At 59.7% G+C, this 54,905-nt stretch carries 56 protein-coding genes and 2 tRNA genes; 21 read left to right on the top strand and 37 right to left on the bottom strand.

Annotated features, from left to right (window positions below):
• Window positions 1-22 precede the first annotated feature (22 nt).
• Window positions 23-724: a YggS family pyridoxal phosphate-dependent enzyme gene (locus tag OKC44_RS15395; protein WP_270813885.1), complete on the bottom strand. Its 702-nt coding sequence runs from the start codon at window positions 722-724 to the stop codon at window positions 23-25.
• A gap of 39 nt (window positions 725-763) precedes the next feature.
• Here OKC44_RS15395 and tapT point away from each other — a divergent pair, with 39 nt between their 5' ends.
• Genes tapT through yaaA form a run of 3 tightly spaced genes read left to right on the top strand, consistent with a single transcriptional unit; the run spans window position 764 to window position 3,741 of the window.
• Window positions 764-1,798: a type IVa pilus ATPase TapT gene (gene tapT, locus OKC44_RS15390; RefSeq protein ID WP_011707389.1), complete on the top strand. Its 1,035-nt coding sequence runs from the start codon at window positions 764-766 to the stop codon at window positions 1,796-1,798.
• A 28-nt stretch (window positions 1,799-1,826) separates the two neighbouring features.
• Entirely contained in the window at window positions 1,827-2,936 is a 1,110-nt protein-coding gene (gene tapU / locus OKC44_RS15385) for a type IVa pilus ATPase TapU (RefSeq protein WP_270813842.1), read from the top strand.
• A gap of 31 nt (window positions 2,937-2,967) precedes the next feature.
• Window positions 2,968-3,741, top strand: a complete 774-nt coding sequence (gene yaaA, locus OKC44_RS15380; protein WP_270813839.1) for a peroxide stress protein YaaA — start codon at window positions 2,968-2,970, stop codon at window positions 3,739-3,741.
• A gap of 175 nt (window positions 3,742-3,916) precedes the next feature.
• On the opposite strand, the gene srmB is transcribed toward yaaA, so the two are convergent.
• Window positions 3,917-5,140: an ATP-dependent RNA helicase SrmB gene (srmB, locus tag OKC44_RS15375; protein WP_270813837.1), complete on the bottom strand. Its 1,224-nt coding sequence runs from the start codon at window positions 5,138-5,140 to the stop codon at window positions 3,917-3,919.
• 128 nt (window positions 5,141-5,268) lie between these two features.
• On the opposite strand from srmB, the gene OKC44_RS15370 reads away from it, so the two are divergent.
• The 3 genes from OKC44_RS15370 to brnQ (OKC44_RS15360) all read left to right on the top strand — a co-directional run bounded on the left by OKC44_RS15370 (window position 5,269) and on the right by brnQ (OKC44_RS15360) (window position 9,149).
• Window positions 5,269-5,979 carry a tRNA1(Val) (adenine(37)-N6)-methyltransferase gene (locus tag OKC44_RS15370; RefSeq protein WP_270813834.1) on the top strand — a complete coding sequence of 237 codons (711 nt, stop codon included), beginning with the start codon at window positions 5,269-5,271 and terminating at the stop codon, window positions 5,977-5,979.
• Window positions 5,980-6,170: 191 nt separating this feature from the next.
• Window positions 6,171-7,478, top strand: coding sequence for a branched-chain amino acid transport system II carrier protein (gene brnQ / locus OKC44_RS15365; RefSeq protein WP_011707394.1), 1,308 nt, complete (start codon window positions 6,171-6,173; stop codon window positions 7,476-7,478).
• Window positions 7,479-7,871: 393 nt separating this feature from the next.
• Window positions 7,872-9,149 carry a branched-chain amino acid transport system II carrier protein gene (brnQ, locus tag OKC44_RS15360; RefSeq protein ID WP_270813830.1) on the top strand — a complete coding sequence of 426 codons (1,278 nt, stop codon included), beginning with the start codon at window positions 7,872-7,874 and terminating at the stop codon, window positions 9,147-9,149.
• Between the two features lie 70 nt (window positions 9,150-9,219).
• Here the strand turns inward: brnQ (OKC44_RS15360) and OKC44_RS15355 are convergent, their stop codons facing one another.
• Genes OKC44_RS15355 through zur form a run of 3 tightly spaced genes read right to left on the bottom strand, consistent with a single transcriptional unit; the run spans window position 9,220 to window position 10,364 of the window.
• Entirely contained in the window at window positions 9,220-9,450 is a 231-nt protein-coding gene (locus OKC44_RS15355) for a hypothetical protein (protein ID WP_029304812.1), read from the bottom strand.
• 4 nt (window positions 9,451-9,454) lie between these two features.
• Window positions 9,455-9,916, bottom strand: coding sequence for a chemotaxis protein CheX (locus OKC44_RS15350; protein WP_016351979.1), 462 nt, complete (start codon window positions 9,914-9,916; stop codon window positions 9,455-9,457).
• Window positions 9,906-10,364 carry a zinc uptake transcriptional repressor Zur gene (zur, locus tag OKC44_RS15345; RefSeq protein ID WP_011707398.1) on the bottom strand — a complete coding sequence of 153 codons (459 nt, stop codon included), beginning with the start codon at window positions 10,362-10,364 and terminating at the stop codon, window positions 9,906-9,908. Before zur ends, OKC44_RS15350 begins: the two co-directional genes overlap by 11 nt.
• A 138-nt stretch (window positions 10,365-10,502) precedes the next feature.
• On the opposite strand from zur, the gene dusA reads away from it, so the two are divergent.
• Window positions 10,503-11,489: a tRNA dihydrouridine(20/20a) synthase DusA gene (gene dusA / locus OKC44_RS15340; RefSeq protein WP_270813827.1), complete on the top strand. Its 987-nt coding sequence runs from the start codon at window positions 10,503-10,505 to the stop codon at window positions 11,487-11,489.
• 2 nt (window positions 11,490-11,491) lie between these two features.
• Window positions 11,492-11,641 (top strand): hypothetical protein, encoded by a 150-nt coding sequence (locus OKC44_RS15335; RefSeq protein WP_011707400.1) that lies wholly within the window; start codon window positions 11,492-11,494, stop codon window positions 11,639-11,641.
• A 75-nt stretch (window positions 11,642-11,716) separates the two neighbouring features.
• Here the strand turns inward: OKC44_RS15335 and OKC44_RS15330 are convergent, their stop codons facing one another.
• The 3 genes from OKC44_RS15330 to OKC44_RS15320 all read right to left on the bottom strand — a co-directional run bounded on the left by OKC44_RS15330 (window position 11,717) and on the right by OKC44_RS15320 (window position 12,760).
• Window positions 11,717-12,142 (bottom strand): hypothetical protein, encoded by a 426-nt coding sequence (locus OKC44_RS15330; protein WP_010636148.1) that lies wholly within the window; start codon window positions 12,140-12,142, stop codon window positions 11,717-11,719.
• A 101-nt stretch (window positions 12,143-12,243) separates the two neighbouring features.
• Complete coding sequence (gene hupA, locus OKC44_RS15325) at window positions 12,244-12,516, bottom strand: nucleoid-associated protein HU-alpha (protein ID WP_005305063.1); 273 nt, start codon at window positions 12,514-12,516, stop codon at window positions 12,244-12,246.
• 58 nt (window positions 12,517-12,574) lie between these two features.
• The gene (locus OKC44_RS15320) at window positions 12,575-12,760 is read right to left on the bottom strand and encodes a hypothetical protein (protein WP_130631666.1); all 186 of its coding nucleotides are present in this window, start codon (window positions 12,758-12,760) and stop codon (window positions 12,575-12,577) included.
• A 97-nt stretch (window positions 12,761-12,857) separates the two neighbouring features.
• Here OKC44_RS15320 and OKC44_RS15315 point away from each other — a divergent pair, with 97 nt between their 5' ends.
• Complete coding sequence (locus tag OKC44_RS15315) at window positions 12,858-13,340, top strand: Rsd/AlgQ family anti-sigma factor (protein ID WP_011707403.1); 483 nt, start codon at window positions 12,858-12,860, stop codon at window positions 13,338-13,340.
• Window positions 13,341-13,441: 101 nt separating this feature from the next.
• Window positions 13,442-13,822, top strand: coding sequence for a PilZ domain-containing protein (locus OKC44_RS15310; RefSeq protein ID WP_011707404.1), 381 nt, complete (start codon window positions 13,442-13,444; stop codon window positions 13,820-13,822).
• 71 nt (window positions 13,823-13,893) lie between these two features.
• Here the strand turns inward: OKC44_RS15310 and radA are convergent, their stop codons facing one another.
• A complete protein-coding gene (gene radA / locus OKC44_RS15305) occupies window positions 13,894-15,258 on the bottom strand; it encodes a DNA repair protein RadA (protein ID WP_011707405.1) in 1,365 nt (454 codons plus the stop codon).
• A 100-nt stretch (window positions 15,259-15,358) separates the two neighbouring features.
• On the opposite strand from radA, the gene OKC44_RS15300 reads away from it, so the two are divergent.
• Window positions 15,359-17,737 carry a PilZ domain-containing protein gene (locus tag OKC44_RS15300; protein WP_270813824.1) on the top strand — a complete coding sequence of 793 codons (2,379 nt, stop codon included), beginning with the start codon at window positions 15,359-15,361 and terminating at the stop codon, window positions 17,735-17,737.
• Window positions 17,738-17,863: 126 nt separating this feature from the next.
• Here the strand turns inward: OKC44_RS15300 and OKC44_RS15295 are convergent, their stop codons facing one another.
• Together OKC44_RS15295 and serB are read right to left on the bottom strand one after the other, a co-directional pair.
• Window positions 17,864-18,769, bottom strand: coding sequence for an alpha/beta fold hydrolase (locus OKC44_RS15295; RefSeq protein ID WP_270813821.1), 906 nt, complete (start codon window positions 18,767-18,769; stop codon window positions 17,864-17,866).
• A 49-nt stretch (window positions 18,770-18,818) separates the two neighbouring features.
• On the bottom strand, window positions 18,819-19,829 hold the full coding sequence (gene serB / locus OKC44_RS15290) for a phosphoserine phosphatase SerB (RefSeq protein WP_270813818.1): 1,011 nt from the start codon (window positions 19,827-19,829) through the stop codon (window positions 18,819-18,821).
• Between the two features lie 120 nt (window positions 19,830-19,949).
• On the opposite strand from serB, the gene OKC44_RS15285 reads away from it, so the two are divergent.
• Together OKC44_RS15285 and OKC44_RS15280 are read left to right on the top strand one after the other, a co-directional pair.
• Window positions 19,950-20,558 (top strand): AhpA/YtjB family protein, encoded by a 609-nt coding sequence (locus tag OKC44_RS15285; RefSeq protein WP_017411238.1) that lies wholly within the window; start codon window positions 19,950-19,952, stop codon window positions 20,556-20,558.
• Between the two features lie 53 nt (window positions 20,559-20,611).
• Window positions 20,612-22,858 carry a sensor domain-containing diguanylate cyclase gene (locus OKC44_RS15280; RefSeq protein ID WP_270813815.1) on the top strand — a complete coding sequence of 749 codons (2,247 nt, stop codon included), beginning with the start codon at window positions 20,612-20,614 and terminating at the stop codon, window positions 22,856-22,858.
• A 69-nt stretch (window positions 22,859-22,927) separates the two neighbouring features.
• On the opposite strand, the gene deoD is transcribed toward OKC44_RS15280, so the two are convergent.
• The 7 genes from deoD to OKC44_RS15245 form a co-directional block, all read right to left on the bottom strand.
• Window positions 22,928-23,644 carry a purine-nucleoside phosphorylase gene (deoD, locus tag OKC44_RS15275; protein WP_011707410.1) on the bottom strand — a complete coding sequence of 239 codons (717 nt, stop codon included), beginning with the start codon at window positions 23,642-23,644 and terminating at the stop codon, window positions 22,928-22,930.
• A gap of 77 nt (window positions 23,645-23,721) precedes the next feature.
• Complete coding sequence (locus OKC44_RS15270) at window positions 23,722-24,930, bottom strand: phosphopentomutase (protein WP_270813812.1); 1,209 nt, start codon at window positions 24,928-24,930, stop codon at window positions 23,722-23,724.
• 14 nt (window positions 24,931-24,944) lie between these two features.
• On the bottom strand, window positions 24,945-26,276 hold the full coding sequence (gene deoA, locus OKC44_RS15265) for a thymidine phosphorylase (RefSeq protein WP_270813810.1): 1,332 nt from the start codon (window positions 26,274-26,276) through the stop codon (window positions 24,945-24,947).
• Window positions 26,277-26,385: 109 nt separating this feature from the next.
• Window positions 26,386-27,159, bottom strand: coding sequence for a deoxyribose-phosphate aldolase (deoC, locus tag OKC44_RS15260; RefSeq protein WP_017411234.1), 774 nt, complete (start codon window positions 27,157-27,159; stop codon window positions 26,386-26,388).
• A gap of 391 nt (window positions 27,160-27,550) precedes the next feature.
• Window positions 27,551-27,721: a XapX domain-containing protein gene (locus OKC44_RS15255; RefSeq protein ID WP_005305103.1), complete on the bottom strand. Its 171-nt coding sequence runs from the start codon at window positions 27,719-27,721 to the stop codon at window positions 27,551-27,553.
• Between the two features lie 123 nt (window positions 27,722-27,844).
• Complete coding sequence (locus OKC44_RS15250) at window positions 27,845-29,119, bottom strand: NupC/NupG family nucleoside CNT transporter (protein ID WP_011707414.1); 1,275 nt, start codon at window positions 29,117-29,119, stop codon at window positions 27,845-27,847.
• Window positions 29,120-29,332: 213 nt separating this feature from the next.
• Window positions 29,333-30,121 carry a TatD family hydrolase gene (locus OKC44_RS15245; RefSeq protein ID WP_270813806.1) on the bottom strand — a complete coding sequence of 263 codons (789 nt, stop codon included), beginning with the start codon at window positions 30,119-30,121 and terminating at the stop codon, window positions 29,333-29,335.
• 40 nt (window positions 30,122-30,161) lie between these two features.
• Between OKC44_RS15245 and tppF the strand changes: the two genes are divergently transcribed.
• Complete coding sequence (gene tppF, locus OKC44_RS15240) at window positions 30,162-30,773, top strand: type IVa pilus pseudopilin TppF (RefSeq protein WP_270813803.1); 612 nt, start codon at window positions 30,162-30,164, stop codon at window positions 30,771-30,773.
• Here the strand turns inward: tppF and OKC44_RS15235 are convergent.
• The 16 genes from OKC44_RS15235 to OKC44_RS15160 form a co-directional block, all read right to left on the bottom strand.
• A complete protein-coding gene (locus OKC44_RS15235) occupies window positions 30,742-30,924 on the bottom strand; it encodes a DUF5363 family protein (protein WP_073351758.1) in 183 nt (60 codons plus the stop codon). The two genes, tppF and OKC44_RS15235, sit on opposite strands and share 32 nt — an antisense overlap.
• 224 nt (window positions 30,925-31,148) lie before the next feature.
• Window positions 31,149-32,501: a 23S rRNA (uracil(1939)-C(5))-methyltransferase RlmD gene (gene rlmD / locus OKC44_RS15230; RefSeq protein WP_270813800.1), complete on the bottom strand. Its 1,353-nt coding sequence runs from the start codon at window positions 32,499-32,501 to the stop codon at window positions 31,149-31,151.
• A gap of 333 nt (window positions 32,502-32,834) precedes the next feature.
• Window positions 32,835-34,271, bottom strand: coding sequence for an ammonium transporter (amt, locus tag OKC44_RS15225; protein WP_016351995.1), 1,437 nt, complete (start codon window positions 34,269-34,271; stop codon window positions 32,835-32,837).
• Window positions 34,272-34,945: 674 nt separating this feature from the next.
• A complete protein-coding gene (locus tag OKC44_RS15220) occupies window positions 34,946-35,251 on the bottom strand; it encodes a hypothetical protein (RefSeq protein ID WP_270813797.1) in 306 nt (101 codons plus the stop codon).
• A 37-nt stretch (window positions 35,252-35,288) separates the two neighbouring features.
• Complete coding sequence (locus tag OKC44_RS15215; RefSeq protein ID WP_270813794.1) at window positions 35,289-35,915, bottom strand: hypothetical protein; 627 nt, start codon at window positions 35,913-35,915, stop codon at window positions 35,289-35,291.
• A 114-nt stretch (window positions 35,916-36,029) separates the two neighbouring features.
• A complete protein-coding gene (locus OKC44_RS15210) occupies window positions 36,030-36,278 on the bottom strand; it encodes a hypothetical protein (RefSeq protein ID WP_270813791.1) in 249 nt (82 codons plus the stop codon).
• A gap of 80 nt (window positions 36,279-36,358) precedes the next feature.
• Complete coding sequence (locus tag OKC44_RS15205) at window positions 36,359-36,568, bottom strand: hypothetical protein (protein WP_270813788.1); 210 nt, start codon at window positions 36,566-36,568, stop codon at window positions 36,359-36,361.
• Complete coding sequence (locus tag OKC44_RS15200; protein WP_270813786.1) at window positions 36,565-36,999, bottom strand: hypothetical protein; 435 nt, start codon at window positions 36,997-36,999, stop codon at window positions 36,565-36,567. The genes OKC44_RS15205 and OKC44_RS15200 overlap by 4 nt, the downstream gene beginning before the upstream one ends.
• 625 nt (window positions 37,000-37,624) lie before the next feature.
• Window positions 37,625-38,752, bottom strand: coding sequence for a helicase RepA family protein (locus tag OKC44_RS15195; RefSeq protein ID WP_270813784.1), 1,128 nt, complete (start codon window positions 38,750-38,752; stop codon window positions 37,625-37,627).
• Complete coding sequence (locus OKC44_RS15190) at window positions 38,749-39,732, bottom strand: primase-helicase zinc-binding domain-containing protein (protein WP_270813782.1); 984 nt, start codon at window positions 39,730-39,732, stop codon at window positions 38,749-38,751. The genes OKC44_RS15195 and OKC44_RS15190 overlap by 4 nt, the downstream gene beginning before the upstream one ends.
• Window positions 39,729-40,193, bottom strand: a complete 465-nt coding sequence (locus OKC44_RS15185) for a hypothetical protein (protein ID WP_270813779.1) — start codon at window positions 40,191-40,193, stop codon at window positions 39,729-39,731. Before OKC44_RS15185 ends, OKC44_RS15190 begins: the two co-directional genes overlap by 4 nt.
• Before the next feature lie 23 nt (window positions 40,194-40,216).
• A complete protein-coding gene (locus tag OKC44_RS15180; RefSeq protein ID WP_270813777.1) occupies window positions 40,217-40,456 on the bottom strand; it encodes a hypothetical protein in 240 nt (79 codons plus the stop codon).
• 174 nt (window positions 40,457-40,630) lie between these two features.
• Window positions 40,631-41,251 (bottom strand): hypothetical protein, encoded by a 621-nt coding sequence (locus OKC44_RS15175; protein WP_270813774.1) that lies wholly within the window; start codon window positions 41,249-41,251, stop codon window positions 40,631-40,633.
• Window positions 41,248-41,391, bottom strand: a complete 144-nt coding sequence (locus OKC44_RS15170; RefSeq protein ID WP_270813771.1) for a hypothetical protein — start codon at window positions 41,389-41,391, stop codon at window positions 41,248-41,250. Before OKC44_RS15170 ends, OKC44_RS15175 begins: the two co-directional genes overlap by 4 nt.
• A gap of 260 nt (window positions 41,392-41,651) precedes the next feature.
• Window positions 41,652-42,668: a tyrosine-type recombinase/integrase gene (locus tag OKC44_RS15165; protein WP_270813769.1), complete on the bottom strand. Its 1,017-nt coding sequence runs from the start codon at window positions 42,666-42,668 to the stop codon at window positions 41,652-41,654.
• A gap of 114 nt (window positions 42,669-42,782) precedes the next feature.
• Window positions 42,783-42,867: transfer RNA gene (locus OKC44_RS15160), tRNA-Leu, on the bottom strand.
• A gap of 143 nt (window positions 42,868-43,010) precedes the next feature.
• Between OKC44_RS15160 and OKC44_RS15155 the strand changes: the two genes are divergently transcribed.
• Window positions 43,011-43,532, top strand: a complete 522-nt coding sequence (locus tag OKC44_RS15155; RefSeq protein WP_043127228.1) for an RDD family protein — start codon at window positions 43,011-43,013, stop codon at window positions 43,530-43,532.
• 161 nt (window positions 43,533-43,693) lie between these two features.
• Here OKC44_RS15155 and lptG read toward each other — a convergent pair whose 3' ends face one another.
• Entirely contained in the window at window positions 43,694-44,764 is a 1,071-nt protein-coding gene (gene lptG / locus OKC44_RS15150) for an LPS export ABC transporter permease LptG (protein WP_011707420.1), read from the bottom strand.
• A 141-nt stretch (window positions 44,765-44,905) separates the two neighbouring features.
• The gene (gene lptF / locus OKC44_RS15145) at window positions 44,906-46,018 is read right to left on the bottom strand and encodes an LPS export ABC transporter permease LptF (RefSeq protein ID WP_199796189.1); all 1,113 of its coding nucleotides are present in this window, start codon (window positions 46,016-46,018) and stop codon (window positions 44,906-44,908) included.
• Window positions 46,019-46,190: 172 nt separating this feature from the next.
• On the opposite strand from lptF, the gene pepA reads away from it, so the two are divergent.
• The 6 genes from pepA (at window position 46,191) to pbpG (ending at window position 54,365) form a co-directional block, all read left to right on the top strand.
• Window positions 46,191-47,699, top strand: coding sequence for a leucyl aminopeptidase (gene pepA, locus OKC44_RS15140; RefSeq protein WP_011707422.1), 1,509 nt, complete (start codon window positions 46,191-46,193; stop codon window positions 47,697-47,699).
• Window positions 47,700-47,861: 162 nt separating this feature from the next.
• Window positions 47,862-48,317, top strand: a complete 456-nt coding sequence (locus OKC44_RS15135; RefSeq protein WP_270813764.1) for a DNA polymerase III subunit chi — start codon at window positions 47,862-47,864, stop codon at window positions 48,315-48,317.
• A gap of 65 nt (window positions 48,318-48,382) precedes the next feature.
• Entirely contained in the window at window positions 48,383-51,235 is a 2,853-nt protein-coding gene (locus OKC44_RS15130; protein WP_270813762.1) for a valine--tRNA ligase, read from the top strand.
• 186 nt (window positions 51,236-51,421) lie between these two features.
• Window positions 51,422-52,714 carry a hemolysin family protein gene (locus OKC44_RS15125; RefSeq protein WP_024946378.1) on the top strand — a complete coding sequence of 431 codons (1,293 nt, stop codon included), beginning with the start codon at window positions 51,422-51,424 and terminating at the stop codon, window positions 52,712-52,714.
• 18 nt (window positions 52,715-52,732) lie between these two features.
• Complete coding sequence (locus tag OKC44_RS15120) at window positions 52,733-53,398, top strand: DedA family protein (protein WP_016352045.1); 666 nt, start codon at window positions 52,733-52,735, stop codon at window positions 53,396-53,398.
• Between the two features lie 139 nt (window positions 53,399-53,537).
• On the top strand, window positions 53,538-54,365 hold the full coding sequence (gene pbpG / locus OKC44_RS15115; RefSeq protein ID WP_270813759.1) for a D-alanyl-D-alanine endopeptidase: 828 nt from the start codon (window positions 53,538-53,540) through the stop codon (window positions 54,363-54,365).
• 361 nt (window positions 54,366-54,726) lie between these two features.
• Here the strand turns inward: pbpG and OKC44_RS15110 are convergent.
• A tRNA-Arg gene (locus tag OKC44_RS15110) sits at window positions 54,727-54,803 on the bottom strand.
• Window positions 54,804-54,905 lie beyond the last annotated feature (102 nt).

Here is a 54,905-nt window from a genome sequence, read left to right as displayed (position 1 = left end):
TGCATCGCATCCCGGGCCTTGCTCATGAATAGTCGCGAGCACCGAAGATGGCGGTACCGACCCGCACCATGGTGCTGCCGTGGCCGATCGCCAGTTCGAGATCCTCGGTCATCCCCATCGAGAGGGTGTCGACGCCCGGGTATTGTTGCGCAAGCTCGGTGAACAGAGTCTGCATGCGCACCATCTGGGCGGCCAGCACCGCCTCGTCGCTGGTGTGCTCCGGAATCGCCATCAGGCCGCGCAGCCGCAGCCGTTCACAGCGGGAGACCAGTTCAGCCAGGCGGAAAATCTCTTGCTCCGACGTTCCGGATTTGCTGCTCTCTCCGCTAATATTGATTTGCAGACAGACATTTAGCGGCGCGAGCCCGCTCGGGCGCTGGTTGTTCAGGCGTTCGATCAGCTTCTCTCTGTCCACGCTCTGCACCCAGTCGAAGCGCTCGGCCACCAGCCTGGATTTGTTCGATTGCAGCGGGCCGATAAAGTGCCACTCTATGTCTGCACAGACCCCTTGCTCACGCAGGGTATCTATCTTGGTCGCCGCTTCCTGGGCGTAGGATTCGCCGAAGCGGCGCTGACCGGCGGCATAGGCCTCGCAAACGGCCTCCAGCGGTTTGGTCTTGCTGACCGCCAGCAACTGGATGTGATCGCGGCTTCGGCCCGCGCGACTGGCGGCTTGTACAATACGTTCCTTGACCTGAAGCAGGTGCTCGGCAATCTGGTTCATGTTTCGTTAGTGATCTTGTGATGGGAGAATGACAAATCTATGGATATCACAGAGTTATTGGCTTTCAGTGTAAAACATAAAGCCTCGGATCTACACCTCTCGGCCGGGGTTCCCCCGATGATCAGGGTTGATGGCGAGGTTCGCAAGATCAATTTGCCCGCCCTGGAACACCGGGAAGTGCACGCCCTCATCTACGACATCATGAACGACCACCAGCGCAAGGAACTGGAAGAGAACTTCGAGGTGGACTTCTCGTTCGAGGTGCCGAACCTGGCTCGCTTCCGGGTCAACGCCTTCCAGCAGGCGCGCGGCTCCGGTGCGGTATTTCGGACCATCCCCAGCACTGTGCTGAGCCTCGAAGATCTGGACGCGCCGGAGATCTTTCGCAAGATTGCCGAATACCCGCGCGGCCTGGTGCTGGTGACCGGCCCGACCGGCTCGGGTAAATCCACCACCCTGGCGGCCATGGTCAACTACATCAACGAGAACTTTCATCACCACATCCTCACCATCGAGGACCCCATCGAATTCGTGCACGAGAACAAGCGCTGTCTGGTGAACCAGCGGGAAGTGCACCGCGATACCAAGAGCTTCAGCAACGCCCTGCGCTCGGCGCTGCGGGAAGACCCGGACATCATCCTGGTGGGCGAGATGCGCGATCTGGAAACCATTCGTCTGGCCATGACCGCGGCCGAGACCGGTCACCTGGTGTTCGGCACCCTGCACACCTCGTCGGCGGCCAAGACCATCGACCGGATCATCGACGTCTTCCCCGGGGCGGAAAAAGACATGGTGCGCTCCATGCTCTCCGAGTCGCTGCGGGCGGTCATCTCCCAGACCCTGCTCAAGCGCATCGGCGGCGGCCGGGTGGCGGCCCACGAGATCATGATGGGGATTCCCGCCGTGCGTAACCTCATCCGGGAAGACAAGATCGCCCAGCTCTATTCGGTGATCCAGACCGGGATGACCCACGGCATGCAGACCATGGATCAGAGCCTCAAACAGCTGGTAAGCCGTGGCGTAGTGGCGGCGCTGGATGCCAAGGCCAAGGCGGTCGATCCCAACACCATCTAACCACGACGAATCTAGGGAAGGAGTCGTTATGAATCTGGATGCCCTGCTGACCGAGCTGGTCGCCCGTAAAGGCTCGGATCTGTTCATCACGGTCGGCACGCCGCCGACCCTCAAGGTCAACGGCCATCTGCAGTCGCTGGCAGAAGCCCCCCTCGACAAGGCAAGGGCGCTGGCGCTGGTCAAGGAGACCCTGAGCCAGGAGCACTTCGAGCGCTATCTGCACACCAAGGAGGCCAACTACGCCATCCACCGCGAGGAGCTTGGCCGCTTTCGGGTCAGCGCCTTCTGGCAGCAGGAGCTGCCGGGCATGGTGCTGCGCCGCATCGAAACCCGCATCCCCACCTTCGACGAGCTGGCGCTGCCCCCCATCCTGCAGGAGATCGCCCTGGCCAAGCGCGGACTGGTGCTGTTCGTCGGTGCCACCGGCGCCGGCAAGTCCACCACCCAGGCGGCCATGATCGGCTATCGCAACCAGCATGTGGACGGCCACATCCTGACGGTGGAAGATCCGGTGGAGTTCGTGCATCAGCACGGCCGCAGCCTGATCACCCAGCGCGAGGTGGGCATAGACACAGCATCGTTCGACGTGGCGCTGAAAAGTTCGCTGCGTCAGGCCCCTGACGTGATCCTGATCGGCGAAATCCGCAGCCAGGAGACCATGGAGTTTGCCCTGCAGTTTGCCGAGACCGGCCACCTCTGTCTCGCCACCCTGCACGCCAACAATGCCAATCAGGCGCTGGACCGCATCCTGCACCTGGTCCCTCAGGAGAAACATCGCCAGTTCTTGTTCGATCTCTCCTTCAACCTGCGTGCCATCGTGGCCCAGCAACTGCTGCCCAGCCTGGACGGACGCCGCCGCTGTGCGGCCTTCGAGGTGCTGCTCAACACCCCGCTCATCACCGATATCGTCCGCAAGGGGGAGATACACCGGCTCAAGGAGGTGATGACCAAGTCCACCGAGCTCGGCATGCAGACCTTCGATCAGGCGTTGTTCGCCCTGTTCTGTGCCGGCCAAATTGGCTACAGTGAGGCCCTTGCCCATGCCGACTCGGCCAACGACCTGCGACTGCTGATTAAGCTGTCGGGGCGCGAGCAGCTGGGTGCAGGCACTCTCGACAACGTCACCCTGGATGAATGAGGGGCGTGCGTCACCGCTATAAAGGATCGTTATGCTGATTGTGGTTTCCCCGGCCAAGACGCTGGACTACGAGTCGCCGCTGGTGACTTCCCGTTTCACCCAACCCGAGCTGCTGGACCACTCCGCCGAGCTGATCGGCCGGGCCCGCCAGCTGAGCCCGGACCAGATCGCCAGCCTGATGAAGATCAGCGACAAGCTGGCCTGCCTCAACGCCGCCCGCTTTGCCGACTGGCAACCCGACTTCAGCCCGGCCAACGCCCGCCAGGCGCTGCTGGCCTTCAAGGGGGATGTCTACACGGGGCTGGCGGTGGAGGATTTCAGCGAGGCTGATCTCGACTTCGCCCAGGCACACCTGCGCATGCTCTCCGGCCTCTACGGGGTGCTGCGTCCGCTCGATCTGATGATGCCCTACCGGCTGGAGATGGGGATCCGCCTCGACAACGCGCGTGGCAAGGATCTCTACCAGTTCTGGGGCGACATCATCACCGCCCACCTGAACAAGGCGCTGGCCGCCCAAGGCGACGAGGTGTTGATCAACCTGGCTTCCGACGAGTACTTCAAGTCGGTACGTCCCAAGGCCCTGCAGGGGCGCATCATCACGCCGGTGTTCAAGGACGAGAAGAACGGCCAGTTCAAGATCATCAGCTTCTACGCCAAGAAGGCGCGCGGCATGATGGCCCGTCACATCATCAAGCACCGGCTCACCAAGGTGGAGCAGCTGACCGGGTTCAACACCGATGGCTACTACTTCGTACCGGAAGAGTCCGACGCCAATACCCTGATGTTCAAACGCGCTGAAAATTAATTACAACCCGAGGGAACCAAATTCAGGATCCCCAAGTCTGAATAGGTGAATCCTCTGTTGTAAGCACTTTTTATTGGCCGACGTTTATACGTCGGCTTTTTTCTTTTCTGGCCCCATCGAGTGGGCAGCAGATAGCACAACGGCCATCCGGGGATGGCCGTTGTGGCGGGCAGGCTTACTTCTTTTTCTTCTTGGCCGACTTCTTCTTGTCGTCCTTCGGCTTTTTCTTCTTCACCGGTACCCGCGCTTCCTTGTGCTTGGGGCGCAGTTCGTCGATCACCCGGCGCTTGAGACGCTCTTCGGTGTAGCGCTCGATCTTGGCGACCATCGCCATATCGTGGGCTTCCACCAGGCTGATGGCGCAACCACGGTTGCCGGCACGGCCGGTGCGGCCGATCCGGTGGACGTAAACATCGGCGCCGTAGGGCATGTCGTAGTTGATGACATGGCTGACGTTGGGCAGGTCGATGCCGCGGGCGGCCACGTCGGTGGCGATGAGGAAGGGCACTTCCCCTTCATGGAACTTGCGGATCGACTCGATGCGCTTGCTCTGCTCCATCTCGCCACGGATCCAGGCGCAGGAGACGCCAGCCGCCTGCAGCTGACCGGACAGCTCCGCCAGCCGCTCACGGGTCTTGACGAAGATGATGGCTTTCTGGGTCTCGGGATCTTTCAGGATGTGTACCAGCAGGGCCAGCTTGTGAGTGGCATCGTCGGCCAGGTGCACCCACTGGGTGATGGGGCGACGTTCGCTGCGGGGCGGCTCGGCGTGCAGCTCCACCGGCTCCTTCAGGATATCATTGGCGAACTTCTCAAGGCCGGCCCCTTCCAGGGTGGCGGAGAACAGCATGGTGTGCTTGCGGTAGCGCGCCTCTTCCACGATGCGGTTCACGTCTTTGATGAAGCCCATGTCCAGCATGCGGTCCGCTTCGTCCAGCACCAGTACCTCGATGTCGTGGCTCTCGAACTCCTCTTTCTCGATGTACTCGAGCAGACGGCCCGGGGTGGCCACCACGATGTCGGTGGTTTTGGTCAGGGCCGGCAGTTGCTCTTCATGGCTGACGCCGCCGATGATGGTCTCGATGCTGAGGTTGGTGTGAGCCGCCAGCGCCTTGGCGTGAGCGGTGACCTGCAGCGCCAGCTCGCGGGTCGGGGTCAGCACCAGCATGCGGCACGGGCCCGGCTTGCGGCGCGGGAAGTCCAGCAGGTGCTGCAGGGCGGGCAGCAGGAAGGCGGCGGTCTTGCCGGTACCGGTCGGGGCGGATGCCAGAATATCGCGGCCGTCCAGGGCTGGCTCCAGCACCATCTGCTGAATGGTGGTGGGGCGGGTGAAACCCATCTCGGCCAAGGCCCGGTTGAGGGCTGGATTCAGGTCGAAATCATCAAAGGACTGGCTCATGGCAATACTCGGTCATTAAGGAAACGGCAGATTATAGGCGATTATGTCGTCGGCTCCTATGGCGACTGTGGCTTAGTCGCTATAATCGCCGACCATTTTCTGCGGCGCTGGCACAGGACGGGAGTCGGATGGGACGAAACAGCGGTTTTACCTTCAAGCAATTTCACGTCGCGCACGATCGCTGCGCCATGAAAGTCGGCACCGATGGCATCCTGCTCGGCGCCTGGGCACCTGTCACCAACGCCCGCCGGATCCTCGACATTGGCAGCGGCAGCGGCCTCATCGCCCTGATGCTGGCCCAGCGCAGCCCTGCCGACTGCCGCATCGATGCGGTAGAGCTGGATAGCAATGCAGCCCGGCAGGCTCGCGAGAATGCGGCAGCCTCCCCCTGGCATGAGCGAGTCACCGTCATCGAGAGTGCCATTCAAACCTATCAGGCCGCCCCTTACGATCTCATCGTCTCCAACCCGCCCTACTTCGTGGCGGGCCAGTCATTTCGCGATCCGGCCAGGGCATTGGCACGTCATACCGGCGGCCTCGACAGCCGGGATCTGCTGGCCGCCTGTGACCGGCTATTGGCCCCCAGCGGCGAGGTTGCGCTGGTCGTGCCAACGGCCATGGCCGATGAAATTTTATGCATCTCGGCGGATTATGATCTGCACGCCGTTTGTTATACAGCTGTTATCACCAGAGCGGGAAAAGAGGCAAATCGTGTTTTATTGCGACTTGGCAGAGGATTAAACAAGTGTGAGCAGGGTGAAATTGTGATCCATTCTGCTGATGGAACCTATTCCGACAGATACATCCAACTAACCAACCCCTTCTATTTGAAGATGTAAATTTCGTCTTGAACTATTTTTTCACGCCATTATGCTGGCTCCTAAACGAGCGCCCGCTCAAGACCAGCTCAAACCACTGGTTGCGATGAAAAAACAAGCGGGGCTCCTTTTTTTTACCCCTGAACAATATCGGTCACTGACCAATAAAAAACTATAACAAGCAATAGTTTACAAGACAGACGAGGTTGAACTTGACGAAATCACTCACATTGTCCGACGTGCTCGGATTGGGCTTCATGACCTTCGCCTTCTATCTGGGCGCCGGCAACATCATCTTCCCGCCGCTGGCCGGTTACATGGCAGGTGAGCACCTCTCTCTCGCCATGCTGGGTTTCCTGGTCACTGCCGTCGGCCTGCCCCTCATCACCATCATTGCCGTCGCCAAGGCAGGCAATGGCTGGGCCGGCATGACCAAGCTGCTGCCGGCCGGCGTCGCCACTGCACTGGCCGTCGCCATCTACATCATCATCGGTCCGGCCTTCGCCGCCCCCCGTACCGGGCTGGTGGCCTACGAAATGGGCCTCAAGCCTTTCATCGGTGACATGGGTCAGGCCGGTCTGGCGGCCTACACTGTGCTGTTCTTCGGCGTGGCCATCCTGGTCTCCATGAATCAGGGCAAGCTGATGGATGCCATCGGCAAATACCTGACCCCGGTGCTGATGCTGTTGCTGCTGACCCTGGCCATCGGCGTGTTCGTCGCCCCGCAAGGCGACATGCCGGCCTCTTCCGGTGACTATCAGAACGGCCCCTTCGTGAAAGGGATCCTGGAAGGCTACAACACCATGGACACCCTGGCGTCCCTGATGTTCGGTGCTCTGATCGTCGACCTGCTGCGTCAGAAAGGCATTCATGACTACCAGAGCCAGTTCAAGTACCTGGCCATTGCCGGCATCATCTCTGCCATCGGTCTGTCCGTGGTCTACGTCTCCCTGTTCCAGCTGGGCAACACCGCAGCCGGTGTCGCCACCGACATCAGCAACGGCGGCGCCATCGTCAACGCCTACGTGTTGAGCCTGTTCGGTCAGCCGGGTCAGTTCATCCTGGCCGCCATCATCACCCTGGCCTGTTTCACCACCGCCGTGGGCCTGATCTCCGCCTGCTCCGACTTCTTCCACAACCTCACCGGCATGAGCTACAAGAAGCTGGTGGTGTTGCTGGGGGTCATCTGCGCCGTGGTCGCCAACGTGGGCCTGAGCCAGCTCATCAGCCTCTCCATCCCGGTGCTGGTCGCCATCTACCCGGTTGCTGTGGCACTGGTGCTGGTCACCTTCCTGAAAGGTTACTTCGGTCGTCCGCGCCTGGTGTTCCGCGCCGTGCTGATGGTCGCCTTCCTGTTTGGCTGCCTGGACGGTCTGGGCGCCGCCGGCATGAAGATGGATGCATTTGCCTTCCTGCCGCTGTTCGACAAGGGCCTGGCCTGGCTGCTGCCGACGCTGTTGGCCTGTGGCCTCGGCATGGCGGTACGCTCCGGCGAGAAACTGGCTGCCGAAGCCGCCTGATTTCACTCCCGTCCGTATTAAAGAGCCTGCCTTGCGCAGGCTCTTTTGTTTGTCTGTCCACAGCCTTTTACCACCCGTTACCCCTTTCCTGCGGCCAGCCCCCTGCCGCCATGTCGACCTCCTTCACTGCTACCAACCGCTGGCTAATCGGTGATTTATTCTGGCCAATTAAATTGTTTCAAGATATTAATGTGTGATTGAGATCAAATTTCTCTTCTTTATGCTCAGAAGAGTGCTCCTTCGCCGATGTGCTCATCGTGGAGGAGAGGGAAGCATTGTTATCCGGTTATCTGCCAGGCAGTGGGTGCAATCAACAAGAACAAGCTGATAAGGCAGATGAGGTCAGGTTTGACGAAATCACTGAAGTTGTCCGACGTATTCGGACTGGGTTTTATGACGTTTGCTTTCTATCTCGGGGCAGGCAACATCATTTTTCCACCGCTCGCCGGCTTTATGGCCGGTGAACATTTGATGCCAGCCATGGTCGGCTTTCTGCTGACGGCAGTGGGTCTCCCTCTGCTGACACTGGTCGCCGTTGCCAGAGGCAGCGCCGGACAAGGCAGCAACGGCTGGACGGCGATGACCCGCTATCTGCCGACGTGGGCAGCCACGGCGCTGGCCATCGCCATCTACATCATCATGGGGCCAGCCTTTGCCACCCCCCGCACCGGGCTGGTGGCTTATGAAATGGGACTCAAACCCTGGCTCGGCGAAGCCGGCCAACACGGACTGCTGCTCTACAGCCTGCTCTTCTTCGCGCTGGTGATCCTGGTATCGCTGGATCGGGGCAGGCTGCTCGATGCGGTGGGCAAATACATGACACCTGTCTTGATGGTGATGTTGCTGATCCTGGCGGTCGGGGTCTTGGTTGACCCGCAAGGCACCCTGCCAGAGGCCAGCGGCGACTACACGGATACGCCGCTCATCAAGGGGATGCTGGAGGGGTACAACACCATGGATACCCTCGGCTCGCTGATGTTCGGTGCTCTCATCATCGGTCTGCTGCAACGCAGGGGCATCGAGGACTACCCAAGCCAGTTCAAGTACCTGACCATCGCGGGCCTCATCTCGGCGGTTGGCCTCTCGGCGGTCTACATCTCCCTGTTCTACCTGGGCAACAGCGCGGCGGGCGTGGTAACCAACGTCGACAATGGCGGCGCCATCGTCAACGCCTATGTATTGAGCCTGTTCGGCCACTACGGCCAGTTGATCCTGGCCGCCATCATCACCCTGGCCTGCTTCACCAGCGCGGTCGGCCTGCTCTGCGCCAGCGCCGACTACTTCCACGGTCTGGCCGGCTGGACATACCGCAAGTGGGTACTGCTGATGGGGTGTGTCTCCATCCTGGTGGCCAACGTCGGGCTGAGCCAGCTAATCAGCCTCTCCATCCCGGTGCTGGTCGCCATCTACCCGGTCGCCATCGCACTGGTGCTGGTGACCTTTGTACAGGGCTATTTTGGCCGGCCACGGCTGGCGTTTCGCGCCGTGCTGCTGGTGGCGTTTCTGTTCGGCTGTCTGGACGGGCTGGGAGCGGCCGGCATGCAGATGGATGCGTTCGCCTTCCTGCCGCTGTTCGACAAGGGGCTGGCCTGGCTGCTGCCCACCCTGCTGACCTGCGGCTTCGGCATGCTGCTGCGCCCCCGCGAAGATCTGGCCGCCGAAGCGGCCTGATCAACCGGGCGACCAACGACAAGAGGCCAGCATCAGCTGGCCTCTTGCATTGCATCCGTCATCCTGGCTGCTACAGCAGCGGGTCTACCTGCTTGGGTCTGCCTGCCAGGCCATACCAATGGGCCTCCACCCGCCCGGCATGCCACTCAAAGGTGCCCCAGGGCTGATCTGCCTGCCAGCGCGGAAAGTTCACCACCACCCGGTTGTCTTCGTACTTGTAGAGTGAGGTGGTGATCTGGAGATCAGACAAGATGAGTAGCAGGGCCCAACCGATGAAGAACCATTTCAGCGCTTTCCACATAGGGTTACTCGAAACAAATCTCGATGGTGGCACGACCGTAATCTGATTCGAACGGCATCATGATCTTGGTGCCGTCGGCACGATGAGTGATGGTGTGGTTGGGGCCGGAGACGATGATGGGGGTCGCCATGTCGAACTCATACCCCTTCTCCCCCAGCATGCGCTTGGCGCCGCCGGTCACCATGTTGGTGATCTCGCCCACCATGTCGGTCACTTCTTCATTGATGGTAGCCGGTGCCTCGCCCAGCATCCGGCGCATGATCTCCAGCGCCAACCCCTTCTCGAAGCTGATAGAGAGCGAGCCACGGGTCTGCGGGCCTACCATGCCGATGAGGCCAGAGACATCGCCGCGCGCCAGCTCGTCCATCTTGCGTTTGGGTTTGCCCGGCTTGAGCTCGAGCTGTGCCATGGTGGAGAGCACATTGAGCAGGGAGAGCAGGAACGGGTTTACAAAATCAGCCTTCATGTTGACTTCCTACGGTGGGCGTACAGCGAGCACATTGGCCATGTGCCTCTATTGTCTTATTGGTAATAGTAAAGCCATGCAAGTGGGCTTGCTCGGAAAACGCGCCATCGATCGCCGAGTCATGCAACTCGACCACCTCGCCACACCGATCGCAGATGAGCAGTTGCATCGGGTGAGCATGATCGAAGTGACAGCAGAAAATGAAGGCGTTGAGCGACTCCACCTTGTGGGCAAAGCCCTGTTCGAGCAGAAAATCCAATGCCCGATAAACGGTCGGCGGCTTGGCATGGGCCTCGGTCTGCTGCAACTGGGCCAACAGATCATAGGCGCTGATGGCATTGCCGTGGGCAGCCAGCAGCCTGAATACCTGACGCCGGGTAGGGGTGAAGCGGATCCCGCGTTGTTCGCAGAGTCGTTCGGCTCGTTGTAAAAGTTGGTCTTGATTCATGATCACGCAATTACCCTTTTTATTAGCCGGATACTATCACAGGGCCCCCTTTGACGCGGTGACAAAATTCATTTTCTGGGGCTGCCTCACGTTGTGGTAAAATCCGCCCCCTTTGTTTAGCCAACCCGGATGATTTTTATGCAGGCGCAGCGTTTTTCCATCGCCCCCATGCTGGACTGGACCGATCGGCATTGCCGTTATTTCCATCGTCTGATGACTCGCCAGACCTTGCTTTATACCGAGATGGTGACCACCGGCGCCATCATCCACGGCAAGGGAGATTATCTGGGTTACAGCGAGCAGGAGCACCCCATCTCCCTGCAGCTAGGAGGCAGCAATCCGGCCGATCTTGCGCGCTGCGCCAAACTGGCCGAGGAGCGCGGCTATGACGAGGTGAACATCAACGTCGGCTGTCCCTCTGATCGGGTGCAAAACGGCCGCTTTGGTGCCTGCCTGATGGGCGAGCCAGCCTTGGTGGCTGACTGCGTCAAGGCGATGCGCGATGTGGTCGATATCCCGGTGACGGTGAAGACCCGCATCGGTATCGACGATCAGGATTCCTACGAATTTCTGCAGGCCTTTATCGAACAGGTACGCGATGCCGGTTGCGACACCTTCATCGTCCATGCCCGCAAGGCGTGGCTGAGTGGCCTGAGCCCCAAGGAAAACCGCGAGATCCCGCCGCTAGATTATCCCCGCGTCTATCGGGTCAAACAGGATTACCCGGATCTCACCATCGCCATCAACGGCGGCGTCACCTCCATGGAGCAGACTCTCGAACACCTGCAGCACCTGGATGGTGTCATGATGGGGCGCGAAGCCTATCAGAATCCCTACCTTCTGGCGCAGGTGGACAACATGGTGTTCGACCAGAACCACGCCGTGCCGAGCCGCCACGAGGTGGTGCGGATGATGCTGCCCTATATCGAGCAGGAGCTGGCCAAGGGCAACTATCTCTCCCACATGACCCGCCACATGCTGGGGCTGTTCCAGAACATGCAGGGAGCCCGCGCCTGGCGCCGCCATCTGAGTGAAAACGCCTGCAAACCGGGAGCTGATATCCAGGTAGTGCTGGATGCCATGGCCAAGGTACCGGAATTCGCCACCACGGAGGCGGCGGAGTAACCATGTACCGTTTCACCGGCTCCTGGCTGCACAAGGCCATCGTCCGGCTCTGCGCCGGCCTGCTCGCCATCCTGGGCATCAAACTCAGCGCCTTCTACTTCCTCGGCTTGCTCATCGTGCTGGGGCTGCATCGGGATCAGCTGCTCGGCTGAGTTCACCCCGCATCGACCTATAAAAAAACCGGCAACACCCAGTGTTGCCGGTTTTTTATTGTCTCTTCAGCCTCGCTAATCGCCTTTGTCCACGAACTGCAGCTCGGGCGCTCTGGACGTCAGCACATCGGCGCAATAATCCCAGGTCGAGATGCGGTAGTGCTGCAGGTCCTCGTCCAGGTGCAGACCATCCGACTCCTGATGGAACCAGCTGGCAAATCGGGACGGGGTGATGAGCTGGATCTGCTCCTCGATGGCATGGCTATCCTTGCCCTCCGCCAGATCGCAATCCTCCATGACTCGCACCGCAAAGATATGCCGGAAATAGACCCGGCAAAGGATCTGCGGCGGCAGATCGATGCTGCGAGCCCTGCCCAGCATGATGGTGAGGGAGTCGCTCCAGATATCCTGATGAAGTTCGGCCACAACCAGGCCCGGGGGGAGTTGGCGGGACGGAGCCCAAGGTACGGCAACCTGCCGAATGGCATTTTTCTGTTCCATCATCCACCTCACTACGGCGCACGCCATATCTTGAGTGTATCTGAAACAATTTCCGCTGACGATGGCAATAAAAAACCCGGCTGGCGCCGGGTTTTTGGGGATTACTTGACGGCGTCTTTGAGCGCCTTGCCTGCCACAAAGGACGGCACATTCGCGGCTGCAATCTGGATCTCTTTACCAGTTTGCGGATTGCGACCGGTACGGCCAGCACGATGGTTCACCTTGAAGGTGCCAAAACCCACCAACTGCACAGCATCACCTTCTTTCAGGCTCTGGGTAATACCATTGATGATCTCTTCCAGAGCGACTTTGGCCTGAGCTTTGCTCAGATCTGCTTTGGCTGCAATTGCATCGACAAGTTGAGCTTTGTTCATAACATTTCCTTTATGATCGGGCATTTAGCACCGGGCCACTCTATTCAAAAAAAAACACTCAGGCAAAGGCTTTATCAGCCGGATTGGCTTGAATGCTGGGGTTTTCATCAAGATCTGCGGAAATAGTCACATATCTCGCCCCTTCGTGATCGTAATTGACGGGAAGAGGAGAGCAAATGATGGTGCCTTGTAACCAAAACGCCACCCGGTGTAACAATATCCCCATGCCCCTATTGACGGTCAACTGGATTTTCCCTAGTTATAGGAGGGTGTCGTCAGTCAATAAAAAGGCCGGAGGCCCGTCACGATAGCACTCCATGCCTATGCCCCACGGAGGGACTATGTTAACTGAACTGGAACAAACCAAACGCGCATTGGCAGGAAAGCACAGAGCTATCGACGACTGGCTGGATGCCAGGCAGGCATTGCTGGTCGAATACATGCGGCTTGCCGGACTGACTCCCGCCCGCACCAAGCAGCGTTCGCTGCCCGGCCATGTGGAACTGCAAGGCTTCTGTGAACGCCTGGTCGACTACGTCAGCGCCGGACACTTCGAAATCTACAACCATGTGGTGACCGCCTTCGAACAGGCCAGCGGCGACAAGCTGGAACTGGCGAAACGCATCTACCCCCACATCCGGGCCTGCACCGAGTTTGCACTGGAGTTCAACGACAAGTACAGCAATGCCGATGAGGCTCAGCTGCTGTTGCTGGATGAGGATCTGAACCAGCTGGGCCCCGTGCTGGAAGATCGTTTCAAGCAGGAAGATCGGCTGATCAAGGCACTGCAGGTCGTGGAGTCACTCAGCGCCCAGCAGGTTTGATATCCAATTTCGGAGCCAGTTCAAGATCCTGATGTGCAAGGTGCATTACACTCTATGTCATGACCTTTAGCTCCAATTCCTATTGCTGACAGGAGATGAGAATGTCCGAGCGTCGCCGTTTTTCACGGATCCTCTACTTGACCATGGCCGACCTCGTCCAGGGAGATAAGAAATGGCGGACCCAGCTGGTGGATATCTCCCTGCAGGGTGCCCTGTTGATCCGGCCTGATGACTGGGAAAGTCACGACAACAAAGAGTATTCACTCAGCTTTGTGCTGAGCGGCAGCGACATCGAGATCAAGATGCAGGTCATGCTGACCCATGAAGCCAGCAAGAAGCTGGGGTTCTACTGCCATCACATCGACATCGACAGCGCTACCCACCTCAAGCGGATGATCGAGCTCAACGTCGGCGATGAAGACTTGCTGCACCGGGAGCTGGAGCAGCTGCTGAGCGAACATCTCGAACACCCTCACCCCTGAGCGGTATACCCGATGTAAAAAGGAGCGCCATTGCGCTCCTTTTTATTGCCTGCCTGCGGCCACTATGCCGATTACAAGGCCTCCAGGGCATCGGCCAGTTTCTTGACCGGCACCACTTCCATGCCTTCGATGGGATGCTTGGGCGCGTTGGCGTGTGGCACTATGGCCCGGCGGAAGCCATGCTTGGCGGCTTCCTGCAACCGCTCCTGGCCGGAGGGCACGGGCCGGATCTCGCCGGACAGCCCCACTTCCCCGAACACCACCAGATCCTTGGGCAGGGATTGGTCCCGGAAACTAGAGACCATGGAGAGCAGCAGGGCCAGATCCGCGCTGGTCTCTTCGACCTTGACCCCGCCGACCACGTTGATGAAGACATCCTGATCCGCCATCTGCAGGCCGCCGTGGCGATGCAGCACCGCCAGCAACATGGCGAGACGGTTGTGATCCATCCCCACCGCCACCCGGCGCGGGTTGGAGAGCTGGGAGTAATCCACCAGCGCCTGCAGTTCCACCAGCAGGGGCCGCGTCCCCTCCCAGATCACCATCACCACCGACCCCGGCGCCTGCTCTTCACCGCGGCTGAGGAAGATGGCGGAAGGATTGCTCACCTCCCGCATCCCCTGCCCGGTCATGGCGAAGACACCGAGCTCGTTGACCGCCCCGAAGCGGTTCTTGTGGGAGCGCAGGGTCCGGAAACGGGAGTCGTGGCCGCCATCGAGCAGCACGGAGCAGTCGATGCAGTGCTCCAGCACCTTGGGGCCGGCCAGGGTGCCATCCTTGGTCACGTGGCCCACCATGAAGATGGCGACATGGTTCTGCTTGGCATAGCGGGTCAGCAGGGCGGCGGCTTCCCGCACCTGAGACACGGAGCCCGGCGCCGACTGCACATCCGCCACATGCATCACCTGGATGGAGTCGATGACCATGATCTGCGGCTGCTCCTGCTGAGCAATCAGGCAGATCTGCTCGACCGAGGTCTCCGACAGCATACGCAGCTTGTCGGTCGGCAGGCCGAGGCGCGAGGCACGCATCGCCACCTGTTGCAGCGACTCCTCGCCGGTGACATAGAGGGTCTTCATCCGCTCCGCCAGACCGCACATGGTCTGCAGCAGCAGGGTCGACTTGCCCGCCCCCGGGTTGCCACCGATCAGGATCGCCGAGCCCGGCACCACCCCGCCACCCAGGACCCGGTCCAGCTCCTTGAAACCGGAAGAGAAACGGGGGATCTCGGTGGTGGCGATCTCCGCCAGCGTCTGCACCTGGCTGCCGATGGCACCGGCATAACCGGTATAACGGGCACTCTTGCCCGGGGTCACCGAGCCGAGGCGCACCTCGCTGATGGTGTTCCACTCCTTGCACTCACTGCACTGGCCCTGCCAGCGTGTGAAGTCGGCGCCACATTCGGTACAAACATAGGCAGTTTTGTTTTTGGCCATGGATAACTCGGGGACAGGATGAATTCCTGCTTGATATACTTGTTTGCGACCGACAGATCAAACCCAGAATCGGAAAAGTGACTTTCCGTGGCAGGAACACATGGATTCAGAACAACAACAGCACCTAATTGAACAGCTCATCCCCCTGCTCAGAGAAAAGGATTTCGATGATATCTTCAATCGCCTGACCCAGGACGAAAACAGCAACAGCCGTTTTCTGATCAAGATGGAGATCAAGCGCAGATGCACCCCCTGCCGTCGCGTGATCGACATGCGGGACGAACTGGGTGACGAGTGTCTGGTCCATGAATCCGACGGGATCACCCACTTCATGCCGGCCGAGGCCATCGGTCTGTTCCAGTCCCAGTGCTATCTCTACAAAGACGATTACACCCTGGGAGTCTATGAGGCACTGCAATACTGGCAGAAGCACCACCATGGCAAGAGCGATGGCCCGCTGCAGCCACCTGCCAGCCCGTTTCGCCAGTACGACGTCAACCCCATCGCCTTTGCCAGCTACTATGGCCGACGCCAGGAGCGGATGCACTTCAGCTCCCCCGTGCTCATCAAGTTTGCCGATGGCGACAAGCTGTTTGCCAAAAGCTCCGACCTCTCCCTCGGCGGGATCCGGGTCTCGGTGCCCTATCTGCCCAACTACCAGACCGGTGCCCAGGTCGAGGTGTTCTTCACCGGGCTGGAGCGGGATCATGCCAATCCGGTCCTGCACCATTCGGTCAGCTACCAGATCCTCGGGGAAGAGAGCAAGGAGGGCAAATTCTGGCTCAGACTGGTCAAAACCGGCGAACACCCCGGCTTCGACCAGTTCCTGAGCGAGTTCATCGAGAGCAACAAGAGCCGCTATCGGGTCAGCGTCGACTATCTGCTCTCCGCCGCCATCATCAAGGGGTATGAGCAGTTCTATCTGCCGCGCATGACCGGCATGCCGCTGTTTTTCGGTTCGGGCGACAGCCCCAGTCTCGAGATCGCCCTGCGCACCGAGAACAATCAGCACATTCTCGAATACTGGCGCGATGCCAAGAACCGCGACATGCTCGCCAGCCTGTTCTCCGCCACCCGCATGCAGGCTCTGCTGCCGGCGGCGGGTGAATTGAAAGAGACCCTGATTTACTGCTTCACCCATTCGGTACGCAGCCACCTCTATTTCTTCTCCGCCACCCGGGAAGAGCTGTTGCAGAGCGGGCTGATGTCGCTCTTCTTCCAGGTCGGCGCCCGGCGCCCCAGCTGGCGGGTCTACAAATTCAGCCTGGAGCGCTGTGACCTGCACGAGGCCGACTTGGCCAGCCAGCAGAGCAAGGAGAGCCCCCAGCTGCAAGACATGCTGCTGCAGGAGCGGCTCAAGCAGATAAGCTATGTCGGCCTGCTGCAGGATGTCGGCCTCGACAGCCAGCGGGAAGAGTTCCAGTACGATGCCAGCGCCCAGCACAATGCCAACGAACTGCAACGTTTCGGCCACGACAGCAGTGCCGCCCCCTTCGAAATCGAGACGCTGCACTATGTCCAGCTGCGCAAGGAGGCCCGCTACATCCACAAGACGGCCGTGGCCATCAAGCACAATGGCCGGGCCTGGCTCGGCTGGACCCGCGACATCTCGGCCCACGGCATGCAGATCGAGCTGGAAGAGCCGTTCGAGGGGGTGAAGGACGACATCGTCACCATCGCCCTGCCGCGCCTGCAAGAGCTCTCCAAGAGCATGGATCTGCAGCGCCTGCCCTACCGGCTGGTCAGCATCAACCTGACCCGCACCGTGCTGCACCTGTGCATCGAGGGCGATCCGGAGCGCCACACCGGCCGCCAGTTCTTCAAGCTGCTGATCGAGAGCAACCAGAACAAGCTCAAAGCAGCCCAGGAACAGCGCCGCTATCGCGGCATGGCGCGGGCGCTTCGCAACATCTACACCCACCACATCTTCAGCACCCCGGTCTACATCAACAAGCTCAAGGGCGCCCCGAGGCCAGCCTCCATCGGCCATGCCCCGCAGGCGCGCAGCCTGTCGCGGCTGCTGAAGGCCTGTGCCGAGCAGGGCGACCAGGACAACCTCTATCCCCTGTTCCAGGGCGAATTGCTCAAACAGCTCATCATGAACCCGCTGCGGGCCATCGAGCGAGAGGATCAGCCCCAGGAGGAGGAGGTCTACATCGCCAGCCTGCAGACGGCGGCCGGCCTGCCCATCTTCACCAGCCTGCTCGCCAGCAGCTTCAAGAATGTGGCGGAGAAGCGCAGCTTCATCGAACAGGCGCTGCGCCAGGGAGAGTTCTACTCGGTGCTGGTGGGCATCTCCCGCACCGGCCGCCCCGACACCAACTTCATCGCCAACGAGCTGGACTACATCGCCAAGTTCGCCATTCACAAGGCCAAGAAGCTGGAAGAGGAGCTGTGGAGCGTGGTGGGGGTGGGTGAGCTGACCGATACCAGCCAGGCGACCCTGTTCCGGCTCGGCATCACGGCGCCCGTCAATTGAGCAGACCCCTGCAAACCACGGCCCTCAACTAGGCTGCCTAGCAATAAAACCATGGCGGGCCTCTGGCCTGCCATGGTTCATTCATCAGTACACCGGATAGTAACCCGCTCCGCCAACCGGTCTTTGTCAGGCCGCCTGCGGGTTGAGCAGCCATTCCAGGATCTGCGGGAAGTGATCTTCCTGCGCCTGCGGGGCGGTCAACATGTTGATGTGGTCGTAATCGAGCCGGTTGCCGTTGTCCCGGCCGAGGCGGGTATGGCGCGCGGCCGAGCCCATCTCGGCGCTGAAGCGGCGCACGTCGGTCGGGTGACCCAGCACCTTGTCCGCCTTGGCCGAGATCATCCAGAGCGGTGGCCAGTTGACCCTAGCGGCCGCCTCGTCATAGGCGAACCCATCGCAGGGATCCTGCCAGGGGCCGCATTTGACCCAGGGGATGGTCTCCTGCAGGTAACGCAGCGGCTCGTCATCCGCCCCGATCTTCAGACTGCGCGCGGCCAGAAAGCCGTTGCGCCTGGCCAGCCAGGGGGCCAGCCGGTTCCAGATCAGATCCACCTTGAGCCAGCGCTCCGGATTTTGTACCGACACGCCGCGCTTGGTGCCAAAGAACACCAGGCTGGCCACCTGATCTGCCAACTCTGGGAAGCGCACCAGGGTCGACGCCATGATGACACCGCCCCAGGAGTGGGCCATCCAGTGCAGCTTGAAGCCAGCATGGCGGGCGGCAATCCAGCGGTGCAGGGCCGGCAGATCCTCGGTGATGAGCTCATGCTGGCCATGTTCGGCCTGCTCGGCGATGGCCGGCGTGCTCAGCCCCCGTCCCCGCAGGTCGGCCACATAGACCTGATAGCCGTGGCGGGCCAGAAAGCAGGCCAGCCCCTTGCCCGATTCGGTGTAGAAGATGCGGCCGTTCTCGATGGCGCCGTGCACCATCAGGATCGGCTCGCCATGTACCGCGACCCGCGGCTGAATGTGGCGCACGTGCAGCCGATGCGCGCCACAGGGAATAAACAGGGATTGCTGTAACAGTTCCATTCTGAGACTACGTCCTCCGTGACGTGGGAGTCTTGCCGAGGCGCCGGGACTAGCGGCGATCCCAGCGCTGCTGGCGGCAGGCCAGGGCGCCGAGCAGGCAGATCACCCCTTCCAGATCGTGGTGATTGAGGGTGGCCGCCGCCTGCGCCCGCACCAGCGGCTTGGCGTGGATGGCGATGCCGAGTCCGGCCACCCCCATCATCTTGAGATCGTTGGCGCCATCGCCGACAGCCACGGTCTGGCCAGCGGCGATGCCGTACTCCTGCGCCAGTTGCTGCAGTACCTCGGCCTTGACGGTGGCATCGACGATGCGCCCGCTCACCTTGCCGGTCAGCTGTTGCCCCTCCACCGCCAGCTCGTTGGCGAAGATGGCGTCCAGCCCCAGCTCCCGCTGCAACTGGCCGGCAAAACGGGTGAAGCCACCGGAGGCGATCGCCACCTTCCAGCCAGCCTGCTTGAGGGTATCGACCATCAACTGCAAGCCCGGCATCCAGGGCATGTTGGCCGCCACCTCGTCGAGAAGGGTGACCGGCGCCCCTTCCAGCAGGGCGACCCTGGCCCGCAGGCTGTCGGCAAACTCCAGCTGGCCCTGCATGGCGGCTGCCGTGACCGCCGCCACCTGCTCGCCGACCCCGGCCAACCGGGCAATCTCGTCGATGCACTCGATGCGGATGGCGGTGGAGTCCATGTCCATCACCAACAAACCGGGTTCGGCCAGGCTGGGCAAGGCTGGCAGATGACACAGATCGATGTCCCACTCCTCCCCCTTGAGCGCCTGTACCAGAGCGGGTGAGAAGCGATCCGTGCCCAGCAGCAGCAGAGGCACCCCGGCCGGCATGGCGGGCGGATAGAGCCTCGCCTGCAACGCGTGCTGCACCAGCAGCCCGGCCAGCCGTCCGAGATGATGACCGGCCAGCGCGCGCCCGAACAGCACCAGCCAGCCGCCATCCAGCGCACTGGCGGCAGGCAGCAGCGCCTGCGGCGTCGCCTCCCACCAGGGGGCGCCGGACAGGCACTCGGGCCACTCTGAAATCTCTGCAGGCAATTGGGACAACAACATAGGGATAACGCCTTCCTTGGTGATCATGGGGTTAACAATGCTGGCCCAGAGTAGCGTATTGCTTTTTGTACAGGCAAGCGCCAAGATCCCGCCACCCCTTGTCAGCAAAAGGCTCAACGCTTGCGTCATCTCCCCATCAAACGTGTGCTCAGTCTCGGTGCCGGCGTCCTGCTCGGGCTCTGGGTACTCGCGGTACTCATCCACATGCAGGGTGAGAGCCAGGCTTCGCTGCACAGCGAGGCACGCAACCGGGCCCAGGCGCTGGTGGCCTACGCCGCCCGCGACATGAAGCGCTGGCTCAAGGAGGACAAGAACAGCGAGCTGGAGCGGCTGGCCCAGGATCTGGCTGCCGAGCCCGAGATCCTCGACGTCACCCTCTACGATGCCCGCGGCATCCCCCTCGCCCAGTCGGACAATGCGGTGCCGCTGGACAGCCTGCTGCCCATCGGTGACAGCAACAAGTCGATACCGGAACAGGGCAAGGGACGCATCCAGTTCGTGCAGGAGATCCTGGATGGGGAGCAGACCCTGGGGTATCTGCGCATTACGCTGGAAGAGCAGCAGATGCTGGCGGACAAGGATACCCGGCTCAAGGTGGTACAGGAGAAGCAGCGGCTGATGCTGCTGGTCGCCCTGCTGGCCGGGTTGCTGATCTCCTACGGGATCCGTCGCAACTACATGCGGGTGCGCAAGCACAAGAAGAAAAGCAAACCGGTCGAGCCGCAATAAGGCGGCGCGATCCCCCGACCCGAAACTGGCAATGCCACCAGCAGGAGCGCTGTATGATTGCCCCCTCACTGCCGCTGGATGAAGAGAGTCGACTGGAACGACTCCGCATCCTCGGCCTGCTTGACCGCGAGCCCATCGATCAGCTGGATCGCCTGACCCGGCTCATTACCCGCCATTTCTCGCTGCCCATCGCCATGGTCTCGCTGACCGACGTGAACCGGCAGTGGTTTCTTGCCCGCACCGGCGTCGCCCTGTGCGAGATCAGCCGGGAGCACTCCTTTTGCGGCCACGCCATCCTGCATCCCGACATCATGCAGGTGCCGGATGCCCGGCTCGACCCACGGTTTGCCGACAACCCGCTGGTGACCGAGGAGCCGCACGTGGTCTTCTATGCCGGCCGGCCACTGCGGGCGCTGGATGGCGTGGTGCTCGGCACCCTCTGTCTGGTGGATCATGCCCCGCGCCACCTCGACCAGGAGGCCTGCCGCGATCTCGATGACTTCGGCCGCCTGGTGGAGAACACCCTGCACGACCTGGAGCGACGCCATCAGGTGCGCAGCCTCAATCAGGTGCTGGAGGACAAGGATCACCTGTTCACCCTCACCTTCAACCAGTCGTCGGTGGGCATGGCCCTCTCCTCCCTCGAAGGCAAGTGGCTGCGGGCCAACCCGGGGCTGGAGCGGCTGCTCGGCTACAGCGAACAGGCGATGCTGAGCCGCACCTGGCACGCCATGACCCATCCCGAGGATCTGCCGCGCGAGCTACCCCTGTTCAACGCCCTGCTCGCGGGGCAACGGCAGGACTACCGGCTGGAGAAGCGGATGATCCGGGCCGACCGCAGCCAGTGCTGGGTCCAGCTCAGCGTGACCCTGTGCCATAGCCGCACCATGGCGCCACACCTGATCGCCGTGTTCGCCGATCTCACCGAGCGCAAGCAGGCCGAAGCCGAGCTGCTGCAACTGCAGCAGGGGCTCGAGCGGCAGGTCCGTGAGCGCACCCGCGAGCTGTCGAGCACGGTGGAGCAGTTGCATCGCGAGATGCAGGAGCGCGGCGCCATGCAGCAGCGCCTGTGGCAGGAGCAGCGCCGCCTGCAGCACATGCTGGAACACACCAGCAACGCCTTCCTCGAACTCGACGAGGCGCTGGTCATCACCGGCTGGAATCCAGCCTCCACCACCCTGCTTGGCTGGCATCCCGAAGAGATGCTGGGGCGTACCCTGCCCACCCTGCTCGGCGGCGCTCACCCCCTGCTGGCCCAACTGATCCATCCCCAGAGTGCTGCCCGCCGGCTGGAGTGCGAGATCGGCACCCACGACGGCCGGCGCATTCCGGTGGAGGTGATTGCCGAGCGCTACCAGTTCGACGGCAAGGTGCGCATCGCCCTGTTTTTGCACGACATCACGGCCCGCCGCCAGGTGCTGGCCGAGATTGAGCGCGGGCGGGCCAGGCTGCGGGCCATCACCGACGGCCTGCCGGTCACCATCAGCATGGTCTCGCCCGAGGGGCGCTACCTGTTCGCCAACCAGGCCTACTGCCGCTACTTCGGGCTCGATGCCGAGCTGATGCGGGAGATGAGCGTGCGGGAGGTGATCGGCGACGCGGCTTACGGCCGGGCCATCGCCCATCTGGAGCGGGCCCTCGCCGGCGAGCAGGTGAGCTTCGAGAACCGTTTTGAGCTGCCCATCGGCCCGCGCGATCTCAGGATCACCATGATCCCGAGTCGGGGTGATGAACCGGGGGTCTACATCCTCGGCAGCGACATCACCGAGTTCAAGGCGCTGCAGAACCAGCTGGAGCACGAGGCGGCCCACGACTCCCTCACCGGCTTGCCCAATCGGCGCGCCTTCACCCTGCGCCTCTCCCGGGAGCTGGAGCGGGTGCGCCAGAATGCCGAGACCCTGGGTCTGCTGTTTCTCGATCTCGACGGCTTCAAGCGGATCAACGATCAGCTCGGCCATCACGTCGGCGACGCTCTGCTGCAGCGCTTCGCCAGCGTGCTGAGTACCGAGGTGCGCCCCGGCGACATGGTGGCGCGCCTGGCTGGCGACGAGTTCACCATCATACTGCCGGCCCTGCGCCAGCCGGAGCTGGAGCTGCCCGCCCTGTGCGAGCGGCTGCTGGCGGCCATGGCGGTGCCGGCCGACGTGGCCGGCCACCTGTTGCCCCTCGCCGGCAGCATCGGCGGTGCACTCTGCCACTCGGGCCAGTATTGCCACATCGACGATCTGCTGCACCGGGCCGACAGCGCCATGTACCAAGCCAAGCAGGCCGGCAAGGGGCGCTTCGCCCTCGACCTCTGAGCTGCCATCCTTGAAATGCAAAACGGCGGCCCGAGGGCCGCCGTTGTCATTATTCATGCGCGAGGGGGATTAGTTGTCGCCCAGCAGGACGGAATCCAGCGCGATTTCGATCATGTCGTTGAAGGTCAGTTGACGCTCTTCGGAGGTAGTCTGCTCACCGGTACGGATATGGTCGGAGACGGTGCAGATGGTCAGTGCCTTGGCACCATACTCTGCAGCCACGCCGTAGATGCCGGCGGCTTCCATCTCGACACCCAGGATGCCGTACTTTTCCATGACGTCGAACATGGAGGGGTCCGGGGTGTAGAACAGGTCGGCGGAGAAGATGTTGCCCACGCGCACGGCGACGCCCTTGTTCTTGGCGGCCTGTACGGCATTGGCAACCAGATCGAAGTCGGCGATGGCGGCGAAGTCGTGATCCTTGAAGCGCAGACGGTTCACTTTGGAGTCGGTGCAGGCACCCATGCCGATCACCACGTCACGCAGTTTCACGTCTTCACGCACGGCACCGCAGGAGCCGACGCGGATCAGGGTCTTCACGCCGTAATCGGTGATCAGCTCTTTTGCATAGATGGAGCAGGACGGGATGCCCATGCCGTGACCCATGATGGAGATGCGACGGCCCTTGTAGGTGCCGGTGAAACCGAACATGTTGCGCACGTCGCACACCTGCTCGACGTTCTCCAGGAAAGTCTCGGCGATGTATTTGGCGCGCAGGGGGTCGCCCGGCATCAGCACGGTATCAGCAAAGGCGCCATCTTTCGCATTGATATGAGGAGTTGCCATTCTCTTGATTCCTTCACACTAGGTTGAGTTTTATTGTCTTTATTGGTTGCCCGCCGCCGAGGCGGCGGGCGGGTAAATTACAGGAAGCTGGTACCGTATGCCAGTTTGGGCAGGCCGTGGTACGCCGCGATGCTCTGGCCGATGTCGGCGAACGTCTCGCGACGACCGACGGAGCCGGCCTTGACCGGCTTGCCGTAGAACAGCACCGGGATGTACTCGCGGGTGTGATCGGTACCACCCCAGGTCGGATCGCAGCCGTGGTCGGCGGTCAGCACCACCACGTCGCCATCTTCCAGCAACTCGAACAGCTCCGGCAGGCGGGAGTCGAAATACTCCAGCGCATCGGCATAGCCCTTCACGTCGCGACGGTGACCGTAGGAGGAGTCGAAGTCGACGAAGTTGGTGAAGACGATGGTCTGGTCACCGGCCGCTTTCACCTCTTCCAGAGTACGATCCCACAGCTCGGTCAGACCGGTCCCCTTCACCTGTTTGGTGATGCCCTGCTGGGCATAGATGTCGGCGATCTTGCCGATGGAAACCACCTGGCCGCCCGCGTCCTTCATGTAGTCCAGCACGGTCGGTGCCGGCGGCAGCACGGAGTAGTCGTGGCGGTTGCCGGTGCGCTTGAAGTTGCCCTTGCCGCTGCCCACGAACGGACGCGCGATGACGCGGCCGATGTTGTAGGGCTCCAGCAGCTCGCGCACGATGTGGCACAGCTCATAGAGCTTCTCGAGGCCGTAGGTCTCTTCGTGGCAGGCGATCTGGAACACGGAGTCGGCAGAGGTGTAGAGGATCGGCTTGCCGGTGCGCATGTGCTCTTCGCCCAGATCATCCAGCACCTGGGTACCGGAGGCGTGGCAGTTGCCCAGATACCCTGGCAGACCAGCCTTCTCGACGATGGCGTCCAGCAGCTCCTGCGGGAAGCTGTTGTGGTGGTCATGGAAATAACCCCACTCGAACAGCACGGGCACGCCGGCGATCTCCCAGTGACCGGACGGGGTGTCCTTGCCGGAGGAGAGCTCCTGGGCAAAGCCGTAGGCACCGACCACGTCGATGTCCTTGTTCAGACCGGCCGGGAAGGTGCCGCTGGCGAGTTCGCCTGCGTGACCCAGACCCAGCTTGCTGAGGTTCGGCAGATTGAGGGCGCCACGGCCTTCGATCTCACCGGCGGCGCAGGCCTTGGCGATATGGCCAAGGGTATTGGCGCCCACATCTCCGAACTTGTCGGCGTCGGCGGCAGCGCCAATACCGAAAGAGTCCATCATCAGAATAAAGGTACGTTTCATGGGACTTCCCCTTGTTACAAATCAACCAGACCGATGCGACGGTAGACCTCGGGCAGCGCCTCTGGTCGGGTGTCACCGATCTTGACGGCGGCCTGCACCATGCTGGCAGCCTGAGCGAATTGCTCTTCAGTTTGAGCGTGGATCAGGGCGAGCGGCTTGTCTGCCTCGACGCTTTGACCCAGGCGGATAAAGTCGGTCAGACCGACCGCATAATCAAGTTTGTCACCGGCAGCGCGACGGCCACCGCCCATGGCGACCACGGCCAGACCCAGTTCACGGGTGTCCATGGCGGTCACGAAGCCGCTGTTGGCGGCATAGACAGGGCGCACGATGGCGGCCTTCGGCAGGTGATGATCGTAGCGCTCCATGAAGTCGCCCGGGCCGCCGAGGCCAGTCACCATGCGACCGAAGATCTCGGCCGCCTTGCCGTTGTCCAGCACCGCCTGCAGCTTGCGACGGGCCTCGCCGTCATCGCTGGCCAGGCCGGCGGAGATCAGCATCTCGGCACACAGTGCCATGGTCACGGCGTGAATGCGCGGGTTGCGGTATTCACCGGTCAGATAGCGCACCGCTTCGCGCACTTCCACCGCGTTGCCGGCGCTGGAGGCCAGCACCTGGTTCATGTCGGTCAAGAGCGCTGAAGTGCGGCAGCCGGCACCGTTGGCCACGGCAACGATGCTCTTGGCCAGCTCTTCGGAGGCTTCAAAGGTCGGCATGAAGGCACCGGAGCCCACCTTGACGTCCATCACCAGCGCTTCCAGCCCGGAGGCGAGCTTCTTGGAGAGGATGGAGCCGGTGATCATGGCGATGGATTCGACGGTGGCAGTGATGTCCCGTACCGCATAGATACGCTTGTCGGCCGGGGCGAGATCGCCGGTCTGACCGATGATGGCCACACCCGCCTCTTTCACCACTTTCAGGAAACGATCGTTGTCGACCGAGGTCTGGTAGCCGGGAATGGCATCCAGCTTGTCGAGGGTACCGCCGGTGTGGCCCAGGCCACGGCCGGAGATCATCGGCACGAAACCGCCGCAGGCGGCGACCATCGGGCCGAGCATCAGGGAGACGACGTCACCCACACCGCCGGTGGAGTGTTTGTCGACGATCGGGCCACCCAGATTGAGGTGATCCCAGGTCAATACCATGCCGGAATCGCGCATGGCGCAGGTCAGGGCAACCCGCTCATCCATGGTCATGTCTTTGAAGTAGACCGCCATCGCCAGCGCCGCAATCTGGCCCTCGCCGATGGTGTTGTTGGTAATGCCCTGAACGAAGAATTGAATCTCTTGGGGACTGAGCGCTTCACCGTTGCGCTTCTTGCGAATAATTTCTTGAGGCAAAAACATCTTTCATTCCCTCCGCCATTGCTGGCGTTACACAAGCCTGAATCCTTGCCCACACACCGCATGGTGGGGGCGAAACAGGGCGGACCAGATCCGCCCTCTCATCAACCTATTAGTAACCGCTGGTGTTGGCCGGCTTGTCGCCATGCCCCAGCGTGGCCAGCAGGCTGGCCAGCAGGCTGGATGCACCAAAGCGGAAGGTGCGGGCGGATACCCAGTCCTTGCCCAGGATCTCTTCGGCCATGGCCAGGTACTGACCCGCCACGGCGGCGTCTTTCACACCACCGGCCGGCTTGAAGCCGACTTTCGGGTTCTTGGCCTTGATCACTTCCATCATGATGCGCGCCGCTTCCGGGGTCGCATTGACCGGCACCTTGCCGGTGGAGGTCTTGATGAAGTCGGCACCGGCGTCGATGGAGATTTCAGACGCGCGGCGGATCAGCGCCTCTTCTTTCAGCTCGCCGGTTTCGATGATCACTTTCAGCAGGGCTTGGGTACCACAGGCTTCCTTACAAGCTTTGACCAGATCGAAGCCGACCTGTTCATTGCCGGCCATGAAGGCGCGGTACGGGAACACCACGTCCACTTCATCGGCACCGTAGGCTACGGCGGCGCGGGTTTCGGCCACGGCGATCTCGATGTCGTCGTTGCCGTGCGGGAAGTTGGTCACGGTCGCAATGCGCACGTCGGCGGCGCCGATTTCACGCAGGGTCTTGCGAGCGATGGGGATGAAACGGGGATAGATGCAGACGGCGGCGGTCAGGCCAGCCGGTGACTTGGCCTTGCGGCACAGGTCGATCACCTTCTGATCGGTGTCGTCATCATTCAGAGTGGTCAGGTCCATCAGGTTCAGGGCGCGCTGGGCGGCCAGTTTCAGATCAGTCATTCTGTTCTCCAAAGTCTCGATTTAGTCCGGATTCCAGGGCATGGGTCCGCCTGTCGCAACGCAACCGGCAAGACACGACTCCCAAAGAAACGGGAATGGAATTGCAGCGCAATTGCACGGGCAATGAGGCTGCAAATAAGGCAAGAGCCCTGTCACTTTCTTACAAAAGTGCGGACTTGGTTCCATGAAGACTTGAGAAAGGCAGACAAGGTCTGACCCGACTTCCCAATCAATTCCATTTGACCGCCAACACCCGATTTCATCGGGCATTAGTCAATGCCAGCACCCTGCTGGCAATGCCTATTTCAGCCGAGATACCCCTTGTTTGCAAGCCGGATTTGCCATTTTCAGAGGTACCTCACATCTGGCAAATCCGGTACTGAAAAGTGCGTTAAGAGAAGAAGCGAGTGAGTATCCAGGAGTATGCCAGCCCCCCCAGATAGACTCCGACGATCCCCATTACCCCGGACAATACGGGCGGGGCCGGGATCGGCAATTTGAGGAAAGAAAACAACAAGCCAACGATAAAGCCGGCCGCCATCGCCAGTAGCACTTCATTCATATAACCTCCGATTTGACTCATTTTATTATTAGTTTAGAAAGGAAAACGGTTGTCACCGCCCCAAACGCGAACGCCACAGCTTCTCGCTGTGGCGTTCGTCTTTACCCTGACAGTCAGGCGATATTACATGCCGGACAGCGCCAGGAAGAAGCCTGCGATGGTCGCAGACATCAGGTTGGACAGAGAGCCAGCCAGTACGGCTTTCAGACCAAATTTGGCAATGGTGCCGCGACGGTTCGGTGCCATGGAGCCCAGACCACCCAGCAGGATGGCGACGGAGGACAGGTTGGCGAAGCCGCACAGGGCGAAGGAGATGATGGCCTTGGTGTGGTCGGACATGGCCACGCCATTGATCAGCACTTCATCTTTCAGATACGGGGCAAAGTTCAGGTAGGCCACGAACTCGTTGACCACCAGTTTCTGACCGATGAAGGAACCGGCCACGATGGCTTCGCTCCAAGGCACCCCGATCAGGAAGGCCAGCGGGGAGAAGATCCAGCCCAGCAGCAGTTCCAGGGAGAGCTGCGGATAACCGAACCAGCCACCCACACCGGAGAAGATACCGTTGATCATGGCGATCAGGCCGATGAAGGCCAGCAGCATGGCACCGACGTTCAGGGCCAGTTGCAGACCGGCGGAGGCACCGGCGGCAGCGGCATCGATCACGTTGGCAGGCTTGTCTTCCAGCTCGCCATCGGCATTGTTCTCGTCGTAGCTCGGGGTCTCGGTTTCCGGCACCAGCAGCTTGGCGAACAGCAGACCACCTGGAGCGGCCATGAAGGAGGCGGCGATCAGGTATTCCATCTTGACGCCCATGGAGGCATAGCCAGCCAGTACGGAACCGGCAACGGAGGCCAGACCACCACACATGACGGCAAACAGCTCGGAGTCAGTCATCTTGGAGATGAAGGGACGCACCACCAGCGGGGCTTCAGTCTGACCCACGAAGATGTTGGCAGTGGCAGAGAGGGATTCGGTACGGGAAGTGCCCAGTACTTTTTGCAGACCACCACCCAGCAGTTTGATGACCCACTGCATGATGCCCAGGTAATAAAGAACGGCGATCAGCGAAGAGAAGAAGATGATGACCGGCAGTACGCGGAAGGCGAAGATAAAGCCGCCGCCACCGAATACTTCGAACATCTTGTTGCTGACCAGACCACCGAACAGGAATTCGATACCGTTTTGGCCATAACCGATGACGCTGGAAACGGCATCGGATACACCCACCAGAATATCTCGGCCAACCGGGACGTACAGCACGAATGCACCCAGTCCAGCTTGAATTGCAAAGGCACCGACAACGGTGCGAATTTTTATTGCTTTGCGATTACTGGAGAACAGCACCGCGATAAGGACGAGCGTTGCCATCCCTACCAGACCCATTATCAAATTCATTATTAACACTTCCTCTTTAGTAGCACCTTCCAGCTTGTTAACAACTTGTATCTCAAAGCCATCAATCAAGGGTGCGCATTATACTAATTACGGTGCGACAAAGTAGAATGCTGGTCACATTTTATAAGCATGAAATGCGCTAGGGGTCGTCAAATTAGACCGCAAACGATTTTTACTCACCCCGTTTTTTATCATGCCGCTATCAATAGTTAATCAGCTGTTAATTTGTGACTTGCCCAGTTGGAAAGCCTGCAAAGTGGATTCACGTAACACCGAGGCAACATGGGCCAGCGGTTGTTGCCGCAAATTGGCCAGCAGTTGCGCAATTTTCGGCAGGTTGGCGGGGGTGTTGGGTGCCCCCTGCTGACCCTGCAGCGGCATGTCGGGAGCGTCGGTTTCCAGCAGCAAGGATTCCAGCGGCATGTCGCGCACCGCCTCCCGGGTCTTGTTGGCCCGCTCGAAGCTGATGACCCCGCCGATACCGAGCCGAAATCCCAGTTGCCAGAACGCCTCTGCCTGCTGCAGAGAACCGCTGAAGGCGTGGATGACGCCCCCTCTGGCCGGACGCAGGCGCCTGAGGATCTTGGCCACCGTGTCATTGGCGCGCACCGAATGGACGACCAAGGGCAGCTCATGCTCCATGGCCAGCTTGATTTGAGCCTCGAACATCTCGAGCTGCCCCTCCTGCGGCACATGGGAGCGCAGATCCAGCCCACACTCGCCCACCGCCACCAGCCCGCGTGGACGATCGGCCAGCAGTCGCCGCAACCGGGTCAATACCGCCGGAGTCTGCCCCCCCACGTACCAGGGGTGCACACCCAGGGCATAGGAAATACCGTCGTGCTCTGCCGCCAGCGCCATCACCCGGCCCCAGTTTTCCTCTCCCACGGCGGGAATGATATACTCGCTCACCCCCAGCTGGCGGCACTCGGCCAGCAGCGCCGCCCGATCGGGATCGAAGACCGGAAAATCGAGATGGCAATGGGTGTCGATCAGTTGCATGTCGCTCTCACCTGTTTGTCGTAATTAATGGGTCCATATCATGATGAAACGCACAAGCCACGGCTTTACCCTGATAGAACTGGTGCTGGTCATCATAGTGCTGGGGATCCTGGCCGTCACCGCCCTGCCCCGTTTCATCAATCTCAAGGATGATGCACTCAAGAGTACGGTCGCCACCACCGCCACCAGCTTCGCCAGCGCGGTGCAGCTGGCCCACGCCGGCTGGGCGGTCAAGGCGCAGGATCAGGCACTCTACAATCTCAGCAGCATGGGGCAGCGCAATCTCGACATCAACCGCTATGGCTGGCCAGTTGGGACCGATGAAAATCAACTAGGTACGGGGTTTGACACCGTTTTCCCTGGAGGGAAAAGCAATGAAATATCCGTAAACAGCAGAGCGGACTGCGAACTTCTCTTCACCGGACTACTCAATACAGAGCAAACCGTAGCGGATGAAGATAAAACCGACGCCGAACCAGATTATATTTCGCAACTTATCCCTGCATACGCTCAAACAGAGGCAGGAGGACTAGAACACAGCAACTGCCGCTATACCCTGCGCGACTCCATTGGTCGCTTCCCGGCCTATCCGGCTGGCCTCTCCTTCGACTACAACAGCGTCACTGGTGCCGTGACCCGCAATTTCCAGTGAGCGATTCCGACTCGCCCTGCTGCTCCGTCTGCGGCGCGTCATCCTGCTCGCTGCGTACCGGCACGCAGCAGCGCCGGTTCTCCGGTGTGAGTCCCCACTCCTCGCACCAGCCATCGTAGCGAGCCAGCCAGCGTAACAAGATGCCTTTCATGGTCTGTTCCTCGTCTCTGTCGCACCCTTGCCGTTTCCACCTCCCGGTTCCAGACCCACTATGGTCACGACTCGATACCGGAATGACAGGTATAAAAAAACGACTCCATTTGGAGTCGTTTTTATCAGAGCCATCTGGCTAATTCAATTCACGCCTGGGTGGGCAGGCTCAGTCGAGCGACAGCCTCTACGTTCATACCGCAAGGGGAACATGTCCACCGGCGATCAGGCCTTGGCCGGCAAACTCAGGCGAGCAACCGCTTCCACGTGCATGGAGTGCGGGAACATATCGACCGGCTGCACCTCGTCCAGCACGAAGCCCTGCTTGACCAGCCAGGCGAGATCGCGGGCCAGGGTCTGCGGGTTGCAGGAGACATAGACCAACCGGCGCGGCGCCATGGCGACCAGGGTCTGCAACACGGCCTTGTCACAACCCTTGCGCGGCGGATCCATCACCACCACGTCAGCGGTCACGCCCTGAGCGTGCAGCTCGGGCATCAGCTGCTCGGCCTTGCCGACGTGGAATTCGGTGTGCTCGATGCCGTTGAGGGCGGCGTTGCGACGGGCATCGCTGATGGCGCTCTCCACCGACTCGATCCCCACCACCTTGGCAGCCTTGCCGGCCAGGAACAGGGAGATGGTGCCAATACCACAATAGATGTCGAACACCGTCTCGTTGCCGGTCAGTTCGGCATACTCGAGGGCGCTGGAGTAGAGCACATCGGTCTGGCTCGGGTTGTTCTGGAAGAAGGAGAGCGGCGAGATCTCGAACTCGAGCTCGTGGATCTTGTCGCGGATCACCCCTTCGCCCAGCAGCACCCGGTTGGTGGCGCCCAGGATGCGGTTAGTGCGTTCCTCGTTGATGTTCTGCACCAGGGTGGTAACCGGCAGATCGCTTAAGCTAGCCAGCAGCTCGGCTTCGAACGGCAGCTCCTCGCTCAGGGTCACCAGCACCACCATCAGCTCGCCGCTCTTGAAGCCCTTGCGGGTCATCAGGTTGCGCACGCAGCCGGTGTGGTTCACCTCGTCATAGGCGGCGATGTCGTGCTCGCGCATCCAGTTGCGCACCCGGGCATTGAGCTCGACGTGCAGGGAATCTTGCACCGCGCAATCATCGGCGGTGATCAGGTCATGGGAGTGCTTGCGATAAAAGCCGATCTCGGCGCCGGCGTCGCAACCACGCACCGCATATTGGGCCTTGTTGCGATAGGCAAACGGGCTGTCCATGCCGAGGATTGTCCTGACGGTGGTATCACCCAGCCCGGCCTGTTCCAGTGCACTCTCCACCAACTCCTGTTTGAGCTTGAGCTGGGCTGGGTAGGCCAGCGGGCGCACCTGGCAGCCACCACATTCGGTGTTGGGGCAGAAGTCGGCGACCCGATCGGCGGAGGGCTGGAGCAGCTCGGTCACCTTGCCGTGCAGATAGTTGGGCTTGACCTCGGTCAGCTCCACCAGCGCCTGCTCACCGGGCATCAAACCTTCGACAAACAGGGGGCGGTCGAACAGGCGTCCTTTGCCATCTCCTTTGTCGGTCAGTTCCAGGATCTCGATCTGGTGTTGATGTCCCACTAACGGCATGAGCGGCTCCAAAAGTACATATAAAGAGGGGTGATGGAGCCGGCCCGGCCAGCCCCATCAAGAAAAGGTGGCAGAGTTTAGCGGAGATCCGGCCAAATTGCAGGCATAAAACAGCGACAAGACCGAGGACATTGCCCCGCCTGGTGTTATCTGCCGAAAAAGCCGGAATCCCCCGGCGCAATTTTGGGGTTGTCATTATCAGGGGCATGGCTACCACGGATGAGCCATCATCGCCGCCAGCCAGACATCAAACAGGATGCTCGGCCTGGTGGGCAGACATAAAAAAGCCGCCGGCATGGCCGGCGGCAATATTGCTGACTAACAGATGGCGGATTACAGGCTGTAGGCCTTCTCGCCGTGGGTGGTGACATCCAGCCCCTCCCGCTCCGCGTCTTCTTTCACTCGCAGGCCGATCAGCAGATCCACCAGCTTGTAGGCCACCACCGAGATGATGCCGGACCAGAGGATGGTCACGCCGACCCCGATGGCCTGAATTTTGACCTGCGCCAGGATGGAGTAACCCTCCGCCACCTGGTTGGTGACGTAGTCCCACACCCCGGTACCGCCCAGATCCGGGCTGGCGAAGACGCCGGTCAGCAGCGCCCCCAGGATGCCGCACACCCCGTGCACGCCGAACACGTCCAGACTGTCATCGGCGCCCAGCAGCCGCTTGAGACCGTGGACACCCCACAGCCCGGCAACACCGCTGATGAGGCCCATCACCAGACCGCCGCCCACACCGACGAAGCCGGCCGCCGGAGTGATCACCACCAGCCCGGAGACGGCGCCGGAAGCCGCGCCCAACAAGGAGGGACGACCCTTCATCACCCACTCGGCCAGGGTCCAGGAGAGGGCCGCCGCCGCCGGAGCCACCCAGGTATTGATGAAGGCCAATGCCGCCGTGCCGTTGGCTTCCAGCGCGGAGCCGGCGTTGAAACCGAACCAGCCGAACCAGAGCAGGGAGGCCCCGATCATGGTCATGGTGAGGCTGTGCGGAGTCATGGGGTCACGGCCATAGCCCAGGCGTTTGCCCACCAGGTAGGCACCGACCAGACCGGCCACCGCCGCGTTGATGTGCACCACTGTGCCGCCCGCAAAATCCAGCGCACCGTGCTGGAACAGATAACCGGCGGTCGCGGTGGCCGCTGCCGCGGCATCAGCCGTGGTATAGGCATCCGGACCCGCCCAGTACCACACCATGTGGGCCAGCGGGATATAGGCGAAGGTGAACCAGATCACCGAGAACAGCAGCACGGCGGCAAACTTGATGCGCTCGGCGAAGGCTCCCACGATCAGACCGCAGGTGATGGCGGCAAAGGCGCCCTGGAACACCACATAGATGAACTCGCTGATCCCGACCCCCTTACTGAAGGTAGCAGCGATGGAATCAGGGGTCACTCCCTTGAGCAGCGCCTTGCTGAAGGAGCCATAAACGCTGTTACCCTCGGTAAAGGCCAGCGAATAGCCGTAGAGGATCCACAACACGCAGATGAGCGAGAACAGGGTGAACACCTGCATCAACACGCTCAGCATGTTCTTGCTGCGCACCAGGCCGCCATAAAACAGGGCCAGGCCCGGAATGGACATCAGGATCACCAGAGCTGCCGACAGCAGCATCCAGGTATTGTCCCCCTTGTTGATGGTCACGACTGCCGGTGCCGCAGCCTGCACGACCTCGGCCGAGGCGGCCACCACCTCTTCAGCCCAACTGGGGGCGGCCAGCAAGGCGGCAAGCGCCAACAGGCCAGTCATCACGAGTCTCTTGAGCATACAGCCATCTCCTTCCCTGTCGTCCCGGCTCCCGGCCGGGTCCATTTCCTGATATGAACATCGAAACCGACGATTCACGTACATCCACATTCGCTACACACTGGTGACCGCCCCGCCCATCATTCCTCGGATGAGCGGCATCATGGCGACATAAGTGCTTCAAAGCACAAAGCAGGCCAACTTAATAAATAGTTTAAAATCATTAAGTTATGCTTACAACAGCGAAGTGACGCACCAGATTGGCGCACGGGACGCGCTAACTTGAGCATGTGCGCACTTCCGCTGTGCACACACATACTGCCGCACCGAAATAGCGCAGAGGGAGGCCATGCGGGGCATAGACGAGCAAGCCGGCCTGTCGATATCAGCCAGAAAACGAAAGAGCGATGAGAAAGGGGAAAAGCGGAAAAACAAAAGGCCATCATTGCTGATGGCCTTTTGTTTTGGAATTTGATGGTGCCGGGGTCGGACTCGAACCGACACGGTTATTCACCGGCGGATTTTGAATCCCGAAACTACGATTACGCGTAGATAATGGCAGTTATAAAGCCTTGATTCAAGTGGTTTCCGGTTGCTTCCGGTTGCCTGTCGCTGGGGTGGGTTTTCGCGTAATTTCGCGTCAAGACAACAAAGCCCCTCGCGGGGCTCATGTCTGCTTGCCAAGGGGAAAGCGCTTAGAGAGTGATGTAATTCCACTGCTGCCACGTATCCTCTGGCGCATAGGGCACCGCTTCCGGCTTAGTTTGCGTTTGCAGGGCATAGAACTTCAGCTTAACCTCTTTCAGCGGCCCTTTGAGGTTGTCTGGCAAGCACTGGAGACTGCCGTGGCGGCTATTCCAGTTTCTTGGGCGTGGATCAATCTGCCACTCGACCAAACTATCAAAGGCGCGGCGCATGTCCGCTATCTGGTAACAGTCTAGCCGCTTGTGCTCGGCTAGTCCGGCCTCGAACTCTCGGCGGCTTGGCAGTGTGATGTTCATGCTTACCCCGGCTAGTAAGCCCCCTTTCGGGGGCGGTTCAGTATCGTGCGGCATCCATCTTCGCGGTGGCGCTGGCCTGTACCAAGTGCGGGGCATGGGCGCGGCCAATGCTCTGGACAAGGCTCTCCTGCATCTGCTCGGCAAAGCTAATGAGCCCGCGCCGTTCGGCCTCCAGCTTGGCGAGCCGCTCGGTTGTGTCATAGCCAACCAGTAAAGCCGTCAGCTTGCCCTGAACAGCGCCCGCCCAATGCTCGTCGCCATCCTTCACGATCTCCAGCAGTGCCAGCAGCGCCCCTAGATCGTCTCCACACTCGGCCAGTAGATCGCTAACATGTACCTTGCCGATTCTCTTGGCAAAATCGACCAGCTTTCCCATCGCTGGGCCGCACTTTGGACGCTTGGCCATATCGTTCTGCACAGACAGGATTTCTGCATCGATCCTAGCCAGCTCTGCATCCAGCTGGGGGAACTCGTTGGGAACGGCTGCCAATGCTTTCAGAAGCGCTTTATTCCCCTCGGCCTGTGCCTTGGTCGCAATGGTCACTACCTCGTCTCGGATGGCCTCCATGACGGCCCGATTGCCTTCTGGCATGACGGGAACGTGTAAGGGCTGGGGGGAGCAATGCTGCTTATAGTAGGTCAGGACGAATGATTCAATCTTCATATATAATGCCTCTGCATCGAGCGTAAATAATTGAGTAAGTGCGGGGCCAATTGCTGGCCCCTTTTATTTTATTTGCCGCCAAAGTTATTCCGGACAATTAGCGGCAAATCGCCATCAGTCAGGCATCGGTTCATAACAAGAGCGATACTGTGCGCCAATATCACCGCCGAAACTATTACCACCATAATATTGGCTGGTGTTTGTTGCGGGGGCTTGCTCTTTACCTTGGTCTTCAATCGCACTCTTGAGGTTATTGAGGAATCCAATGGTGCTGTTCAACTCCTTAATTACCTCTGATGCAGGCCGTTGGCCGTTCAGGGAGTTTAAAATGCTCTGCAAATCTGCGGGCTTGTTGTTGGTCATGATCTATGTTTCCGTCTGTTTATTAGGGATTGTTTACTACTAACGGGCCATTTATTCCGGCCCAAGGTTCTGTGCAATTCTTAAATCTCACTCAGTATCTTTCTCTCTGCTTCCCTTACATCTTCAAGGAATAAACGCTCTTCATCGGTAAGGTGCTCGCCAGACTGAAAGCGGCGCTCTACATCAAGCAATCGCGCCTCTGCCGCCCTTACGTCCTCCGCTGTGATCTTGTCAGCATCTTGCGAACTCAGGCCCCGATAGTGCGCTAAAACCTGCTTCAAGCTGTTCATCGTTTATCTCCGTATATGCGAGTTTTTAGTTGTTCGAGCTCGGCCTTCACCTGCTCAAGTTCTTCAAGTCGTGCTGTGCTAGTCAGCATTGCCACAAGGGCGTTGGCCTCTTCTAGAGAGATCTCCCCTTCAAGAGATGCGCTAATTATCTTGTTTGCTCTTTCTGCTGCTGTTCCATCGCCAATATCCAGATGGTGATCTAGTACACTCTGGCGGCTTGCCGGTGGAATTAGTCGATCAAGAATTTGTTTCTGCATCGGTTCGCTGCCATCTTTTGCGGCTTGAAGGATTATCTCGATGAATTGAGACTCCCCTCCGAAAACTTTGTTGATGGCGTCAGCTAATAACCTAGATCTATTTCTCGAACCCTTTGGCCTGCCGGGGCCTCCGCCGTTATTCTGAGTGAAGCGACCTTTATCCCCTCGCTCCATAGTGACCTCCGTTTTTTTTCGGTTTATTTAACGGTAAAGCTATTTTATCAATCCAAATTAGTTGACAGTGAGTATTACTTTTCATTTTAAGCAAAATATACCGATTGATTTTCGCTCTGGTTGACAAGCAATAATGTCAACTAATAACCATAACGGGAGACATATAAGTGCTGGCCAGAAAGTAGGGACAGGCGGTGGGGTCGAAAGCAGGCAAAAGAGGCCTGGTTTTCTTTCATTCGGATTTCAAAACAGACGGGAGACCAGCAATAGCACGGCCTTTGCCAACTTGAAGCGCAAAACGACGCGGAAACACCTGTTTTTTGCTGGCCAGAAAAGGGCATTCCGCAAGATCTGGGTTCTACGCCCCCACTTTTTCCACCTATATAAAAAAAGTGGGGGCCATCAATTCCGGCCATAACACGCCCCCACCACGCCCCCATTTCTCTTCGCCCCCACCATGGCGCTAATTTTTGGCAAGTGGGGCTCCCAAAAACCCAGTGCTGGCGCGGGTTATAGGTCGATTCACCCATTACGCCCCCACTTGTGGCGTATATATAAAAAAAGTGGGGGCCATCGCCCCCACCCTGTTACGCCCCCACTAGAGCCCCACCTATGCCCCCACTTTTCACTCTGGCGAGCATAGGCTTATCTCGTCACCGTCCACGCTGATCAGACCATCTTCCCGCAACTTGTCACGCCAGCGGCTGCCCTTCTTGGTATCCCACGTGCCCGCTTGCTTCATGCTCGCCTGCACAGCCCGCCATGGGGCTTTGCCATCGCCTTTCTCGCACAGGTCGCGGATAGTCTGATACATCGCCTTGTGATTGCTGGATATGTTGCCGATACCATCCAGCTCTTCGGGGTCTGCTGGCTCGCGCCCCTTATCAATCAGAACGAGACTGGTTACTTCATCCCCGTCACTATCAAACGTGATCACTCGACTTTTGAGGTCAAACGCTACGGCTTCCGGCTGCTCTGAATCCTTCATCTTTGTGGCCTTCAATACCAAGCTGTCTCCCTTGTCGCCCTCGCGTTTAACGAGATACTCAGCATCAAGCGCGGCCTTGAATGCACTTGAACCTCGCGCCCCGTTCGCCTCTTGCTTGCCAGTGTGGTGCACAAGCAAGATCGTTGCCCCTGTCGCCGCTTTAACCATGTCGCAACCAGCGATAAAGGCTCCCATGTCTGAGGCCTTGTTCTCATCGCCACCACCAAAGCAGCGGGCGACGGTATCAATCACGATCAGCTTCACATCAAGGCCTGTCTCGCTTTTCACTTGGTTAGCGGCAAGTCTTAACTCTGCTACTTGCAACTGGTCAGCCATAAAAACAGGCATGTCCACGCGAAAGATGTTCGGCACATCCTCGCCTTGGTTGTATTGGTCAGCCCATGCTCGTATCCGGCGCGGTACACCTACCCCGCCTTCGCCTACCACATACAGCACGGCTCCGGCTTCCGTCTTACGCTCATTCCATTGCTTGCCAGTGGCAATATGACAGGCCCAAGAGACAGCCAAAAAGCTCTTGAACGAGCCAGAAGGCCCGTAAATAGAAGCCGTGCAATCAGCGGGCAGATACCCCTTGATCAGGTAACTGGCTTGTACGTCGAAGCCTTGGAAGCCACGGATCAACGGCAGCTTTGTTTTGCGCGGTTCTTCAATGCTCTGCTCATCTGGGATAAGGGCGTCATCTTGGCTAGCAATCACCAGCTCAGGTTTGCGAGCGGCTGCAAGGATCGGATTCATCGCGTTCATGCTGCCACCCCCTGCTGCTGGCGGTATGTGTCCCAGTCATCGGAAGGCGGGGCGCTAACCATCCCATTTACACTGGCGGCAGCCTGCTCAGCTTCCCTCTCAGCGCCCACATCGGCGCATACGATGATTGGAAGCTCAGGCACCAGAGCGTGGGCAATCAATGCCGTTCTCGCCATGTTGTTCTTGGTCAAAGCAGCGAAGCCCAGCGCCCTGAATCCGAAGATCTCCCTGATTGCATAGCCAGTGGCGACACCTTCGCAGATGAAAAGGTGTTCCACCTCTTTGGTGGGCATATCTACGGGAGGCTCGACGATGAACACTCCTGCCTTGCTCCCCCCAGCCAGCGTGGTCTTGAGTCCGCCATCCGTAACCAGCTCGGCACTAATGATCTCGGCCTTGTTGTCGCGGATGGAATGAAGCAGACAGCCCGCCCTGTAGCTGTATTGCTTGCCGTCGACCTCATGGTGATAGGTACGGGCAAGAGTGAACACAGGGAAGCCTGCATAACCCTTACGCTTCAAGTAAGGGTGTTCGGCGGCATCAATAATCAGAGCCTCATCAGCCATCAGGTTAGCTAGGGCTGCGGCAGCTTCTCTCTGGCGAGCCTCTTTCTGCCGTTGCTGCTCTGCGTCTTTGGCGGCCTTCTGGCGCTGTTTCTCGATGCGGGCATGGTCTGCGGCGCTCATAGGGCCAGAAAGTCCAAGGTATCTAGCCAGGGAATGCAGCGCCTCGCTCATGCTTTGCCCTGTCGCCCGCTTATACAAATCCAGCCCATCACCAGCACCGCATTGGTTGCAGATGAATGTGCCGCGCCCTTCCTTGTCATCGAAACGGAAGCGGTCTTTACCAGCCATGCAGATAGGACACGCGCCATGATGGCGCCCCGAAGGTAGGCTGATCCCATTAGCTGTTAGAACGTCACGCCATTGGCCCTGTGCTGCTGCGGTCACTGCGGCGGCGTTGATGTTGTGATCCATCATTTGCAACCCCCTACGCTACGGGCACCGATAACGCGAAGGGCGTTCAGCTTGCGAAGGAAAAGCCACTCTCTGGGAACCCTCACTTCTACAGCTTCGGGCAGTTCAGGCAACCCTGCGGGCGCTGGATACTCTGCAAGAGTGGCGGCTATCTCTCGGCGGGCTGATGCAACTTCATAGCTTATCTGCGTGATCTGTTCTGAAATGTTATTGAGAGTTACCAGCCAGTGGATACTCTGGGCTTGGCGCTGGGCGTAGTTGACAGGCAGCCCCTTATCATCGAGAATATTCATAGAAATTACCTCTCTCGTCAGAGCCTCCGCCAAGAAGTCTGTCGGGATGGAAGAAAGAAAAGCGCCCTCTTCGGAGGGCATTTTTTTGCGCGCTTTTTGCCCTTTCGGTGCTGTTTCGCGGCAAATCTTCGCGGCGCTGTCGATAGCGCTGCGAATAACTTGGGTTCCCATCTGGTTTTCTATCCCTCGGCTCATTATTCACCCCGCTGTTCTGGCAGTTGCCCCGCCAGCCAGAGGCCGAACATAGGCACGTTAACAAACAGCTTTTTCCCCACCATTTGGGAACAACGTTCCAACCCTGGGCGCTCCGCTCGCTTCCAAAACATGGTCTTGAGCGTTGCATAGCTAAATTGGTTGTAGTGCTTAGGCAGCTCAGCCATTGGCATCCAGTTGTTGAGGTCTTGCGCCATTGAAGTCAGGTTTTGCTCGTTCATGTCTTTTAGCCTTATATCGTTGTTGCTCTGAGGTACTGCGGTTTGGTCAGTTGCATAGTAAAACCAGAGGCAAAACCATTCGGGTAAATTCCAACTAAGTAGGAAATTACCCATTGAAAACTGCAGATAACACAAACCCTCCGAGCAATCGGATATAGCTGGCAAGTCAGCACGTTACTTATAAAAGAAGTCGATAACAGACCTTATAAAGCGCTCCCCCTTACTGGGATCTTCAAGCAAATCCAGAGCCTCATTCTTGTCATATACCTTCAGGTGAAACTTGGTGCCATCTTCAAAAGGAATGCCCCTTAGCCCGCTAGTAAGCATTTGTAGATGCTCTTCAAGGGCAATACCATCCTTCAGCAATCGCCGCGCCGAAGCCTTCCTGGCCTTGGCTGCTTCATACCCAATGCCAAGCGCCGCGGCAATCTCGTGCAGACTGCGCGGGAACACTTGATCAATGGCGAGCATTAGGATTAATGCTTCCTTATCGTTGCCAGACTTTACCTTTGGCCTCTGCCATGTGGATTTGCCACCACCCAAGAACTCATTTATCCCGCTTGCAAGCAACCCTCTCATCTCTTTGGTTAAGCGGCGATCTTTGGCAAGAAAGTAGTGTGTAATCACCAGTCGCTTGCGTAACTCTTCTTCCGTTTTTGCTTCACCGAGGAAATATTTATCAATGGTTAGCTGTGAATACGATGATTTCTCAATACGCTCTGCAATCTCTTCGAGCTCGCTTTCGCTGTAGCTCTGTCCGCCAACTCGATAATTTCCAGCCGCATTCTTGCTCATTTGATTTTCTCCAGATAAGCGGAAACACAGGCTCGCCAGAGAATAGCGGCCTCTTGGTGGAATCCTGCGCGATAGGCGATTACAGCGGCTCGTGCTGCTTGCTGCACTTCTGCCTTGGTGTGTAGACTTGCGGTGATCATGATCGATGTGTCCTCATCGGTTGTGTTCCATAGCCCTCGAACTGTTCCACCAGTTGCGGGGGCTTCTCTTATCCGCTATTCGGCTATGGCGTTGAACTCTACAAACCTGCGCCAGTCTGCTGCGTTCCAGCTCGGGCGCTTGCTCATTGCCTCGGCCTTTGTGACTGGCTGGGCTCCTGTCCGTTCGCACCATGCTGTGCGCTCTCGCTTGCCAGCAAACACGTTAAGGGCTTGGCTCTCAGGGTGCCATGCGTAATAGGTCATTTAGCCAACCCCCCGAAGATCCGCTCCGCCTGTTCGACTCGATGATCAACGGCCAGATGCGAATAGCGTTTCACCATGTTTAGGGTCTTGTGCCCTAGGTGTTCGGCCAGCTCAAGCAATGATGCTCCGCTCTTAGCCATTAGGGAGGCGCTGGAATGCCGCAAGTCATGGAATCGAAAATCGCTGATACCTGCCTCAATCAAGCATCCCCGCCAGTGGTGATCGAACTCAGCAAAAGGCCCATACAGCTTGCCAGGGTGAGGGAATAGGTAGGCATCGCCAACCTGCCGGAATGGCATCAGCTCTTGAATGACGGCGGTTGTGAGGGTGAGCGTCCGCCTGTCGCCGTTCTTGGTTTGTTCTAGGTGTGCAGTCTTGCGCTGAAAATCTATGTCCGACCATTTCAAATTGATCAGCTCGCTGCGCCGTGCCCCTGTAGCTAGCGCCATATGGATTAGCAGGTGCAGACGCTCCCAACGGCTATTGCTAGCGGCATCGAGTAGACGGCCTATCTCGGCATCAGATAAAAAGCGGGTGCGCCCTGCGCTTTCGGTTTGCTGGCGAACCTCGCGGGCGGGATTATGTTTGGTGTCGTGTTTGTCATTGAACCACTCAAAGACGCTTGAGATAGCAGCCTTATAGCGGTTGATAGTGGCGGGGGACTTCTCGTCCTTGGCTAGCGCATCCAATGCAGTCTTGATCTGTATCCGCTGGATTTTGCCCACGGGCTTTGAGCCGATACGGTCGGCCCACCATCCCAAGCGCTGGATCATAGAACGGTCGCGCCCCTTGTACTGGTCAAGGTAATCGCGGATTGCATCAGAAAGGGGGATTGTAGTGAGGGAGACAGACGTCATGGCGTCCGCTAGGTCATCGCACACAGTGAGGCGCGACAAAAACGCTTCCGCGTCTTTTTTTCTCGGAAACGACTTATCGATACGCTGGCCATTGCGCATCAATTGGACTCGGTAAGTCTTGCCGCGCTTACCCGATACGGTTCGTACTTGTGCCATGGTTAAAACCTCTTTCGCGCTTTTACGCGTCATGTGAGTGTCTTAACCGCAGTTTCAGAGCTTCTAGCGCCGCACTTGCCACGCTAACCTGTTGACCAAACAGGATTTTAATAATGGTGCCCGGGGTCGGACTCGAACCGACACGTATTGCTACGGCGGATTTTGAATCCGCTGCGTCTACCGATTTCGCCACCCGGGCAACTGCGAGGGATTATACGAATGGCGCTTGGGCATGCAAGGTGTTTTTCTTGCTCTCACAGTTGTTTGCTCATTTATTCAACGCCTTGCCGAGGCTGGGTCAGTTACATAGAATGCCCGCATCATATTAATGGAATAAAAACGATGGCCAAGCGTAAATCCGTCCAACCGACACAGACCCCTCCCGCGACTGCGCGCTACCCTTCCGCCGGCCTGCTGCGCCGGCTCGGCGCCCTGCTCTATGACTATCTGGTGGTCATCTCATTGCTGATCATCGCCGGCTTCATCGGGATGGGGGTGGCACACTTGCTGCTGGCAACCGGCATGGCGACCGTGCCCGAAGGCAAGGACGCCGCCTGGCTGCTGACCAGCCCCATCTACAGCGCCTGGCTCGCCTTCATCATCTGTGGTTTCTACACCTGGTTCTGGACCCGCGCCGGTCAGACCATCGGCATGCGGGCCTGGCGTCTGCGCATCCAGAATGCCGACGGCAGCAACATTCGAATCACCCAGGCCCTGATCCGGCTGGCCACGGCGGCCTTCGGCCTCGGCAACCTGCTCTGCCTGTTCAACCACAAGTCACCTCGCGCGTTTCAGGACATCTGGTCCGAATGCGAAGTGGTGGTACTCGGCAAACAGGAGAACCTGGAACAGCTCAATCGTTGATCCTGTGGCAGCAACGAAAAAGGGCACCCCGAGGGTGCCCTTTTTGCTGGCCGACGCACTTGTTGCTTGCGACTCAGGATATAGACGTAGATGCCGCCAAACAGCAGTGCAGCAGGAGCGATGGCCGCTTTTTGTCAGCAGCGCCACCGCCCTTCAGGCCGCTACTGCTTGCGGCTCAGAATATAGAAGGAGATCCCGCCAAACAGCAGGCTCGGCGCGATGGCCGCCAGGATCGGCGGTACCGCATACACCAGGCTGATGGGGCCAAACACCCGATCGCTGACGTAGACGGCGAAGCCGGTCATGATCCCCATCAGCATCCGCGCGCCCATGCTGACCGAACGCAGCGGGCCGAAGATGAAGGAGGAGGCCAGCAGGATCATGGCCACCACCGAGAGCGGCGACAGCAGCTTGCGCCACATCTCCAGCTTGTAGCGCCCGGCATCCTGCTTGTTGGCATCCAGATAGCCGATGTAATCCAGCAGTCCCGCCACCGGCAGGTTTTCAGGATCGATGCTCACCACCCCCAGCTGTTTGGGCGTGAGCTCTGAGCTCCACTCCATCTGGGGCTGGGTTTCGCTCATGATCTGCCTGGGGTCATCGAAGCGGGTCACCTGTACCTGCTTGAGCAACCAGTGATGCTGCTCGAACACCCCTTCCTGCGCCTGCAGGATATCGATCAGCTTGCGCTCCGGGGTGAAACGGTAAAGGGTGATGCCGGTCAGCGCGCCATCGTTGCGCACCCCGTTGATATTGACGAAGTTGTTGCCATCGCGGGCCCACACCCCGTAAGCCGACACGGTCAGCCGCCCCTCAGACAGGGCGCCCGCCTTGATGTCGTCCGCCATCCGCTTGGCGATGGGGGCCACGTACTCCCCCATCAGCCCCACCAGGATCATCAGCGGGATGGCAGTCTTGAGCGCCGCCATCACTATGCTGATCTTGGAGCGGCCCGCCGCCTGCATCACCACCAGCTCGGAGCTGGTCGCCAGCTGGCCCAGACCGATGAGGCCGCCCAGCAGGGCCGCCAGCGGGAAGAAGAGCACCGCCTCTTTCGGCATGGAGAGCAGCACATAGTAGAGGGCGCTGAGCATGTCGTAGTTGCCTTCCCCTACCGACTTCAGCTGCTCCACGTACTTGATGAGCGCCGCCAGCCCGACCAGTGTCAGTTCACACAGCAGGACCGACATGAAAATAACACGGCCGATATATCTATCGAGAATGCCAAACATCAGCAGAGCCCCCCCTGTTGCAGCATCATGCTGATTTTTTCCTCAAATACAGACCTATGGAACGGGGGCGACATCAAAATGACCCGGTCGCCATGTCTATCGAGAATGCCAAACATCAGTAGAGACTCCCAGATGGCAACATCATGCCGATTTTCTCTTGAAATAGAGGGTCTTGACCCCGTTCCACCAGCTGGTGCCCTGCAGGTTGAGCGGCAACCCGATCAGCAGCAGATAGACCAGCGGCACCAGGAACATGCCGGGCCAGTGCGGCAGCCGGCCGCTGTCGATGGCAGAGCGGGCGGCACTGAGCAGCAGGAAGTAAGAGAGGTAAAGCAGGATGGCCGGCAACAGCTTGGCATAGCGGCCCTGACGGGGGTTGACCCGCGCCAGCGGCACCACCAGGAAGGTCAGCACCAGAATGGAGAGGGGCAGTGACAGGCGCCACTGCAGCTCGGCCATCAGCTGGTTGTCCTGGGTACCCAGCAGCGCCATGGTCGGCTTGGCCGCCGCCTTGCGGTTGGATCGCTCCATCTCCTGCTGGCGGATCACCAGGCTGTACTCGTCGAACTCGGAGATCTGGAACTGGCGGGTATTGAAGTGTCCCTCGTAGCGGGAGCCATCCTTCAGGGTCAGCCACTGCAGACCGTTGCTGTCGACCGTGACCACCCCTTCGGTCGCCACCACCACCGACGGCGGCTTGCCGTCCTGCGAGCGCTGCAACACGAAGATTTTCTGCAGTTTGGAGCCCTTGTCGTTGAGATCCTGGATGTAAGCCACCAGCCGTCCCTTGTCGAGCTCCATGAAGCGGCCGGCCTGCAGGAAGGAGATCCCCGGATCGGCCTTGAACTCGTCGATCACCTGATACTCGCGCTCCTTGGCCTGCGGGGCCACCCAGCCGGTGTTGAAGGCGGCGACGGCCGCCGTCAGCAAGGCCAGCACCATGGCGCTGCGCATCACGAAACGGTGGCTGAAGCCCACCGCATGCATCACCGTCATCTCGCTTTCGGCGTAGAGGCGCCCGTGAGCGAACAAGATGGCCAAAAACAGGCTGATGGGCAGCATCAACAGGGCCATGTTGGGCAGGTTGAGCAGCAGCAGGGTGGAGACCAGGCGCGTCGGCACCTCACCATCGGCGGCATCGCCGATGATCTGGATGAATTGCTGGCTGACGAAGATGAGCAGCAGCACGAATAATACCGCCAGCTGGGTTTTCAGGGTTTCCCTGAACAAATATCGGAAAACGATCACAGTCATTCCCAAGTAAACTTGTGTTTTTAGTCGAATGCCTGAAAAATAGGGCCGTATATTGGATTTTTACCAGTTTGAACTGCGGAGCCAGTGCCTGTTCGCTCCGCCTCTGATACCCCAACAAGCACCGCATTATTCAATAAAAGGTGCCTTTTGTCTTTAGGATGTAGGAGATTCCATGGAGTTCAGTGTAAAGAGTGGCAGTCCTGAGAAGCAACGCAGTGCCTGCGTCGTGGTCGGCGTATTCGAGCCGCGTCGCCTCTCTCCGGTTGCCGAACAACTGGACAAGATCAGCGATGGCTACATCAGTTCGCTGCTGCGCCGTGGCGACCTGGAAGGGAAACCAGGCCAGATGCTGTTGCTGCATCAAGTACCGGGCGTGCTCAGCGAGCGCGTGCTGCTGGTCGGTTGTGGCAAGGAGCGGGAACTCGACGAACGCCAGTACAAGCAGATCATCAACAAGACCATCACCACCCTCAACGAAACCGGCTCCATGGAAGCGGTCTGCTTCCTGACCGAGCTGCACGTCAAGGGTCGGGATACCTATTGGAAGGTGCGCCAGGCGGTGGAAACCACCAAGGCGGGCCTCTACAGTTTCGATCAGTTCAAGACCAACAAGGCCGAGCCACGCCGTCCGCTGCGCAAGCTGGTATTCAACGTGCCGACGCGTCGGGAACTGACCATTGGTGAAAAAGCCATCGCCCACGGCCTGGCCGTGGCGAAAGGGGTGCGCGTCTGTCGCGACGTGGCCAACATGCCGCCCAATGTCTGCAATCCGGCCTATCTCGCCTCCCAGGCCCGTCGTCTGGCCGATGCCTTCGACAACATCACCACCAAGGTGATCGGCGAGCAGGAGATGGCCGAGCTCGGCATGAACTCCTATCTGGCGGTGGCCCGCGGCTCCGACAACGAAGCCATGATGGCCATCATCGAGTACAAGGGTCATCCGGATGCCAAGCCCATCGTGCTGGTCGGCAAGGGACTGACCTTCGACTCCGGCGGCATCTCCATCAAGCCGGCCGAGGGCATGGACGAGATGAAGTACGACATGGGTGGCGCCGCCTCCGTGCTCGGTACCATGCACGCCCTGGCCCAGCTGCAACTGCCCATCAACGTCATCGGCGTACTGGCGGGCTGCGAGAACATGCCGGGTGGCAACGCCTATCGCCCGGGCGACATCCTCACCTCCATGTCCGGTCAGACCATCGAAGTGCTGAACACCGATGCGGAAGGCCGCCTGGTGCTGTGCGATGCGCTGACCTACGTGGATCGCTTTGATCCGGAAACCGTGATCGACGTGGCCACCTTGACCGGTGCCTGCATCATCGCCCTGGGTCACCACACCACGGGTCTCTTGGCCAACCACAACCCGCTGGCCCATGAGCTGCTCAACGCCTCCGAGCAGGCGGGTGATCGCGCCTGGCGCCTGCCGCTGTTCGACGAGTATCAGGAGCAGCTGGAGAGTCCGTTTGCCGACATGGCCAACATAGGTGGCCGCCCGGCCGGTACCATCACCGCCGCAGCCTTCCTGTCACGCTTCACCAAGAAGTACAACTGGGCCCACCTGGATATCGCCGGGACCGCCTGGAAGAGTGGCAAGGAGAAAGGCTCCACCGGGCGTCCGGTGCCTCTGCTGACCCAGTTCCTGCTGAACCGGTCAGGGGTGGTCATCGAAGAGAAGGAGTAACCCTTTTATCCCGTTCGATGCGTGCATCAAACGGGATGGCGTTACCCTGAATCACAAGGAAGAGGCCCGCCTCTTCCTTGTTTCATTGAGGGTTGGCAGGAATACCCCCTGCCCGTCCTTACCGGCGGTCAATAGTCCGTCACCGCAAACGGGATCAACCTGATGAGCCAAGTGACCTTTTACCTGATGAGCGAGCAGGATGACGCGCAGGCTTCGGCCGTCGAACGCTTCGCCTGCCAGCTCGTAGCCGATAGCTGGGGTGCGGGCCATCTCTACCTGCTGTGCGACGATGAGGCTCAGGCCCTGCGCCTCGACGAGCTGCTGTGGCAGCTGCCGCCGGAGCGCTTCGTGCCGCACCAGCTGCAGGGCGAGAGCGGTCAGGCACCGGTGGAGATCGGCCATCAGCCGCCACGGCGGCGCTATGCCCGCCTCATCAATCTGGCCAAACAGACACCTTTGTTTGCAGGACACTTCGCTCAAGTGGTAGATTTTGTCCCCACTGACGAAACGCAAAAGCAGCAAGCCCGCGAGCGCTACAAGCACTATCGCCAGGCAGGCCACGCCCTCGAGATGAGGGATCAGCCCGTCCTTGCCGCACCGGATCCGGCGCAGCCCTGACTGTGCCACCCTCGATCCACGACGAATCAACACCAGAATCCATCCATCCAGAATACGGCGAGACCATGGAAAAGACTTTTAATCACAACGCCATCGAACAGGCGCTCTATCAGCACTGGGAAGCCCAGGGTTACTTCAAGCCCCACGGCGACACCAGCAAAGACTCCTTCTGCATCATGATCCCGCCGCCGAACGTCACCGGCAGCCTGCACATGGGTCACGCCTTCCAGCAAACCCTGATGGATACCCTGATCCGCTACAACCGCATGCAGGGCAAGAACACCCTGTGGCAGGCGGGTACTGACCACGCCGGTATCGCCACCCAGATGGTGGTTGAGCGCAAGATCGCCGCAGAAGAGGGCAAGACCCGCCACGATTACGGCCGGGAAGCCTTCATCGACAAGATTTGGCAATGGAAGGAAGAGTCCGGCGGCACCATCACCCGCCAGATGCGCCGTCTGGGTGACTCCGTGGATTGGGAGCGCGAGCGCTTCACCATGGATGAAGGTCTTTCCGCCGCCGTGCAGGAAGTGTTTGTCCGTCTCTACGAAGATGGCCTGATGTACCGTGGCAAGCGTCTGGTGAACTGGGATCCCAAGCTCAATACCGCCATCTCCGATCTGGAAGTGGAAAACCGCGAGATCAAGGGCCACATGTGGCACCTGCGCTACCCGCTGGCCAACGGCGCCAAGACTGCCGAAGGCCAGGATCACCTGATCGTCGCCACCACCCGTCCGGAAACCATGCTGGGTGATACCGCCGTCGCGGTAAACCCGGAAGACCCGCGCTACAAGGCGCTGATCGGTCAGCACATTCTGCTGCCGCTGGTGAATCGTCTGATCCCCATCGTCGCCGACGAGCACGCCGACATGGAAAAGGGCACCGGCTGCGTGAAGATCACCCCGGCCCACGACTTCAACGACAACGAAGTGGGCAAACGCCACAACCTGCCGATGATCAACATCTTCACCCTGGACGCCCACGTGCGTGCCGAGGCCGAAGTTGTCGACAGCAACGGCAACCCCAGCACCGCCTATGACGGCGCCCTGCCGACCGAATTCGCCGGGATGGAGCGCTTCGCCGCTCGCAAGGCCATCGTCGCCAAGCTGGACGAACTGGGCCTCTTGGCCGAGATCAAGGATCACGTGCTGCAGCAGCCTTACGGCGATCGCGGTGGCGTGCCCATCGAGCCGATGCTGACCAACCAGTGGTACGTGCGCGTGGCGCCGATGGCCAAGACCGCTATCGAGGCGGTGGAAGATGGCCGCATCCAGTTCGTGCCGAAACAGTACGAAAACATGTACTTCTCCTGGATGCGCGACATTCAGGACTGGTGCGTCTCCCGTCAGCTGTGGTGGGGTCACCGCATCCCGGCCTGGTATGATGACGCCGGCAACGTCTACGTGGGCCGCAACGAAGATGAAGTGCGCGCCAAGCACAGCATCCCGTCCGTCACCACCCTGCGTCAGGACGAAGACGTGCTCGACACCTGGTTCAGCTCCGCCCTGTGGACCTTCTCCACCCTGGGCTGGCCCAACAACACCGAGGCGCTCAAGACCTTCCACCCGACCGACGTGCTGATGAGCGGCTTCGACATCATCTTCTTCTGGATTGCCCGGATGATCATGATGACCATGCACTTCATCAAGGACGAAAACGGCCAGCCGCAAGTCCCGTTCAAGACCGTCTACATCACTGGCCTGATCCGTGACGAAGAAGGCCAGAAGATGTCCAAGTCCAAGGGCAACGTGCTGGATCCGCTCGACATGATCGACGGCATCTCGCTGGAAGATCTGCTGGAGAAGCGCACCGGCAACATGATGCAGCCGCAGATGGCCGAGAAGATCGGCAAGCGTACCGCCAAGCAGTTCCCGGAAGGGATCGAGGCCCATGGCACCGACGCCCTGCGCTTCACCCTGGCGGCGCTGGCCTCCACCGGTCGTGACATCAACTGGGACATGAAGCGCCTGGATGGCTACAACAACTTCTGCAACAAGCTGTGGAACGCCTCCCGCTACGTGCTGATGAACACCGAAGATCAGGATTGTGGCTTCAACGGTGGCGAGATGCAGTTCAGCCTGGCGGATCGCTGGATCCAGTCCCAGCTGCAAGTGGCCATCCGCGACTTCCGCACCGCCCTCGATACCTACCGCTTCGACATCGCGGCAGGCGTGTTGTACGAATTTATCTGGAACCAGTTCTGTGACTGGTATCTGGAGCTGACCAAGCCGGTACTGACCAAGGGTTCCGAGGCCGAGCAGCGCGCTGCCCGCCACACCCTCGTCAGCGTCCTCGAGACCCTGCTGCGCCTGGCACACCCGATCATCCCATTCATCACCGAGACCATCTGGAAATCGGTCGCCCCGCTGGCCGGCGTGCACGCCGACACCATCATGATTCAGGCCTTCCCGGAATTCGACGCCGCCAAGGTGGACGAAGCCGCGATGGCGGATCAGGAGTGGGTGAAGGAGTTCATCGTCAGCATCCGCAACATCCGCGCCGAGATGAACGTGGCGCCGAGCGTGCCCCTCAACGTGCTGCTCCAGTGCGATGCCAAGGATGCCCAGCGCGCAGCCGACAACGAGGCCTTCCTCAAGTCGCTGGCCCGTCTGGAATCCATCCGCGTACTGGCGGACGGTGAAGCCGCCCCGCTGTCGGTCAAAAAATTGATCGGTGCCACCGAGCTGATGATCCCGATGGCCGGTCTCATCGACAAGGATGCCGAGCTGGCTCGTCTGGCCAAAGAGGTTGCCCGTCTGGTCGGCGAGTGCGGCCGCATCGAAGGCAAGCTCGGCAACGAAGCCTTCGTCGCCAAGGCGCCGGAAGCGGTCATCATCAAGGAGCGCGAGAAGCTGGAAGATTACCGTCTCCAGCTGACCAAGCTCGAAGCCCAGCAGGCCGAGATCGCCGCGCTGTAAGCCGGATTTGACTTGGTAGAAGCCCCCTCCTGCAGGGGGCTTTTTATTGCCCGCCCGCCGCCACCCCGCGCTTTTTGCGCTTCTTCATGCAAAATTAGCGAGCCAAATCACCCGCTTTCACAAGCGCATCGCCCCCAAATTCATTACACTGCCAGCGATCTTTTCTACTCGGAGTGCTGTTGCTGTATGGAAATATTGATCCTGTTTGGATTGATTTTGCTTAATGGCGTCTTCGCCATGTCGGAAATCGCCATCGTCACCGCGCGCAAGGCCCGCCTCAGCAAGATGGTCAGCGAAGGGAGCCGTTCTGCCGCCATCGCCCTCAAACTGAGTGAAGATCCGACCCATTTTCTCTCCGCGGTGCAGATCGGCATCACCAGTATCGGTCTGCTCAACGGTATCTACGGCGAATCCCTGCTGGCCCAGCCACTGGCGCTCTGGCTGCAAGAGTGGGGCATGACCCCCAAGAGCAGCAGTCTGCTCGCCACCGTACTGGTCATCGTGGTGGTCACCTATCTCTCCATCGTCATCGGCGAGCTGGTGCCCAAGCGGCTCGGCCAGCTCAGCGCCGAGCGCATCGCCTGTCTGGTAGCCCGCCCCATGATGTGGCTGGCGGCGCTTACCCGCCCCTTTGTCTGGCTGCTGTCGGCTTCCACCAAGGCCAGCCTGCGCATCCTGCGCGTCAGCCAGGACGGTGGCGCCAACGTGACCCAGGAGGAGATCCACGCCATGTTGGTGGAGGGTTCGGAGGCCGGGATCATCGAGGATCATGAACACACCATGCTGCGCAATGTGTTCCGACTCGACGAGCGCAGCCTCTCGTCACTGATGGTGCCGCGCAGCGACATCCGTTATCTCGACCTCGCCCTGCCGCTGGAGGTGAACCTGCAGCGACTGGTGGAGTATCGCCACAGCTTCTTCCCGGTCTGTGACGGCAGCCTGTCGGAACTGGTGGGCATCATCAACGTCAGCAAGGTGCTGCACGCCTACATCAAGGGAGAGCCCATCGATCTGGCGGCGCTGACCCAGGATGGCAGCCTGCTGCCGGAGACCCTGAACGGCCTCGAGCTGCTCAACCACTTCCGTACCCACTCAGAGCACATGGTGCTGGTGGTGGACGAATATGGCGAGCTGCAGGGACTGGTCACCCAGCAGGATCTGCTGGAGACCCTGGCCGGCGACTTCCAGCAGGAGGACGGCGACGACAACTGGGCATTCCAGCGTACCGACGGCAGCTGGCTGCTCGACGGCCTCATTCCGCTGCCTGAGCTGAAGGACTGTCTGGGACTGGTTCGGCTACCGGAAGAAGAAAAACATCACTATCACACCCTCGGAGGGCTTATCATGCTGCTCCTTGGCCGCGTTCCCCAGACCGGAGATCTGGTCACGCTGGAACAGTGGCAACTGGAAATTGTTGACATGGATGGTCTGCGCATCGACAAGGTGCTGGCCATGCCCTTGCTTGATCAACCCAGCTAACCTGCGGAGTTTGCAACTATGGAGCAGTTTTACCAACTGGCTCACGCCTTTATGCATCAGGATCTGGTGACGCTATCCGATCCCAAGATGGCCTTCATGGTCTGCGGCGTGTTATTGACGTTTCTGGTGCTGGAGAATGGCTTCATCCCCACCGCCTTTCTGCCCGGCGACAGCCTGTTGATCCTGACCGGCGTGCTCATCTATCAGGACGTGCTCTCCCTTGGGGTGATCCCGCTGCTGATCCTGGCCACCTTCGTCGGCACCTGGCTCGGCTACATGCAGGGGCGTTTCCTGGGCCACACCCAGCTCTACCACCGGCTGCTATCCCATGTGGAAGAGAAGCACCAGCAGAAGGTGTACTATCTGCTCGACAAATACGGCATCGTGACCCTAATCACTGCCCGCTACATCGCTTTCGTGCGCACCGCCTATCCCTATATCGTCGGCGCGACCGAGTTGCCACAGGGGCGCTTCCTCATCGTCAATCTGGTCAGCTCCATCATGTGGATCTGCCCGCTGGTCGGCTTTGGCTACTTCCTGAGCCACACCAAGCTGGCGTCCGAGTACCAGTCCCAGTTCCTCAGCATCATTCTCTGCCTGCCGATCGTACTGCTGGTCGGCGGTCTCATCGCGCTGATCTGGCGCTGGCTGAGCAAACGCAAAGCCAGTGCGCCACGGGATTGAGACAAATACACAGGGCCATCGCAAGATGGCCCTTTTTTTAGCTAAATAATGGCGATTTACCCGCTGGCACTCTTGTCAAGCGAGGGTAAAAATGAGTGAATCTAGCGCCTTTTTTTTCGACGTGAATGGAGTCGGTAGTATGCGGTGTCGGGTTAGCGCTATGGCGCTGGTTTATGCATTGGTTGGACTGCTGGGATTGCCAGCAGCATTGGCTGCCCCCAACCCGGCCAAACTACAGCTGCAATCGAGCAGCGCGCTGGTGATGGATGTCGGTACGGGCAAGACCCTGTACCAGAAGAATGCCACCCGGGTGCGCCCCATCGCCTCGATCACCAAGCTGATGACGGCACTGGTGGTGCTGGATGCCCGCCAGGATCTCGGCCAGACCCTGACCATCGATCAGAACGACAGAGACGCCATCAAACACACCTATTCGCGGGTGCGCATGGGCACCCAGGTATCACGCCGCGATGCCCTGCACCTGGCACTGATGTCGTCGGAGAACCGCATGGCCTCGGCGCTGGCCCGTCACTATCCGGGGGGGCGCCCTGCCTTCGTGCGGGCCATGAACAACAAGGCCAAGCAGCTGGGCATGCGCAACAGCCGCTTCTATGACTCCACCGGCCTGTCGACTCGCAACGTCTCCACCGCCCAGGATCTGGCCAAGCTCATCGCCGCCGCCTATCGCCAGCCGTTGATCCGCGAGTTTACCCAGGACACCAGCAAGGACATGCACTTTCGCACCCCCGCCTACAGCCTGATGTTCAACAACACCAACCCGCTGGTGAAGAACCCGGACTGGGATGTGCGCCTCTCCAAGACCGGCTTTACCGACGAGGCGGGCCGCTGCCTGCTGATGCGCGCCAAGCCGGACAACCGCGAGCTGGCCATCGTGCTGCTCAACTCGGTGGGCAAACGCACCCCAGTCGGCGATGCCAACCGCATTCGCAAGTGGCTGAAAAGCTGATCCCGCACCACGGGGATGAAAAAGGATGCTGCGGCATCCTTTTTTATTGCCCGCAAACCGCCTCTGCGCCCATCCGGGCCCAGCAATCACAAAAGAGGATGGAGGATTGCCTCAGGCCAAAAGACTGCTATACGACGCGATGGCGCGAGCATGAGGGGGAGAAGATGGCAAGGGTGCGCGACAGGGGGGCCCGTCATGCAGGCATAGGAGCCTTCGTCACGCGGTTGCTGGCCTGAGGGCAAGACGGATGAAGGCTTTCGAGCCAAACGGGAGGATACCGCGAGCTGAGCCGTGTCAGCCCTTCCGGTGAAATGGCCATATAAAAAAACAGCCCCGACCGAGGTCGAGGCTGTCTTCTATATGGTGCGCCCGAGAGGATTCGAACCTCTGACCACCTGGTTCGTAGCCAGGTACTCTATCCAGCTGAGCTACGGGCGCTCATCAACTTTTGGTACTGCTTTCAATATGGTGCGCCCGAGAGGATTCGAACCTCTGACCACCTGGTTCGTAGCCAGGTACTCTATCCAGCTGAGCTACGGG

The organism is Aeromonas sp. S41-2 (assembly GCF_027705845.1).
GTDB classification, from domain to species: Bacteria; Pseudomonadota; Gammaproteobacteria; order Enterobacterales; family Aeromonadaceae; genus Aeromonas; species Aeromonas hydrophila.
The sequence above is the reverse complement of the archived record's forward strand: the minus strand, read 5'-3'. Positions and strand labels throughout refer to the sequence as shown.

Bases quoted from the DNA above. Each gene is read 5' to 3' on its own strand.
- OKC44_RS15395 (WP_270813885.1), bottom strand. From the start codon at position 724: ATGAACCAGATTGCCGAGCACCTGCTTCAGGTCAAGGAACGTATTGTA.
- tapT (WP_011707389.1), top strand. From the start codon at position 764: ATGGATATCACAGAGTTATTGGCTTTCAGTGTAAAACATAAAGCCTCG.
- tapU (WP_270813842.1), top strand. From the start codon at position 1,827: ATGAATCTGGATGCCCTGCTGACCGAGCTGGTCGCCCGTAAAGGCTCG.
- yaaA (WP_270813839.1), top strand. From the start codon at position 2,968: ATGCTGATTGTGGTTTCCCCGGCCAAGACGCTGGACTACGAGTCGCCG.
- srmB (WP_270813837.1), bottom strand. From the start codon at position 5,140: ATGAGCCAGTCCTTTGATGATTTCGACCTGAATCCAGCCCTCAACCGG.
- OKC44_RS15370 (WP_270813834.1), top strand. From the start codon at position 5,269: ATGGGACGAAACAGCGGTTTTACCTTCAAGCAATTTCACGTCGCGCAC.
- brnQ (WP_270813830.1), top strand. From the start codon at position 7,872: ATGACGTTTGCTTTCTATCTCGGGGCAGGCAACATCATTTTTCCACCG.
- OKC44_RS15355 (WP_029304812.1), bottom strand. From the start codon at position 9,450: ATGTGGAAAGCGCTGAAATGGTTCTTCATCGGTTGGGCCCTGCTACTC.
- OKC44_RS15350 (WP_016351979.1), bottom strand. From the start codon at position 9,916: ATGAAGGCTGATTTTGTAAACCCGTTCCTGCTCTCCCTGCTCAATGTG.
- zur (WP_011707398.1), bottom strand. From the start codon at position 10,364: ATGAATCAAGACCAACTTTTACAACGAGCCGAACGACTCTGCGAACAA.
- dusA (WP_270813827.1), top strand. From the start codon at position 10,503: ATGCAGGCGCAGCGTTTTTCCATCGCCCCCATGCTGGACTGGACCGAT.
- OKC44_RS15335 (WP_011707400.1), top strand. From the start codon at position 11,492: ATGTACCGTTTCACCGGCTCCTGGCTGCACAAGGCCATCGTCCGGCTC.
- OKC44_RS15330 (WP_010636148.1), bottom strand. From the start codon at position 12,142: ATGGAACAGAAAAATGCCATTCGGCAGGTTGCCGTACCTTGGGCTCCG.
- hupA (WP_005305063.1), bottom strand. From the start codon at position 12,516: ATGAACAAAGCTCAACTTGTCGATGCAATTGCAGCCAAAGCAGATCTG.
- OKC44_RS15315 (WP_011707403.1), top strand. From the start codon at position 12,858: ATGTTAACTGAACTGGAACAAACCAAACGCGCATTGGCAGGAAAGCAC.
- OKC44_RS15310 (WP_011707404.1), top strand. From the start codon at position 13,442: ATGTCCGAGCGTCGCCGTTTTTCACGGATCCTCTACTTGACCATGGCC.
- radA (WP_011707405.1), bottom strand. From the start codon at position 15,258: ATGGCCAAAAACAAAACTGCCTATGTTTGTACCGAATGTGGCGCCGAC.
- OKC44_RS15300 (WP_270813824.1), top strand. From the start codon at position 15,359: ATGGATTCAGAACAACAACAGCACCTAATTGAACAGCTCATCCCCCTG.
- OKC44_RS15295 (WP_270813821.1), bottom strand. From the start codon at position 18,769: ATGGAACTGTTACAGCAATCCCTGTTTATTCCCTGTGGCGCGCATCGG.
- serB (WP_270813818.1), bottom strand. From the start codon at position 19,829: ATGTTGTTGTCCCAATTGCCTGCAGAGATTTCAGAGTGGCCCGAGTGC.
- OKC44_RS15280 (WP_270813815.1), top strand. From the start codon at position 20,612: ATGATTGCCCCCTCACTGCCGCTGGATGAAGAGAGTCGACTGGAACGA.
- deoD (WP_011707410.1), bottom strand. From the start codon at position 23,644: ATGGCAACTCCTCATATCAATGCGAAAGATGGCGCCTTTGCTGATACC.
- OKC44_RS15270 (WP_270813812.1), bottom strand. From the start codon at position 24,930: ATGAAACGTACCTTTATTCTGATGATGGACTCTTTCGGTATTGGCGCT.
- deoA (WP_270813810.1), bottom strand. From the start codon at position 26,276: ATGTTTTTGCCTCAAGAAATTATTCGCAAGAAGCGCAACGGTGAAGCG.
- deoC (WP_017411234.1), bottom strand. From the start codon at position 27,159: ATGACTGATCTGAAACTGGCCGCCCAGCGCGCCCTGAACCTGATGGAC.
- OKC44_RS15255 (WP_005305103.1), bottom strand. From the start codon at position 27,721: ATGAATGAAGTGCTACTGGCGATGGCGGCCGGCTTTATCGTTGGCTTG.
- OKC44_RS15250 (WP_011707414.1), bottom strand. From the start codon at position 29,119: ATGAATTTGATAATGGGTCTGGTAGGGATGGCAACGCTCGTCCTTATC.
- OKC44_RS15245 (WP_270813806.1), bottom strand. From the start codon at position 30,121: ATGCAACTGATCGACACCCATTGCCATCTCGATTTTCCGGTCTTCGAT.
- tppF (WP_270813803.1), top strand. From the start codon at position 30,162: ATGATGAAACGCACAAGCCACGGCTTTACCCTGATAGAACTGGTGCTG.
- OKC44_RS15235 (WP_073351758.1), bottom strand. From the start codon at position 30,924: ATGAAAGGCATCTTGTTACGCTGGCTGGCTCGCTACGATGGCTGGTGC.
- rlmD (WP_270813800.1), bottom strand. From the start codon at position 32,501: ATGCCGTTAGTGGGACATCAACACCAGATCGAGATCCTGGAACTGACC.
- amt (WP_016351995.1), bottom strand. From the start codon at position 34,271: ATGCTCAAGAGACTCGTGATGACTGGCCTGTTGGCGCTTGCCGCCTTG.
- OKC44_RS15220 (WP_270813797.1), bottom strand. From the start codon at position 35,251: ATGAACATCACACTGCCAAGCCGCCGAGAGTTCGAGGCCGGACTAGCC.
- OKC44_RS15215 (WP_270813794.1), bottom strand. From the start codon at position 35,915: ATGAAGATTGAATCATTCGTCCTGACCTACTATAAGCAGCATTGCTCC.
- OKC44_RS15210 (WP_270813791.1), bottom strand. From the start codon at position 36,278: ATGACCAACAACAAGCCCGCAGATTTGCAGAGCATTTTAAACTCCCTG.
- OKC44_RS15205 (WP_270813788.1), bottom strand. From the start codon at position 36,568: ATGAACAGCTTGAAGCAGGTTTTAGCGCACTATCGGGGCCTGAGTTCG.
- OKC44_RS15200 (WP_270813786.1), bottom strand. From the start codon at position 36,999: ATGGAGCGAGGGGATAAAGGTCGCTTCACTCAGAATAACGGCGGAGGC.
- OKC44_RS15195 (WP_270813784.1), bottom strand. From the start codon at position 38,752: ATGAACGCGATGAATCCGATCCTTGCAGCCGCTCGCAAACCTGAGCTG.
- OKC44_RS15190 (WP_270813782.1), bottom strand. From the start codon at position 39,732: ATGATGGATCACAACATCAACGCCGCCGCAGTGACCGCAGCAGCACAG.
- OKC44_RS15185 (WP_270813779.1), bottom strand. From the start codon at position 40,193: ATGGGAACCCAAGTTATTCGCAGCGCTATCGACAGCGCCGCGAAGATT.
- OKC44_RS15180 (WP_270813777.1), bottom strand. From the start codon at position 40,456: ATGAACGAGCAAAACCTGACTTCAATGGCGCAAGACCTCAACAACTGG.
- OKC44_RS15175 (WP_270813774.1), bottom strand. From the start codon at position 41,251: ATGAGCAAGAATGCGGCTGGAAATTATCGAGTTGGCGGACAGAGCTAC.
- OKC44_RS15170 (WP_270813771.1), bottom strand. From the start codon at position 41,391: ATGATCACCGCAAGTCTACACACCAAGGCAGAAGTGCAGCAAGCAGCA.
- OKC44_RS15165 (WP_270813769.1), bottom strand. From the start codon at position 42,668: ATGGCACAAGTACGAACCGTATCGGGTAAGCGCGGCAAGACTTACCGA.
- OKC44_RS15155 (WP_043127228.1), top strand. From the start codon at position 43,011: ATGGCCAAGCGTAAATCCGTCCAACCGACACAGACCCCTCCCGCGACT.
- lptG (WP_011707420.1), bottom strand. From the start codon at position 44,764: ATGTTTGGCATTCTCGATAGATATATCGGCCGTGTTATTTTCATGTCG.
- lptF (WP_199796189.1), bottom strand. From the start codon at position 46,018: ATGACTGTGATCGTTTTCCGATATTTGTTCAGGGAAACCCTGAAAACC.
- pepA (WP_011707422.1), top strand. From the start codon at position 46,191: ATGGAGTTCAGTGTAAAGAGTGGCAGTCCTGAGAAGCAACGCAGTGCC.
- OKC44_RS15135 (WP_270813764.1), top strand. From the start codon at position 47,862: ATGAGCCAAGTGACCTTTTACCTGATGAGCGAGCAGGATGACGCGCAG.
- OKC44_RS15130 (WP_270813762.1), top strand. From the start codon at position 48,383: ATGGAAAAGACTTTTAATCACAACGCCATCGAACAGGCGCTCTATCAG.
- OKC44_RS15125 (WP_024946378.1), top strand. From the start codon at position 51,422: ATGGAAATATTGATCCTGTTTGGATTGATTTTGCTTAATGGCGTCTTC.
- OKC44_RS15120 (WP_016352045.1), top strand. From the start codon at position 52,733: ATGGAGCAGTTTTACCAACTGGCTCACGCCTTTATGCATCAGGATCTG.
- pbpG (WP_270813759.1), top strand. From the start codon at position 53,538: ATGCGGTGTCGGGTTAGCGCTATGGCGCTGGTTTATGCATTGGTTGGA.